The 57,671-nt window shown below is 60.1% G+C and carries 45 protein-coding genes and 2 tRNA genes (2 of these 47 cut by a window edge); 17 read left to right on the top strand and 30 right to left on the bottom strand.

Features of this window, described 5'->3' with window-relative positions; all coding sequences use genetic code 11:
- The 5 genes from rsmG to rpmH form a co-directional block, all read right to left on the bottom strand.
- A protein-coding gene (gene rsmG / locus QP752_RS05860; RefSeq protein WP_284804841.1) for a 16S rRNA (guanine(527)-N(7))-methyltransferase RsmG crosses the window boundary here: on the bottom strand, positions 1 to 89 show its start. It extends 529 nt beyond the left edge of the window; 89 of the gene's 618 nt are visible here — the first part of the coding sequence; it begins with the start codon at positions 87 to 89; its stop codon lies beyond the left edge, outside the window.
- A 92-nt stretch (positions 90 to 181) separates the two neighbouring features.
- Positions 182 to 1,162 (bottom strand): membrane protein insertase YidC, encoded by a 981-nt coding sequence (gene yidC / locus QP752_RS05855; RefSeq protein WP_070363380.1) that lies wholly within the window; start codon positions 1,160 to 1,162, stop codon positions 182 to 184.
- 23 nt (positions 1,163 to 1,185) lie between these two features.
- Complete coding sequence (yidD, locus tag QP752_RS05850) at positions 1,186 to 1,488, bottom strand: membrane protein insertion efficiency factor YidD (RefSeq protein ID WP_071573183.1); 303 nt, start codon at positions 1,486 to 1,488, stop codon at positions 1,186 to 1,188.
- Positions 1,467 to 1,838, bottom strand: coding sequence for a ribonuclease P protein component (rnpA, locus tag QP752_RS05845; RefSeq protein ID WP_284804839.1), 372 nt, complete (start codon positions 1,836 to 1,838; stop codon positions 1,467 to 1,469). The genes yidD and rnpA overlap by 22 nt, the downstream gene beginning before the upstream one ends.
- A 21-nt stretch (positions 1,839 to 1,859) precedes the next feature.
- On the bottom strand, positions 1,860 to 1,997 hold the full coding sequence (gene rpmH, locus QP752_RS05840; protein WP_070478313.1) for a 50S ribosomal protein L34: 138 nt from the start codon (positions 1,995 to 1,997) through the stop codon (positions 1,860 to 1,862).
- An 881-nt stretch (positions 1,998 to 2,878) separates the two neighbouring features.
- Between rpmH and dnaA the strand changes: the two genes are divergently transcribed.
- The 5 genes from dnaA to gyrB all read left to right on the top strand — a co-directional run bounded on the left by dnaA (position 2,879) and on the right by gyrB (position 10,219).
- Complete coding sequence (gene dnaA, locus QP752_RS05835; protein ID WP_284804837.1) at positions 2,879 to 4,402, top strand: chromosomal replication initiator protein DnaA; 1,524 nt, start codon at positions 2,879 to 2,881, stop codon at positions 4,400 to 4,402.
- A gap of 720 nt (positions 4,403 to 5,122) precedes the next feature.
- Entirely contained in the window at positions 5,123 to 6,328 is a 1,206-nt protein-coding gene (dnaN, locus tag QP752_RS05830; protein WP_177224269.1) for a DNA polymerase III subunit beta, read from the top strand.
- 9 nt (positions 6,329 to 6,337) lie between these two features.
- On the top strand, positions 6,338 to 7,516 hold the full coding sequence (gene recF, locus QP752_RS05825; protein WP_284804836.1) for a DNA replication/repair protein RecF: 1,179 nt from the start codon (positions 6,338 to 6,340) through the stop codon (positions 7,514 to 7,516).
- The gene (locus tag QP752_RS05820) at positions 7,500 to 8,102 is read left to right on the top strand and encodes a DciA family protein (RefSeq protein WP_256008437.1); all 603 of its coding nucleotides are present in this window, start codon (positions 7,500 to 7,502) and stop codon (positions 8,100 to 8,102) included. The genes recF and QP752_RS05820 overlap by 17 nt, the downstream gene beginning before the upstream one ends.
- Positions 8,103 to 8,179: 77 nt before the next feature.
- Positions 8,180 to 10,219 carry a DNA topoisomerase (ATP-hydrolyzing) subunit B gene (gyrB, locus tag QP752_RS05815; protein WP_070478306.1) on the top strand — a complete coding sequence of 680 codons (2,040 nt, stop codon included), beginning with the start codon at positions 8,180 to 8,182 and terminating at the stop codon, positions 10,217 to 10,219.
- Here the strand turns inward: gyrB and QP752_RS05810 are convergent.
- From QP752_RS05810 to QP752_RS05790, 5 genes are all read right to left on the bottom strand, one after another.
- Positions 10,216 to 10,665 (bottom strand): hypothetical protein, encoded by a 450-nt coding sequence (locus tag QP752_RS05810; RefSeq protein WP_070478304.1) that lies wholly within the window; start codon positions 10,663 to 10,665, stop codon positions 10,216 to 10,218. The two genes, gyrB and QP752_RS05810, sit on opposite strands and share 4 nt — an antisense overlap.
- A 158-nt stretch (positions 10,666 to 10,823) precedes the next feature.
- The gene (locus QP752_RS05805) at positions 10,824 to 11,210 is read right to left on the bottom strand and encodes a hypothetical protein (RefSeq protein WP_252931816.1); all 387 of its coding nucleotides are present in this window, start codon (positions 11,208 to 11,210) and stop codon (positions 10,824 to 10,826) included.
- Between the two features lie 33 nt (positions 11,211 to 11,243).
- On the bottom strand, positions 11,244 to 14,123 hold the full coding sequence (locus QP752_RS05800; protein ID WP_284804833.1) for a Rib/alpha-like domain-containing protein: 2,880 nt from the start codon (positions 14,121 to 14,123) through the stop codon (positions 11,244 to 11,246).
- Between the two features lie 67 nt (positions 14,124 to 14,190).
- Entirely contained in the window at positions 14,191 to 14,460 is a 270-nt protein-coding gene (locus tag QP752_RS05795) for a TetR family transcriptional regulator (protein WP_070363371.1), read from the bottom strand.
- Positions 14,453 to 14,668 (bottom strand): CopG family transcriptional regulator, encoded by a 216-nt coding sequence (locus QP752_RS05790; protein WP_070363370.1) that lies wholly within the window; start codon positions 14,666 to 14,668, stop codon positions 14,453 to 14,455. Before QP752_RS05790 ends, QP752_RS05795 begins: the two co-directional genes overlap by 8 nt.
- 96 nt (positions 14,669 to 14,764) lie before the next feature.
- On the opposite strand from QP752_RS05790, the gene gyrA reads away from it, so the two are divergent.
- The 6 genes from gyrA to QP752_RS05760 all read left to right on the top strand — a co-directional run bounded on the left by gyrA (position 14,765) and on the right by QP752_RS05760 (position 27,554).
- Positions 14,765 to 17,329, top strand: a complete 2,565-nt coding sequence (gene gyrA, locus QP752_RS05785) for a DNA gyrase subunit A (protein WP_284804830.1) — start codon at positions 14,765 to 14,767, stop codon at positions 17,327 to 17,329.
- Positions 17,330 to 17,332: 3 nt separating this feature from the next.
- Positions 17,333 to 17,677 (top strand): DUF3566 domain-containing protein, encoded by a 345-nt coding sequence (locus tag QP752_RS05780; RefSeq protein WP_070363368.1) that lies wholly within the window; start codon positions 17,333 to 17,335, stop codon positions 17,675 to 17,677.
- Between the two features lie 98 nt (positions 17,678 to 17,775).
- Positions 17,776 to 17,849, top strand: a tRNA-Ile gene (locus QP752_RS05775).
- An 11-nt stretch (positions 17,850 to 17,860) separates the two neighbouring features.
- Positions 17,861 to 17,933: transfer RNA gene (locus QP752_RS05770), tRNA-Ala, on the top strand.
- 377 nt (positions 17,934 to 18,310) lie between these two features.
- On the top strand, positions 18,311 to 22,699 hold the full coding sequence (locus tag QP752_RS05765) for a hypothetical protein (RefSeq protein WP_284804828.1): 4,389 nt from the start codon (positions 18,311 to 18,313) through the stop codon (positions 22,697 to 22,699).
- A gap of 385 nt (positions 22,700 to 23,084) precedes the next feature.
- The gene (locus tag QP752_RS05760) at positions 23,085 to 27,554 is read left to right on the top strand and encodes a hypothetical protein (protein ID WP_284804826.1); all 4,470 of its coding nucleotides are present in this window, start codon (positions 23,085 to 23,087) and stop codon (positions 27,552 to 27,554) included.
- Between the two features lie 100 nt (positions 27,555 to 27,654).
- Here QP752_RS05760 and QP752_RS05755 read toward each other — a convergent pair whose 3' ends face one another.
- From QP752_RS05755 to QP752_RS05745, 3 genes are all read right to left on the bottom strand, one after another.
- Positions 27,655 to 28,074, bottom strand: a complete 420-nt coding sequence (locus QP752_RS05755; RefSeq protein ID WP_070363365.1) for a hypothetical protein — start codon at positions 28,072 to 28,074, stop codon at positions 27,655 to 27,657.
- Between the two features lie 578 nt (positions 28,075 to 28,652).
- The gene (locus QP752_RS05750; RefSeq protein WP_284804824.1) at positions 28,653 to 30,746 is read right to left on the bottom strand and encodes a YhgE/Pip domain-containing protein; all 2,094 of its coding nucleotides are present in this window, start codon (positions 30,744 to 30,746) and stop codon (positions 28,653 to 28,655) included.
- On the bottom strand, positions 30,743 to 31,354 hold the full coding sequence (locus QP752_RS05745; protein ID WP_070363363.1) for an ATP-binding cassette domain-containing protein: 612 nt from the start codon (positions 31,352 to 31,354) through the stop codon (positions 30,743 to 30,745). Before QP752_RS05745 ends, QP752_RS05750 begins: the two co-directional genes overlap by 4 nt.
- An 88-nt stretch (positions 31,355 to 31,442) precedes the next feature.
- Here QP752_RS05745 and QP752_RS05740 point away from each other — a divergent pair, with 88 nt between their 5' ends.
- Positions 31,443 to 32,009 carry a TetR/AcrR family transcriptional regulator gene (locus QP752_RS05740; protein WP_071573199.1) on the top strand — a complete coding sequence of 189 codons (567 nt, stop codon included), beginning with the start codon at positions 31,443 to 31,445 and terminating at the stop codon, positions 32,007 to 32,009.
- Between the two features lie 14 nt (positions 32,010 to 32,023).
- Here QP752_RS05740 and QP752_RS05735 read toward each other — a convergent pair whose 3' ends face one another.
- Positions 32,024 to 32,596, bottom strand: a complete 573-nt coding sequence (locus tag QP752_RS05735) for a hypothetical protein (RefSeq protein WP_284804821.1) — start codon at positions 32,594 to 32,596, stop codon at positions 32,024 to 32,026.
- A gap of 254 nt (positions 32,597 to 32,850) precedes the next feature.
- On the opposite strand from QP752_RS05735, the gene QP752_RS05730 reads away from it, so the two are divergent.
- The 3 genes from QP752_RS05730 to QP752_RS05720 are packed head-to-tail and all read left to right on the top strand — an operon-like array spanning position 32,851 to position 36,592.
- A complete protein-coding gene (locus QP752_RS05730) occupies positions 32,851 to 33,780 on the top strand; it encodes a methylenetetrahydrofolate reductase (RefSeq protein ID WP_071573219.1) in 930 nt (309 codons plus the stop codon).
- A complete protein-coding gene (metE, locus tag QP752_RS05725) occupies positions 33,777 to 36,029 on the top strand; it encodes a 5-methyltetrahydropteroyltriglutamate--homocysteine S-methyltransferase (protein ID WP_284804819.1) in 2,253 nt (750 codons plus the stop codon). Before QP752_RS05730 ends, metE begins: the two co-directional genes overlap by 4 nt.
- 41 nt (positions 36,030 to 36,070) lie before the next feature.
- A complete protein-coding gene (locus QP752_RS05720) occupies positions 36,071 to 36,592 on the top strand; it encodes a peptidylprolyl isomerase (protein WP_070363359.1) in 522 nt (173 codons plus the stop codon).
- Positions 36,593 to 37,133: 541 nt separating this feature from the next.
- On the opposite strand, the gene QP752_RS05715 is transcribed toward QP752_RS05720, so the two are convergent.
- The 4 genes from QP752_RS05715 to QP752_RS05700 form a co-directional block, all read right to left on the bottom strand.
- On the bottom strand, positions 37,134 to 37,316 hold the full coding sequence (locus QP752_RS05715) for a hypothetical protein (protein WP_070363358.1): 183 nt from the start codon (positions 37,314 to 37,316) through the stop codon (positions 37,134 to 37,136).
- The gene (locus QP752_RS05710) at positions 37,309 to 38,067 is read right to left on the bottom strand and encodes a hypothetical protein (protein ID WP_284804816.1); all 759 of its coding nucleotides are present in this window, start codon (positions 38,065 to 38,067) and stop codon (positions 37,309 to 37,311) included. Before QP752_RS05710 ends, QP752_RS05715 begins: the two co-directional genes overlap by 8 nt.
- A gap of 112 nt (positions 38,068 to 38,179) precedes the next feature.
- Positions 38,180 to 39,634 (bottom strand): DUF5129 domain-containing protein, encoded by a 1,455-nt coding sequence (locus QP752_RS05705; protein WP_070479075.1) that lies wholly within the window; start codon positions 39,632 to 39,634, stop codon positions 38,180 to 38,182.
- A 19-nt stretch (positions 39,635 to 39,653) separates the two neighbouring features.
- Positions 39,654 to 43,040: a DEAD/DEAH box helicase family protein gene (locus tag QP752_RS05700; protein ID WP_284804813.1), complete on the bottom strand. Its 3,387-nt coding sequence runs from the start codon at positions 43,038 to 43,040 to the stop codon at positions 39,654 to 39,656.
- A 159-nt stretch (positions 43,041 to 43,199) separates the two neighbouring features.
- On the opposite strand from QP752_RS05700, the gene QP752_RS05695 reads away from it, so the two are divergent.
- Positions 43,200 to 44,582, top strand: a complete 1,383-nt coding sequence (locus QP752_RS05695) for an RNA-binding domain-containing protein (RefSeq protein WP_284804811.1) — start codon at positions 43,200 to 43,202, stop codon at positions 44,580 to 44,582.
- Positions 44,583 to 44,650: 68 nt separating this feature from the next.
- Here QP752_RS05695 and QP752_RS05690 read toward each other — a convergent pair whose 3' ends face one another.
- The 12 genes from QP752_RS05690 to QP752_RS05635 all read right to left on the bottom strand — a co-directional run bounded on the left by QP752_RS05690 (position 44,651) and on the right by QP752_RS05635 (position 56,653).
- Positions 44,651 to 45,244, bottom strand: coding sequence for an RloB family protein (locus tag QP752_RS05690; RefSeq protein WP_284804810.1), 594 nt, complete (start codon positions 45,242 to 45,244; stop codon positions 44,651 to 44,653).
- Positions 45,231 to 46,619: an ATP/GTP-binding protein gene (locus tag QP752_RS05685; RefSeq protein WP_083290940.1), complete on the bottom strand. Its 1,389-nt coding sequence runs from the start codon at positions 46,617 to 46,619 to the stop codon at positions 45,231 to 45,233. Before QP752_RS05685 ends, QP752_RS05690 begins: the two co-directional genes overlap by 14 nt.
- An 82-nt stretch (positions 46,620 to 46,701) precedes the next feature.
- Positions 46,702 to 47,244, bottom strand: coding sequence for a winged helix-turn-helix domain-containing protein (locus QP752_RS05680; RefSeq protein WP_070363354.1), 543 nt, complete (start codon positions 47,242 to 47,244; stop codon positions 46,702 to 46,704).
- 260 nt (positions 47,245 to 47,504) lie between these two features.
- Positions 47,505 to 47,747, bottom strand: coding sequence for a CopG family transcriptional regulator (locus QP752_RS05675; RefSeq protein WP_005292604.1), 243 nt, complete (start codon positions 47,745 to 47,747; stop codon positions 47,505 to 47,507).
- Between the two features lie 88 nt (positions 47,748 to 47,835).
- Positions 47,836 to 48,198, bottom strand: coding sequence for a DoxX family protein (locus QP752_RS05670; RefSeq protein ID WP_005292602.1), 363 nt, complete (start codon positions 48,196 to 48,198; stop codon positions 47,836 to 47,838).
- On the bottom strand, positions 48,195 to 48,770 hold the full coding sequence (locus QP752_RS05665) for a TetR/AcrR family transcriptional regulator (protein WP_005292598.1): 576 nt from the start codon (positions 48,768 to 48,770) through the stop codon (positions 48,195 to 48,197). The genes QP752_RS05670 and QP752_RS05665 overlap by 4 nt, the downstream gene beginning before the upstream one ends.
- A gap of 62 nt (positions 48,771 to 48,832) precedes the next feature.
- On the bottom strand, positions 48,833 to 49,222 hold the full coding sequence (locus tag QP752_RS05660; RefSeq protein ID WP_005292595.1) for an NUDIX domain-containing protein: 390 nt from the start codon (positions 49,220 to 49,222) through the stop codon (positions 48,833 to 48,835).
- Between the two features lie 20 nt (positions 49,223 to 49,242).
- Entirely contained in the window at positions 49,243 to 50,427 is a 1,185-nt protein-coding gene (locus tag QP752_RS05655; RefSeq protein WP_070363637.1) for an Nramp family divalent metal transporter, read from the bottom strand.
- Between the two features lie 178 nt (positions 50,428 to 50,605).
- Positions 50,606 to 51,559: a nucleotidyl transferase AbiEii/AbiGii toxin family protein gene (locus QP752_RS05650; protein WP_284804807.1), complete on the bottom strand. Its 954-nt coding sequence runs from the start codon at positions 51,557 to 51,559 to the stop codon at positions 50,606 to 50,608.
- Positions 51,459 to 52,514 (bottom strand): type IV toxin-antitoxin system AbiEi family antitoxin domain-containing protein, encoded by a 1,056-nt coding sequence (locus QP752_RS05645; RefSeq protein ID WP_070479067.1) that lies wholly within the window; start codon positions 52,512 to 52,514, stop codon positions 51,459 to 51,461. The genes QP752_RS05650 and QP752_RS05645 overlap by 101 nt, the downstream gene beginning before the upstream one ends.
- 1,490 nt (positions 52,515 to 54,004) lie before the next feature.
- Positions 54,005 to 55,138 carry a restriction endonuclease subunit S gene (locus QP752_RS05640; protein ID WP_070363352.1) on the bottom strand — a complete coding sequence of 378 codons (1,134 nt, stop codon included), beginning with the start codon at positions 55,136 to 55,138 and terminating at the stop codon, positions 54,005 to 54,007.
- Complete coding sequence (locus QP752_RS05635) at positions 55,139 to 56,653, bottom strand: class I SAM-dependent DNA methyltransferase (protein WP_284804803.1); 1,515 nt, start codon at positions 56,651 to 56,653, stop codon at positions 55,139 to 55,141. It abuts the gene before it with no gap.
- A 250-nt stretch (positions 56,654 to 56,903) separates the two neighbouring features.
- Between QP752_RS05635 and QP752_RS05630 the strand changes: the two genes are divergently transcribed.
- On the top strand, positions 56,904 to 57,671 hold the 5' portion of the coding sequence (locus QP752_RS05630; RefSeq protein WP_070363350.1) for an MFS transporter. It continues 465 nt past the right edge of the window; the window shows 768 of its 1,233 coding nt (coding positions 1-768); its start codon is at positions 56,904 to 56,906; its stop codon lies beyond the right edge, outside the window.

Below are 57,671 nucleotides of genomic sequence, written 5' to 3'. Positions count from 1 at the left end.
GCGGTTGTGGCGAGCGATTCGTGGTAGGCCTCGGCGAGCGGCAGGCGATCGCCAAAGATGGTGGCGGCTGCTGTGGGCTGTTCTGACACGGCTGTGTACTCCTTTGAATTTTTAGTCTGGCATCGACTCTAGTAAAAGTAACGCCCCCAGCAAACACTTGCTGGGGGCTGGGGGCTACCGGTTACTTGCCTTGCTGCTTGCGCTGCTTCTTGCTGCGCTTGTCCACCTTGCGGGCACCGACAACGGGAGCGGAGGCGCGCTTGGCTTCCGCCTTGGCGCGTTCCTCGGCCTCTTCCTCGGCGTCCATCTTGGCAAAGACGATGCGGGTCTGGAAGAAGGTCCACACGTTGTTGGCCAGCATGTAGAACAGCAGGCCGATGTGCCACAGGAAGCCGGACGCGATGATCATGACCGGGAAGACCCAGAGCATCATCTTGTTCATCATCTGCATCTGCTGTTCCATCATGGCGGCGTTGTCACCGGACGGGGAGTTGACCTTGCCGGCGGCGCGGCGTGCGGCCTGACGGTTCATGGACATCCGGGCGTTGAGGTGGGTGAACGTCGCGGAGATGAGCACGAGCGGCAGGCACACCATGATGATGTTGGCGCGGGTGAAGTCCAGGCCGGTGAACGCCGCGAAGGCGTCTTCTGGCATGGACATGTACGCGGAGAGCGGCACGCCGAAGAAGTCGGCGTCCAGGAAGGAGCGGACGTCTTCTGGGGAGAACGCGTAGTTGGCCAGGTTGCGGTTTTCTTCAACGCTCAGTCCCAGCTGGTTGGGGCCGGTGCCGGTGCGGTTGAAGGAGCGCAGCACGTGGAACAGGCCGATGAACACGGGCATCTGCGCCAGCGGGACGATGCACGAGGCGAGCGGGTTGGTACCCATCTCCTTGTACAGCTTCTGCGTCTCTTCCGCCATTTTCTGCTGGTCGTTCTTGTATTTTTGGCGGATTTCCTGCATCTTCGGCTGCATTTCCTGCATCTTGCGCATGGACCGCATTTGGTTGACCATGGGCTTGACCAGCAGGGTTCGCAGGGTGAAGGTGAGGAAGACGATGGACAGGATCCATGACAACGCCGAGTCTGGCGAGAGGATGAAGCCGAATACTTTGTGCCAGAACCACAGCACCCAAGAAATCGGCCAGTAGATGAAATTCAGCACTTTGGGGTGTTTCTCCTCGTTGGTTACTTGGTGGTCGTTCCTGTGGACGCGTCCGTACCGCTGCCGGGTACTGGGTCGAACCCGCCGGGGTGCCAGGGCCCACATTTACAGACGCGGGCCACGCTGAGCAGGGTGCCTTTGATGGCACCGTGTCGCGCGACCGCTTCGAGTGCGTAGGCGCTGCACACTGGCATGAAACGACACGTCGCACCCATCTTAAGGGGTGAGAGGTACTTTTGGTAGCAGCGTACGGCCTTCACGAGTGCCCGCGCGGCCGCGGTTGGTGGTGCGGGGATGCGTTGGCCTAGGAAGTTGTAGTACGCCATTTGTCCAGGGCTTTGCGCAGCGCGGCGTCGTAGTCGTGTGCGAGTTGCGCGCTCGTGGCGGTGGCTGAGGCGGGCAGGGCTCTCACCACGACGTCGTGGTGCAGCTCCAGCTTCTCGACGCCCCCTCGCAGCACATGCCGCAGTTTCCGAGACACCGCGTGCCTGGTCACCGCGTTACCGACCTGCTTGGACACGATCAGTCCGAAGCGCGGCCCGCCGTGCAGCGCGACGGCGTCGTCGGCCCGGGAGCGGACGTGGACGATTAAAGTGCGAGACCCCGCGCGCACTCCCTTCCTCATGGTCTGCCGGAAGTCGGCAGATGAGGCGAGTTTGTGCGGGCGGGGTAACACGATGTCGCTGCGCTTCGGCGTTTATGCCGTCAGGCTTGCGCGGCCCTTCTTGCGGCGCGCGGAAACGATTGCGCGGCCGGCGCGGGTACGCATGCGAGCACGGAAGCCGTGCTTGCGTGAACGACGGCGGTTGTTTGGCTGGAAAGTCCGCTTAGACACGGTGGACTCCTTATAAGAGGTCACGACGGCCAGCGGGAACCCGCCGCGGTGTGCGACGCATTCCCTCCCGGGGTAGTAGCCGTCCCGGAATTGCAATGTTCAGGTTGAGATTGCCCGGCCGCGGCGCGTTGTGCGCGTTGACCTGCATGCATCACCTTCGCTGACTCGCCCTGGGTGGGCGGCCCGGTGCACTGCGTAGATGGTGCTCTCAAGCACACCGTGGGCATGTTGCTTCGCGCCCGTAGTGTGACAGACTACGCCAGACTACGCGAAAAACCGCTGGTTGTTCAAATCGACACACCGCCTTTTGCGCCGGGTGGGGCGCAGGTCCATTCGTTTACCCCCGTAATTACAAAGGTGTACTTTCGCGCAGGTGGTTGCATATTTTCGAACACCGGGGGCCGCGCTATCACCGGCCTGACGCGCGATTACTTCCCAACACGCGTACGCAATGTTCGAGATTTCCTGTGAATCACATCCGTGAAACGAGTTATCCACAGGGTTGTGGCGTGCGGGCTGTTAGACATTGCAAGCTCACACCGGGTAACAATGATAAAGCACCACAATTACACACGTTCTTTCTCCACATCGCTGTGGATAACTGTGAACAACAGGTTGAGACTTTGCGGCGTAATTTGTAATTACAGCAGGTCACAGCCGGTAAAAGTTCCGTGAAAAGTTATCCACAGGGGAGGGGAGAGACTGTGGACAACTTACTCACCGAAGTTATCCACAGGTGTGGATAGGTCTGTGGAAGATACTGGTGAGACGCAGGTTTTGGAATTACAAAATCTGTGAAACAGCGGTGGAATGTACGTGAAATTCCACAGTTGTGACGAACGTCACTAAATGACATGTCGGATTAGGAGGAAAGCGGGACGTTGGCAGAGCAAGACATCGAAACGCTATGGCGCACCATCGTCGCTGACCTGCTGGCGCTGTCCGCGCAGCCCAGCTCACAGGTCCCGACGCTCACCCCACAAGAGCGCGCCTACCTCCAGCTCGTCCGCCCAGTCATGCTTGTCGACGGCTACGCCATCCTCTCCGCCCCCCACGCCGCCGCAAAAACGGTCGTGGAGCAGTCCCTCGCGCCGCACATCACGGCGCTACTGGCCTCCCACCTGGGCAAACACTGCACACTCGCCGTCTCGATCCAGGCACCTTCAGCTCCGGAAGCACCTTCAGCGCCACCTGTCCCCGAGGCTGTCGACCCGGCCCACATGACCCCCGGCGAGCAAATCCCAATGGGCCTCGACGAACTCGCCGAGATGCACGCCCGCCAACAGCAACAACACCAGGCGCCGGCGCACCCGACCGTCCCTAAGCGAATCCCCCGCGAAAAGCCTGCCCACGACCCTGAGCGCGAGACCAGCCTGAACCCGAAGTACACCTTTGAGAACTTCGTCATCGGCTCCTCGAACCGCTTCGCCAACGGCGCCGCCGTCGCCGTCGCCGAGAACCCGGCCCGCGCCTACAACCCCCTGTTCATCTGGGGTGGCTCGGGCCTCGGCAAGACGCACCTGCTGCACGCCGCCGGCAACTACGCGCAGGTCCTGCAGCCGAACCTCCGCATCAAGTACGTCTCCTCCGAGGAGTTCACGAACGACTACATCAACTCCGTACGCGACGACCGCCAAGAAAGCTTCAAGCGCCGCTACCGCAACCTCGACATCCTGATGGTCGACGACATCCAGTTCCTCGAGGGCAAGGAAGGTACCCAGGAGGAGTTCTTCCACACCTTCAACGCGCTGCACCAGGCGAATAAGCAGATCATCCTGTCGTCTGACCGCCCGCCGAAGCAGCTCACCACCCTCGAGGACCGCCTCCGCACCCGCTTCGAAGGCGGCCTCATCACCGACGTCCAGCCACCAGACCTGGAGACCCGCATCGCCATCTTGATGAAGAAGGCGGCCGCCGACGGCACGCAGGTCGACCACCAGGTGCTCGAGCTCATCGCCTCACAATTCGAGTCGTCGATCCGCGAGCTCGAGGGCGCCCTCATCAGGGTCTCGGCCTACTCTTCCCTTATCGACGAGCCCATCACCCTCGACGTCGCCCAAGTCGCCCTTCGCGACATCCTCCCCGACGAAGGCGACATCAACATCAACGCCTCCACCATCAAGGAGTACGCCGCCGAGTACTTCAACGTCACGATGGACCAGCTCATCGGCGCAGGTAAAACCCGCCAGGTGGCGCACGCCCGCCAGATCGCGATGTACCTGTGCCGCGAACTCACCGAACTCTCCCTCCCCAAGATCGGCGACGAGTTCGGCGGCAAGGACCACACCACCGTGATGTACGCGGACCGCAAGATCCGCAAGGAGATGACGGAGAACCGCGGCACCTACGACGAAATCCAGGAACTGACCCAAATCATCAAGGCCCGCGCCCGCACCCTGCGCTAACTTTCGTCGCTCTCGGCGTCGCCCGCACCAAATTCCCTCACGCACCCCCAGCGACCTGGGGAAACACAAGCCCGACTCCCCAAATCCCGGAATTTGGTGCCCCACCTGGTCTCTCAGTGCCAAAAGACGCACCCACTTTTGCCTAGCCCTTTTTCTGCCAGGCACTTTGAACACCTAGTCCATATCAGATTGCGACATTTGGCACTCCCACCTCCCGCACCCTAAAAATCCATCCACAGACTTATCCACACCTGTGTAATTACACCGCTGTAATTCACATTTAGGGGCAAAACACCTAAGTGACCCCCACCACAAAGAGACCCACATCACACACCACAGGCCTTGTGGATAACGTGTGAATCCCCAGTGGACAACCCTTCCTGAGTTGTGCACAGATCAAATGACAGAAAATCTATCCACAAGCGCTCAGAGTTATCCACATTTCTTCCACAGGCAATTGCACACCCTGTTTTCGCGCTCCGACCACGGCGAATTCATGTAATTCCACAGATTGCACAGGACTTATTGTTGTTCCCAAGGTTTTTACTTGTAATTCCTAGAGTAGAAAGGGGAGCTGTGCAGAACGGCGCACAAACGACCAACGCCCCAAAAAGCCATGAGCCAGGCGTGTGAAAACTCGAATGACAAAAAGCCCGTCCCCGCCTAAAGTGAGAACGTAATTACAAGAATCTCTACGTACTGCAAGGAGCCCGTGTCACTATGGCGGACATCCAAGACAACTTGAATTCCAACGTTTCCTTCCGCGTGCACAAGGAGGACCTGTCGGACGCGGTGGCGTGGGTTGCTCGGATGTTGCCTACGAAGAACACGCAGCCGATTCTTCGCGCGGTGTTGATTACGGCGTCGGATGAGGGTTTGGAGTTCGCGGGCTTCGATTATGAGGTGTCGTCGCGGGTGCGGATTGCGGCTGAGGTGGATACGCCTGGTCGCGTGGCGGTGGCGGGCAAGTTGTTGTCTGACATTGTTGCGAATATGCCGAATCAGCCGGTTGAGGTTTCTACGAGTGACACAAAGTTGCTTCTCGACGGCGGCTCCGCCCACTTCGAGCTGCCTTTGATGCCGTTGGACGATTATCCGCAGTTGCCGCAGTTGCCTGAGGTGACGGGCACGATCGGTTCGGAGGACCTGAGTGGTGCGGTGATGCAGGTGGCTGCCGCGGCGGGTAAGGATGACACGTTGCCGATGCTGACCGGTATCCACATTGAGGTGGAGGGTTCGACGTTGCACTTGACGGCGACGGACCGTTTCCGGTTGGCGTTGCGTTCGTTGGAGTGGTCGCCTGCTGGTGAGGGGGTGCAGGCGAAGCTGTTGGTGCCGGCGAAGACGTTGTTGGATAACGCGCGGACGTTGGATACGCAGTTGGAGGAGCCGGTGCAGATTGCCGTTGGTGGCGTCGATAATGTGGGCGCGGACGGCTTGTTTGGTTTGCATGCGGGCAATCGTGAGACGACGACGCGCATGTTGGATGCGGATTTCCCGAATGTGCAGCCGTTGTTGCCGAAGGCGCATACGTCGATGGCGTCGGTGGAGGTGGCTCCGTTGTTGGAGGCGATTCGCCGTGTGTCGTTGGTGGCGGATCGGAATGCACAGTTGAGGTTGCATTTTTCGGAGGGTCAGGTGACGTTGTTTGCGTCGGGGGCTGATTCGGGTGAGGCGTCGGAGTCGATTCCTGCGCAGTTTGTGGGGGAGGATGAGCTGCTGATTGCGTTTAATGCTGGTTATTTGCGTGATGGTTTGTCGGTGATTGGGACGGATCGTGCGGTGTTTGGGTTTACGGAGTCGTCGCGTCCGGCGATTATGATTCCGGAGCCGGAGTCCTTGCCGGAGAAGGGCGATGATGGGTTGTTCCCGACGCCGGAGACGAATTTCACGTATCTGTTGATGCCGGTTCGCCTGCCGGGCTAGTTTACCGCGATGTACGTTTCGGAGCTTGACCTGCGTGATTTCCGTTCGTGGCGGGAGTTGCATGTGGATTTGGAGCCGGGCGTCACGGTGTTTTCGGGCCGCAATGGGCACGGGAAGACGAACATTGTGGAGGCGGTGCGGTACACGTCGATGCTCGGGAGTCACCGGGTGGCCACGGACGCTCCGCTGATTCATTCGGGGGCGAGTGATGCGCGCGTGTCGGCGACGACGGTGAATGAGGGGCGCGCGCTGACCACCCATGTGCTGATTAAGGCGAGTGGGGCGAATCAGGCGCAGATTAATAGGACGCGGTTGAAGTCGGCGCGTGAGCTGCTGGGTGTGCTGCGGACGGTGATGTTTTCGCCGGAGGATTTGCGGTTGGTGAATGGGGAGCCGGGGGATCGTCGCCGGTTTTTGGATGCGTTGGCGGCGGTGCGTACGCCGCGTCATGGTGGGGTGAAGGCGGATTATGACAAGGTGTTGCGCCAGCGTAATGCGTTGTTGCGTTCGCAGAATATGGCGTTGCGCCGCGGTTATGGGGATGCGGCGGGCGCGGGTGCGTTGAGTACGTTGGATGCGTGGGATGCGCAGTTGGCGCGCTATGGGGCGCAGGTGCTGGCGGGCAGGCTTCTGCTTGTCGACGCCCTCTCCGACCCCATCACGGAGTCCTATGCGTCGGTGGCGCCGGAGTCGCGGGCGGCGTCGGTGGAGTACACGTCGACGTTGGATCGGGCGGTGTTGGAGTTGACGGGGGAGGCGTCGAGGGATCCGCAGGTGTTGGAGGCGGCGATGTTGTCGGAGTTGGGGAGGCGTCGAAAAGAGGATATTGAGCGCGGCTCAACGCTGGTTGGTCCGCATAGGGATGATTTGGTGTTGATGCTGGGTCAGCAGCCGGCGAAGGGGTATGCGTCGCATGGGGAGACGTGGTCGTTTGCGCTGAGTTTGCACTTGGCGGAGTACCGGTTGTTGGCTGGTGAGGGCACGGATCCGGTGCTGATTCTGGATGATGTGTTTGCGGAGTTGGACGCGAAGCGCCGTGAGCGGTTGGTGCACGTGGCGGAGTCGGCGGAGCAGGTGCTGATTACGGCGGCGGTCGGGGATGATTTGCCGGGGAATTTGGATGGGGCGGTGACGGCGCGGTATCACGTGCGGATGGAGGAGGGGGTGTCCCATATTGAGCGAGCGTGACTTGGTGGGCACCACCTTTGATCAGCTGCGGCGCACGGCGAAGCGGCGCGGCGGGCGGTTGCCGGATTTGTCGAAGCAGGGCGTGAGCGTGGTGCCGCGCCGCAGTCAGGGCAAGGGCCGTCCGGTGAAGGATATTACGGTGCCGGGGCTGCACTTTGAGCAGGAGGAGCGCAGGCCGTGGCTGGAGCGGGGCCGTCCGACGGGCAAGGATGGCCGGGCGTTGCCGCGGAGTTACAAGGTGAAGTCGTTTTCGTCGCTGCTGGGTAAGGAGATCCGGAAGCGCGATTGGACGGAGAACATGGCGTATGGCTGGGTGATGGGCAATTGGGAGGGCCTGGTCGGCGCTACGATCGCGGAGCATACGAAGGTGGAGATGATTAAGGATGGCGAGGTCTTCATCACCTGCACGACGACGGCGTGGGCGACGCAGCTGAAGTACATGCAGTCGACGGTGCTGCGCGCGATCGCGGAGAAGGTGGGCCCGGATGTGATCCGGAAGCTGCACATTTATGGGCCGCGGGTGAAGAGTTGGCGCTATGGTCCGCTGCACGTGAAGGGGCGGGGTCCGAGGGACACGTACGGGTAGTCGTGGGGTTTGGTGTCCTGTTTTACGTGTAAGATGGGACGGGTTAATGACATTTTTCAGGAGGAGCGTCTTTTCCAGTGGCTGATCAACAACCTCATTATGACGCGTCGTCGATTACTATCCTCGAGGGCCTTGAGGCCGTCCGGAAGCGCCCAGGTATGTACATTGGGTCGACCGGTGAGCGTGGCCTGCACCACTTGGTGTGGGAGGTCGTGGATAACTCGGTCGATGAGGCGATGGCGGGCTATGCCGATCGCGTCGATGTGACTCTGCTCGCGGATGGCGGCGTAGAGGTCGTCGATAATGGTCGTGGTATTCCGGTGGAGATGCACCCGTCTGGTGCGCCGACGGTGCAGGTCGTGATGACGCAGCTGCACGCGGGCGGTAAGTTCGACTCGGAGTCGTACGCGGTGTCGGGTGGCTTGCACGGTGTGGGTATTTCCGTGGTGAACGCGCTGTCCACGCGCGTGGAGGCGGACATTAAGCGCGATGGCAAGCACTGGTACCAGCGGTTTGTGGACGCGCAGCCGGAGCCTCTGGAGGAGGGCGGCAATGCCCGCGGCACGGGTACGGCGATTCGTTTCTGGCCGGACCCGGAGATTTTTGAGACCACGGAGTTTAAGTGGGACACGATCGCGCGTCGTCTGCAGGAGATGGCGTTCCTGAACAAGGGCCTGACCATCACGCTGAAGGATGAGCGCGTCTCCGAGGAGGAGCTTGAGCTCGAGGCGATCGCGGAGGAGGGTGAGACGGCCGCTGCGGTTGGCTCGGACTCGTTTGACGACGCCACCGAGGGTGACACATCTGCTGCCCCGAAGAAGCGCGAGAAGAAGGTCACGTACCACTACCCGGATGGCCTGATTGATTACGTCAACTACCTGAATAAGTCGAAGACGGCGATCCACCCGACGATCGTGGGCTTTGACCAGAAGGGTGACGGCCTTGAGGCTGAGGTGGCGATGCAGTGGAACAGCTCGTTTAAGGAGTCTGTGCACACGTTCGCGAACACCATTAATACGCATGAGGGCGGTACGCACGAGGAGGGTTTCCGTGCGGCGTTGACCACGCTGATGAACCGCTACGCGCGTGACCATAAGCTGCTGAAGGACAAGGAGCCGAACCTCACTGGTGATGACTGCCGTGAGGGTCTCGCGGCCGTGGTGTCTGTCCGCGTGGCGGACCCGCAGTTTGAGGGCCAGACGAAGACGAAGCTCGGCAATACCGAGGTGAAGGGCTTCGTGCAGCGCGCCGTGAACGAGAATCTGTCGGATTGGTTTGATGCCAACCCGGCGGAGGCGAAGGCCATTATTTCGAAGGCTGTGTCGTCGTCGCAGGCGCGTCAGGCGGCGCGCAAGGCGCGTGACTTGGTGCGTCGTAAGTCGGCGACGGACTTGGGTGGCCTGCCGGGTAAGTTGGCGGACTGCCGTTCGAAGGACCCGAAGCTGTCCGAGCTGTTCATTGTTGAGGGCGACTCAGCAGGTGGTTCGGCGAAGCAGGGCCGCGACTCGATGTACCAGGCGATTCTCCCGCTGCGCGGCAAGATCCTGAACGTGGAGAAGGCCCGCATGGACCGCGTGTTGAAGAACGCGGAGGTCCAGGCGATCATCACCGCGCTGGGTACGGGTATTCACGAAGAGTTCGACATTTCGAAGCTGCGCTACCACAAGATTGTGCTGATGGCGGATGCTGACGTCGACGGCCAGCACATCGCGACGCTGCTGCTCACCCTGCTGTTCCGCTTCATGCCGGAGCTCATCGAGGAGGGCCACGTCTATCTGGCGAACCCGCCGCTCTACAAGCTGAAGTGGGCGAAGGGCGAGCCTGGCTACGCCTTCTCCGACGCGGAGCGTGACCAGTTGCTCGCGGAGGGCCTGGAGGCCGGCCGTAAGATCAACACGGATGACGGCATCCAGCGCTACAAGGGTCTGGGTGAGATGAACCCGAGCGAGCTGTGGGAGACCACGCTTGACCGGGATCACCGTATTCTGCGTCGCGTTGATGTGGAGGATGCCCAGCGCGCTGATGAGCTGTTCAGCATCCTGATGGGCGATGATGTGGCGGCTCGCCGCTCCTTCATCACCCGCAAGGCGAAGGACGTCCGCTTCCTGGACGTCTAGCCTTCCATCTGCTTTTCGACGACCTCTCCGATCCGCGGCAACGCAGGCCCCACAATTTTGGCGGCCTTGCTGCGGAAGGTGGCGTAGATCTTCTGTACGCCGGCTGGCATGGAGTCGCGGAGGTTGTCGCCGAGTGAGACGAGTTCTGTGACCACGTCGTCTTCGTGTTGTGCGAGGTATTCGCCAAAGGCGGCGTGGTCGCTGTTTTTGTAGTCTTCCCAGCGGGGGTTGAGCTGCTCGAGCAGCTGGGGGAGTACGGTGTTGATGCCTTTGTGCAGGATCCGGGCGTCGACTTTCTTTACGCCCGCGATTGCGGAGCGCAGCGCCATGCCGGTGAGTCCGCTTTGGTCTGCGACGGTCTGGTCGACCACTCCGGCGAGCGCGTCGACGATTCCTGGGCGGCGCCCATTGTGCAGCAGTGCGTTGAGTCCTTGTGGTGTTTCCATGCCGTTGATTGTATGACAAATGCGACCTGCCCCCCGGCAGGTCGCATTGTTACGTTGAGCGTTGCGGCTCTTCCGCCACAGCAGTCACACAGGACACTGTAACCACAACAGGAACAAACTTATCATGAGTCACAGCGGTTACATATTTGGGGTGGGGTTTAGACCTTGGGCAGCATCTTCTGCAGCTCGTTGAGGTCGATCTTGGAGAAGTCGAAAATACGGTTACCCTGGGAGGATCCCATCACGCCCGAGAGTCCTGCCTGGCGCGCGAGGTCATCGACGGCTGCGCGCAGAGGGGGGACGGCGTCGACAATTACTTGGCCAACCAGCAGGGTGAGCAGCGCCGCGATGGTCAGCGAGACCGGCGCCGAGCCCGTGTATGCGCTGCCGAGCGGTGGCTGCTTTGGTGGGGTGACGGTCGGCGTGATCACCGGCGTCGGTTTGGAGGATCCGGAGGACCCCGATGGAGCGGTGGTGGCTTGCGGCGCGACGATCAGCGACGCCGCGACCCCGCCGGCGAGGACGATAGCACTCATTTTCTTCATAGTGCTTAGAATATCGTCCCCGCGCGAACGGTGTTAGCGAAGCAGCGCGTTGATGTCGACGTACTGCAGCACATAGTTCGCCGCGCCGGCCAGCAGACCGAGCAGCGCGAGCACGCCAACCACGATGCCGATGGTCGCACCCGTGCTCGAGCCCTCCTCGTTCGAGGAGGAGCTGCTGGAGCCTGAGCTCGAGCCCGTGTCACCACCCTTATCGACGTCCACTCCGCCCTCAACCGTGGCCTTCAGCTTGTAGTCCTTCGTCGACCAGTCGGGGAACGTCGCGGTGACGGTGTAGTCGATGGAAGCGCCAGGCTTCGCGTCCGCCGGAGGAGTGATGGTGACCTCACCTGTGCTCGGGTCAGTGGCGAACTTCCAACCGTCGTACGTACCGTTCGGGCCCGTGAACTTGGTGCCTGCGGGAACGTCGCCGCTCGGGCGCTGCACGATCGTGCCGCCAGCGTTCACCTTCTGGTTTTCAAAGTCGACGTCGGTCTTGTCTGCCTGGGACTCCTTCGGCTTTGCTGGCGTCGTGGTGCTCGTCGGCTGCTCGCTGGTCGGCTGCTCGCTGGTGGACGGCGCCGTGGTGGTGCGCTCTACGTAGACGGTGACTTCGTGAATCTGCCTTGACTTGTCTGGGAAGACCACGGTGACAGGGAAGCTCACAGTGGTACCAACCGTCGCGTCCGCTGGTGCAGTAATTCGAATCTCACCAGTCTGACTGTTCGTGGTGGCGGACCATCCTTGCTGCGACCCGCTCGGCCCGTTGAACTTCGTGCCCGCCGGGAATTCGCCCTTCGGCTTCAGCGTCACCGAGTCACCCGCGTGCACCGGCGTGCGCGCGTATTCGATCCTGGTCGTTTTAGACAGTGGCCTCGAAGGCTTCGTCGAGGTAGTTGGAGTCGTCTCACTTGTCGACGCCTCTTCGCTTGTCCGCGGCGCGGACTCCTTCGTGGTCGTCGTTGCCTTGGTTGTTGGCGTTGCCTTGGTAGTCGACGTGGCCGGGGTGGTCGTCTCCGGGGTGGTGGACTTCTCGGTTGTCCGCGGCGCGGACGTGGTCGGCTCGGTCGTCTTGTCCGAAGTCGTCGGCGTAGTCGTTGACGGGTCGGTTGTCCGCGGGGCGGACTCCTCCGAAGTCGGCGTGGACTCCTCAGACGTGGATGGCTCTGTCGTCTTGTCCGAAGTCGTCGGTTTCGTCGTCGTAGCCTCTTCGCTTGTCCGTGGCGTGGACGGTTCCGTGGTTTTTTCCGAAGTCGCCGGGTCGGTTGTCCGCGGCGCGGACTCCTCCGAAGTCGGCGTGGACTCCTTGGTGGAGGTCGTCGGAGTAGTCGTCTCCTTTGCCTTCACGGTGACGTGGAATTTCGTCTCCTGCTTGGAGCCGTCGCGGAAGTAGATCTCGAGGGGAACCGTGAAGTCGAAGTCACGGGCGTGGCTTGGTACTTCAACGGAGACAGCGCCGTCCTTGTCGGTATTGACCTTCACACCGTTGACGCTCTGGTTCTTCGGGCCGTTGACGATGGCACCGGTCGGCAGGGATTCAGCTGGTTTGAACACGTGGTTCTCGCCGGCCTTGATGGTCACGTCCTTGTAGGTCACCTTGAACTTTTCGGACTCGGGATTGGTTGGCGCCTCGAAGAGGACGACGGCGCTGGTGACGGTGCGGGAACCGTCGGGGAACTCGACGCGGATAGGCACGTTGATCTGGGTGCCTGCGCGGGTGCCCTCTGGGGTTTTGACGGTCACCACACCGGTCGATGGCTCAATGCTGATCTCCCATCCCGTTGGTGGCGTTGCGTTCATGGCGAACTTGGTGCCGTCCGGCACATCTTTGAGTGCAGGAGTGATGGTGGCGGTCTCATCAGCGGGCGTATTGGTCACTGGATAATCGACGTTGGCCTTGCTGGACTGCCAGACGGGGTCCTTGGTCACCTCGACCTTGGCTTGTACGAAGTCTTGGGAGTCGTCGGAGTAGGTGACGATGACAGGCACATTCACGACTGCACCGGCAGCGAGCGGCTCCTTTGGCTTCGCGGTGATGGTGCCGTTGGTGGCGTCGATAGACAGGTCCCATAGCTTGGACTCGCCGACGATCTTGAACGTGGTGCCTTCCGGCAGCTCAGCCGTCTGCTTGACGGTGGCTGTTTCGTTGCCCGCGATCTGCTCCGTTGGGTAGGACGGGGTGTGCTTCGCGGCGAGGCGGTCGGATGACGGGGTGGTGTTGCCGTGCTTGTCGGCGACGGATACTTTGGCGTGCTTGACGTCGGAGGAGCCGTCGGGAAACTCGGCGCGAACTGGGATGGAGATCCAGGAACCATATCCAATATCGCCGGCCTTGACGGTGACGGCGCCGGTGGCCTCCTCGACGCTGACGTCCCACTTCTCAATTTTGTCGCTGTTGAGGTAGAACTTCGTACCCTGCGGGAACTTGCCGGTAGGCGTGACGGTGACGCTCTCCTTCGGCTGGACGAGCGAATCTTTGTATTCGATCGTGGCGGTGTTGGCGTTGTTGTTTCCGCCGGGAACGACGGTGACCTCGGTGTCATAGGTGGCCGTGGATTTGTCTGCAAAGAGGACGAAGACACGGTAGCGCAGTCCCTGGCCGGGGCGCAGCTTCGGTGCGGCCTCGATGGTAACGGCACCCGTCTTTTCGTCGGTGGTCAGCTTCCAGCCGTCGATGCTGGTCGGGCCGACGGCCTTGGCGCCCTCTGGGAGAGGGACGCTCGGTTCGACGGTGATGGTGTCGCCTGCGGTGATTTCGGCGTCGCGCCATTCGCGCGCCTCCTGAGACTGAGACGCCGCAGACGCCGAATCAGACGCAGCAGCGGTCTCTTCCGCGCGCAGCTGCGGCGCGGCCAGGCCGGCGCCGATCAGCGCTGCGGTGGTTGCCAGTACAGCGGTGTACTTTGTAGCGTTCATTGTTCCTCCACCAAGTGTTCTCTAATGGTCCGTGTAAATAGTTGCCAGTGTAGGAGAAAGTACGCGATTACGCTTCCTCGACCCACCGCAAATAGGTGGTGCCGGCGACGTCAGCGAAGGCGTCGTTGGCTCCGGTCAGGGGGCACAGGGCCCGGATCGTGTCGGCGAGGCCGCGGGCGGCGGCGTGTGCGGTGTCGTAGACGGGCACGCCGTGGAGGTGGGCGCCGGGGACGGCAGCGCAGGCGCATAGTGCGGCGAAGGAGCGTATTCGCACCTTATATATATGCGCGCATTCGTCGGCGATGGCCAGCAGCTGCTCACTGCTTAAGCTACGCATCGCGGGCCTGCCGGATGCGGCGTTCGGTGTGGGCGTATTCCTGCAGGGTGGTGCGGGCGAGGTTGGTAATGGTGGCGTCGTCAAGAAGGCGGGAGGCAGCGGTGACGATGGCGCGGCGGGCGGCCTCTTGCTTGGAGCAGCCCCATGCGGAGGCGAGCATGATGAGTGCTGTGTCTTCGTCTGTGCTGAGTCGTAGCGTCATGGCCATGCCGCGATGGTATCAGAGTGATACCACGGCGCAGGGGTGATTCGGTGCACAAGGCGCTAGAATCGGTAGGAACCAATGTTTGACGAAAGGTGAGCAATGAGTGATGACACTCTAGGTGGCGGCGGCTCCGACGCCATCCAGCCCATTGACATCAATGAGGAGATGCAGACGAGCTACATCGATTACGCGATGAGCGTGATCGTCGGCCGTGCGCTCCCGGATGTCCGCGATGGCATGAAGCCGGTGCACCGCCGCATCATTTACGCGATGTACGACCACGGCTACCGCCCCGAGCGCTCGTACGTGAAGAGTGCCAAGCCTGTCGCCGACACGATGGGTAACTTCCACCCGCACGGCGACAGCGCGATTTATGACACGCTGGTGCGCATGGCCCAGCCGTGGGCGATGCGCTACCCGCTGGTGGACGGCCAGGGTAACTTCGGTTCCCCTGGTAATGACGGCCCAGCGGCCATGCGTTACACCGAGTGCAAGATGACGCCGCTGGCGATGGAGATGGTCCGCGACATCCGCGAGGACGCCGTGGAGTTCTCCCCGAACTACGACGGCAAGACCCGCGAGCCGGACGTGCTGCCATCGCGTGTGCCGAACCTGCTGATGAACGGCTCGAACGGTATCGCCGTCGGTATGGCCACCAACATCCCGCCGCACAACTTGAACGAGCTGGCGGAGGCCATCTACTGGATGCTCGACAACTATGACGCGGATGAGCAGGCGGCGCTCGACGCGGTAATGGAGCGAGTGAAGGGCCCGGACTTTCCGACGGCCGGCCTCATCGTCGGCGATCAGGGCATCAAGGATGCCTACACCACGGGCCGCGGTTCGATCCGCATGCGTGGTGTGACCGAGATCGAGGAGATCGGCAACCGCCAGGTCATCACGATTACGGAGCTGCCGTACCAGGTCAACCCGGATAACTTCATCCACAACATCGCGGAGCAGGTTACCGCGGGCAAGATGGTGGGCATCTCCAAGATTGAGGACGAGTCCTCCGACCGCGTGGGCATGCGCATCGTGGTCACGCTGAAGCGCGACGCGGTTCCTCGGGTGGTGCTCAATAACCTGTACAAGCACTCGCAGCTGGAGACGAACTTCTCCGCGAACATGCTCTCCATCGTCGACGGCGTGCCGCGTACGCTGCGCCTCGACCAGATGCTGCGCTACTACGTCGAGCACCAGATCGACGTTATCGTTCGCCGCACCAAGTTCCGCTTGGATGAGGCCGAGAAGCGCGCCCACATCCTGCGCGGCCTGGTCAAGGCCCTCGATGCGTTGGACGAGGTCATCGCCCTGATTCGTCGCTCGCCAACGGTTGACGACGCCCGCCAGGGCCTGATCAAGCTTCTCGACGTCGACGAGATCCAGGCCAACGAAATCCTGGCAATGCAGCTGCGCCGCCTGGCAGCGCTGGAGCGCCAGAAGATCGTCGACGACCTGGCCGAGATCGAGCGCAAGATTGCCGACTACAAGGACATCTTGGCCCGTCCGGAGCGCCAGCGGGAGATCGTTGGCAACGAGTTGCGTGAGATCGTCGAAAAGTATGGCGACGAGCGCCGCACCCAGATCGTGGCCGCGACTGGCGATGTGACCGAGGAAGACCTCATCGCGCGCGAGAACGTCGTGGTTACCATCACCTCCACCGGATACGCGAAGCGCACGAAGGTGGATGCGTACAAGTCGCAGAAGCGCGGCGGCAAGGGTGTCCGCGGGGCGGAACTGAAGCAGGACGACGTGGTGAAGCACTTCTTCATCTGCTCCACCCACGACTGGATCCTGTTCTTCACCAACTTCGGCCGCGTCTACCGCCTCAAGGCCTACGAGCTGCCGGAGGCGGGCCGCACGGCCCGCGGCCAGCACGTGGCGAACCTGCTGGAGTTCCAGCCGGAGGAGCGCATCGCGCAGGTCATCCAGATCCAGTCCTACGAGGACGCCCCGTACCTGGTGCTGGCTACCCGCGACGGCCGCGTGAAGAAGTCCCGCCTGACCGACTACGAGTCGGCGCGTTCCGCGGGCCTCATCGCGATCAACCTCAACGAAGGCGACGCCCTGATCGGCGCCGCGCTTGCCGGCGAGGAGGACGACCTGCTGCTCGTCTCTGAGCAGGGCCAGGCAATCCGCTTCACCGCTGACGACGACCAGCTGCGCCCAATGGGCCGCGCAACCGCCGGCGTGAAGGGCATGCGCTTCCGCGGCGACGACAAGCTGCTCGCGATGACCGTGGTCCAGGACGGCGAGTTCCTGCTCGTCGCCACCGCTGGCGGCTACGGCAAGCGCACCTCGATTGAGGAGTACAACACCCAGGGCCGCGGCGGCATGGGCGTCATGACCTTCAAGTACACCCCGAAGCGCGGCAAGCTGATCGGCGCCCTGGCGGTTGATGAGGAAGACCAGATCTTCGCCATCACCTCCGCCGGCGGCGTGATCCGCACCGAGGTCAACCAGATCCGTCCGTCCTCCCGCGCCACGATGGGCGTCCGCTTGGTCGACCTCGCGGATGACGTCGAGCTGCTGGCCATCGACAAGAACGTCGAGGAGCAGGGCGAAGAGGAGGCAACCGCGGTTGCCAAGGGCGAGAAGACGATTGAGGAAGCCAAGGAGCAGACCTCCTCGTCCATCTCCGCGTCGACGAAGGATGGGGAGTAAACCATGGCCGCCCGCAAGATAGTGGTGCGGCGCGTGGGTGTCGCCTCCGTGTTTAAGGTGGCGACGATCCTCGCCCTCGTCGGCTTCGTCGCGTGGATGCTAGGCGCGGCCATCGTCTACTACGGCCTCGCGCAGACTGGGGTCATTGACTCCTTGAACTCGCTGGTCAGTGGCGTCGGCGGCGACCAAGTTATCGACGCCACCCTGGTCATGTCCGCGGCAGGCCTCTTCGGGCTCATCGGCGTGGTGTTCGTCGCGGTGATGGCCCCGCTGACGGCGTTGCTCTACAACGCCATCGCGGACCTGGTCGGCGGCGTCACCCTGGTGATGTCCAACAGGGCGCGATAGCCGTGAGATACCTACCGCTATAACAACTATAAAAACACCGCTTGTACTGGCGATTTGTCAAAGGTTATAGTGGTAGGTAATCTTACTTCTCGTTCCCAGGGCCTATAGCTCAGTCGGTTAGAGCGCATCGCTGATAACGATGAGGTCGCAAGTTCGATTCTTGCTAGGCCCACAGGAACAAAAGGGGCATTAGCTCAGTTGGTAGAGCACCTGCTTTGCAAGCAGGATGTCAGGAGTTCGATTCTCCTATGCTCCACAGGTTCACCCTGGTCTCCGGTTCGGAGGCCAGGGTTTTTTCGTATGGTTCTTCATGCGTTGACATGTGTCCCCCCTGTTTGGTGGCAGTGGTGTTTTGAGTGTGATAGATCACGTTTTTGTTGCATACTTTGACAGGTTTTGTGAAGGTGCTGGTCAGGGGGTTTTTGGGGGTTGTGGGGTGTGGTTTTGTGGGTTGTGGTGGTGGTTTTGTGGTGGTGGGGGTGTAGTGGACTACTTTCAGGGAGATTTTTGTGATTGAATAAATGTCTGTCAGTTTGTGGATCCGTGTTCAGATGGTCTTCAGGCTGCTTCGAATATCTCCTACGATTTTTAAGGATTGAGCCGTTGCAAAACGCACATCTTAAGAAGCGAATCATGGCCGGCCTGATTTCAGGCGCAATGATTGCAGGTGGCGCTGTTGTCGTCGCCCCGGACGCAAGCGCAGACGATCGCATTACGGGTACGTACTCCGCACTGCCGAGCGACAAGTACGATGAGGCGCTGCGCTTTAACACTGAGCAGATCAAGATGCTCACGAATCAGAATGATTACCAGGCCATGCTGAAGACCTGGATGCAGGTCACCCCGATGGGCCCGGGCTGGTGCATTGATCTTGAGAAGCCGCAGCCAAACCTGCAGACCCAGGGCTACGAGCTGCGCAAGCTGGACGGCATGTCCGGCCTGTACGGCTTCAACGGCTTTAACGGCGACCTTGGTATTAACGCAGACATCGAGACGGCAGCGATCTCGCTGACGAAGTCGATGCTGAAATCCTGGTACGAGCGCAACTTTGAGGACGTCAAGAAGAAGAACGTCATGCTGCAGGCCCTGCTGTCGAACAACAAGAGCGTTCTGGACGGCCAGCGTTCCTACATCATGAACGGCCAGACCCAGAACGGCGTTCGCGTCACCAACCAGGAGTTCACCCAGTGGACCGGTTTCCGCATCAGCGCTGTCTTCGGCGGCACCCAGGAGTTCCAGCCGAACTTCGCACTGATCAAGGATGAGGCTGCGTTCAGCCGCGTCTCCAGCACCGTCCGTGCTGGCGAGTACGTCACCATCCTGCTGCCGAAGGATTACAACATCTACCAGGATGGCCGCGAGGCAACCTTCCAGCGTCTGATCCCTCCGACCCAGCCGGGCCTGGACGGCTTCTACCCACGCCCAGGCGGCGGCAACGGCGGCGGCACTGTGACCACCACCGTGACGGTTCCTGGTGAAGCTGGTGTCACCTCCACCGTGACCGAGACCGGCCGCCCGACCATCACGCACACTGTGTACAAGGATGGCGGTGTCGAGCGGGAGACGGTGACCGTTCGTCCGACGGTGACGAAGACCAACGAGCGGCAGGAAGTTCACTACAAGACGGTTGAGGTCGCTCCGGAAACGGAGACCGTGACGCATGAGGTAGTGAAGCCTGCTGTTACCGTCACCGAGTTCGAGCAGGGCGGACCAACGTCCACCGCCACTGAGACCGTCACGGAAGATCCGCGCGTCATCGTCGTGGAGAAGCGTGACCCGGTAACCGTCACCGAAACTGCAACGGCGAAGCCGACGATCACCGAGACCGACAAGGTCCAGCCGAAGGTCACGGTTACTGAGCCTGTCTACGTCACCGAGACGAAGAATGTCGCGCCGAAGACCGAGACGAAGACGGTCACCGCTGCGCCGAAGACCGAGACGAAGGTCGTTGACACGACCGTCACCCGTGTTTCCGAGAAGCACGAGACCACCACGATCGAGCGTCGTTATTCCCAGTTCAACTACTTCTACGACTTCTCCAACACGAGCGAGTCGAAGGTTATTGAGCCGAAGAACCTGGGTAACTGGACCATCGAGTTTGTCGACGACTCCAACGGCCTGGTCGAGGTCACCAAGGAAAACAACCGCCTCGTTATCACCCCGAAGAAGCAGGGTGAGGGCGACGTCCGCATCATCATCAAGGATGGTAACGGCAACCGCCACGAGTACCGCATCCACGTGGTGAACAAGGATTCCGAGAAGACCACCGAGAAGACTGTTCGCGTGGACAACCACTTCTTCAACGTCGGGGTTACTGGCCTTGACCAGTCCATCACGATCCCAGAGGGCTGGAAGTACGAGGTCACCGAGGGCAAGGACCTGATCACCACCACCCAGGATGGCAACACCCTGAACGTGAACGTCAATGCCGGCGTGATCACTGGCAAGGTGAAGGTCAAGGTCTACGAGGTTGACAAGGACGGCAAGCCAACCGGTAACGAGCAGAACTACGAGTTCAACATCGATACCAAGCCGAACAAGTACAACCAGTCCCGCGTGATCGGTAACATCTCCTCGTACAAGATCGAGGTAGACAACATCGTCGGCGAGCCTGAGATTCTCAAGGGCAAGGACATTGTTGAGTCCCTGGAGAAGAAGGGTGACCACTGGGTGCTGACCGCGAAGCCTGGCCAGACCGGCACCGTGATTGTCCGCGCCAAGAACGACAAGGGCGAAACCTTCACGTTCACCCTCGACGTACGTGAAGGCCGCAACGTTCTCGTTGATTCCGAGACGGAAATCATTGCCGTCGGCGGATCTGTGAAGGTCAAGGGTCAGGACGGCGACAAGATCGAGATCGCCCGCGGTAAGGATCTCGTCGACCCAGCTCAGCTTGAGGGCACCGGCGAGTGGACCCTGAAGCCGAGCAAGGACGGCCTGATCGTTGCGCATGTCAAGGATGCAGAGGGCAACCTGGTCGCGGTCTACACGATCATCGTGACGCCACAAGAGGCGAAGCCTGCGACACAGAAAGTCGACGACTACACGATTACGAACCGCAACACGGCGATCCTGACGAAGGGCCTGAGCTCTAACGAGTTCGTATTCCCAGAGGGTGAAGATAACTTCAGTTGGGTTCAGGATCAGGACAATCCTGACAAGTACTACCTGATGCCGAACCCTGACTTCGAGGGTGATATCAAGGTCGTCGAGCAGTCCAAGGGTGGCCATGCGCTGATCGAGTACACGATCCACGTCAAGCCTGCTAAGGTTCACGAGTTCGACGCCGTCACGGTTCCAGACAACTCGGAGCAGCCTACGCCTGTGCTGTCCCAGCCTGACAAGCAGAAGCTCGTCGTGGTGTCTGGTAAGGACCTGATCGACGGCGACGTCAACGAAGCTGGCGGCGGCAAGATCAAGATCAAGGAAGGCGTTTCCGGAAAGATCGTCCTCGAGGTCCAGAACTCCCGTGGCCTGCCGGTTTCCCGCTACACCTACAATGTTGAGCTGACGAAGCCGAACAAGTCCGAGTTCAAGATCACCTCGAATGACAAGTTCACCACTGATCTCAACCCTGGTGACAAGCTCACCGTCGTCGAAGGCGAGAACCTCGTTGAAGTGACCCAGAACGGTGACGAGTGGACTGTCACGCCGAAGGATGGCGCTGAGGGCACGGTCGTCCTCGACGTCACCGACAAGGACGGCAAGGTCTACAAGCAGTTCATCTTGGTTATCTCCAAGGGAACCGGTGGCGGCTCCGACTCCTCCAACAACTCGGTTGTTGAGCACAAGATCACGGAGCAGGGCACCTTCGACGTCACCATTGTCAACAACAACAAGTACGAGGTTGTTGAGGGCAAGGAATACGTCACCGTCGTCAACGACACCGACAAGCGCTTCGAGCTCCGCATCAACGAGAACACCGAGGGCAAGAAGGTTGTTGTCGTTGAGAAGAACAACGGCAAGGTTGTGAAGACGCACAACATCACCATCACCAAGAGCGGTGGTGTGCTGAAGTTCGTCGAGGAGCGTCGTGTCTACCAGCCGAAGCTGACCGACAAGATCACCACGGGCGAAGGCAACACCTTCCGCGTCCTTCGTGGTAAGGACCTCATCGAGGAGATCCCGACGCACCCAGGCAGCTTCAACGTGAAGCCTTTGCCACAGAAGTCTGGTCGCGTCCTCATCGAGGAAGTTGACGGTGCTGGCAACCCGGTTCGCATCATTGAGATCGACGTCCCGGCTACGTCCGAGGGCAACATCATCGGCAAGCCAGGCAACCACGATGTCAGCCCGAACCCAGATGGTTCCTGGAAGATTGTCGTTCCTGGCGGTGGCGCGACCGACATTGAGATTTGCTCTGGTTCGAACTGCAAGCCGGTGGATCCGGACATGGTTGTTCCGAACCCGGACGGGTCCATCACGATCAAGCCTGGTAAGGGCGGCATCGAGAAGGGCACGACCCACATCACGTTCATCCCTCAGGTGAACGGTCAGCCGCAGAAGCGAGTTCGAATCAATGTCGAGCTCACGAGTAAGGATGTGGCTACTTCTTCCGACGGCAAGTGCATCGCATCCCTCGTGGGCATCGCTTCGCCGCTGCTGCTCCTGATCCCGCTGGGTATCCTGTCCCAGGTTCGCGTTCCGGGCCTTGAAGGCGTCCAGGGCAAGCTGAACGCCGCTGTCCGCGAGGCAAACGACCGCATCCAGCGTGGCCTGGGCATCTACGACCCCGACCGCGCAGAGCGCGCTGCGGGCCTCCAGGCCTCATTCAACGTAGCCAACCCAGAGATGGTCGGCCTCGCAGCCGGTGCTCTCGGAACGATTACTGTGGGTCTGCTCATCGCGGACGCTGTGCTCCGCTCCTGTGGCCAGGGCGACAAGACCTCGTCCTACCAGATTGGTAAGGCAACGGGTAACGACACCCTCATTTACGGTTCTTCGAAGAAGAACGACGTAATCAGGACCGCAACCCCGGTCCCTACTACTGAGGCAAATGCTCCGGCGAAGCCTGAGAAGTAATTTCGCCTAGCAGAAGGCCCCTTCCACTTTCGGAAGGGGCCTTTTGGCGTTCATCGAGGTGAGCACGATGACACGTGTCCCCCCTGTTTGGTGGCAGTGGTGTTTTGAGTGTGATAGATCACGTTCTTGTTGCATACTTTGACAGGTTTTGTGAAGCTGCTGGTCAGGGGGTTTTTGAGGGTTGTGGGGTGTGGTTTTGTGGGTTGTGGTGGTGTTTTTGTGGTGGTGGGGGCGTAGTGGACTACTTTCAGGGAGATTTTTGTGATTGAATAAATGTCTGTCAGTTTGTGGATCCGTGTTCAGATGGTCTTCAGGCTGCTTCGAATATCTCCTACGATTTTTAAGGATTGAGCCGTTGCAAAACGCACATCTTAAGAAGCGAATCATGGCCGGCCTGATTACAGGCGTCATGGCCGTTAGCACCGTGCACGTTGCTGCGCCGAACGCAAGCGCAGACATTGCTGTTACAAGCCAGTACGATCAGCTCTCCCAGGAGGAGCTGCAGAAGGTCTTTGAAGGCCAGCAGATCTGGAAAGAGAAGATCCCGAAGGGCCAGAACGCTCTCGGTCTGCTGGCTACCCAGTACGGCCCGGGCTGGTGCATCGACTGGGGCGTCGATAACCCGTGGAACAACCCGAAGGGTTACTCCTTCCGTAAGCTGACCGGCCAGTCCGGCCGCTACGGCGTTGGTAACCGCATCAACCCGGATGTTGAGAAGGGCGCCATCAACCTGATGAAGGCCGTTCTCGAGGACCAGGAGAAAGGCGACATCGAGGGCGTTAAGCGCAAGATGATGTACATGCAGGCGTTGGTTTCCAACAACCTTGCATACCTCAACGAGGTTCGCCCGAACCTGATGGGTGACGCGATGTTCACCGAGCTGACCGGTTTCGAGATTCGCTACAAGCGTGTTGATAGGGCAAACCCGGGGCCGAACTACTACCTCGTCGTTAACGAGGGAGCGATGGAAAAGGTTCGCAAGAGCTACAACAAAGGCGAATACATCGTTGTCTTGATGCCAAACAACTACAACCTGAATTTCAGCTGGAGGCGTGAATACACTTCCCAGCGTCTGATCACGCCGTACCAGCCAGGTCTGGAGAAGCCGAAGCAGCCAAAGCCGCAGGAGCCTCACTACACGAACACGACAGTGACGCTGCCGAAGAGCACGGTTACCACCGTCGTGACAGTCCCAGAGGCGACCGAGACCCGCTGGGAGCAAATCCCGCCGACCACGAAGGTAACGACTGTAACGAAGCCGGCGGAGACGAAGACCACTACGGTTACTCACGAGCCGTCGACGGTGACGACGACCAAGCGTGAAAACGGCAAGGACGTCACGGTCACGAAGACCATCACGCCGGAGCCGTCGATCGTTGAGACGGTTGTTCCAGGCTCGACAGTCACCAACACGACGACCGTTACTGAGCGCCCAGTCGTGACCACGGTCAAGGAGCACGTCACCCCGACGACGGAGACCCACTACACGACCGTCCCAACGACGGTTGAGGTCACCCCGACTGACGTCACCGAGACGAAGACCGAGCAGTCCACGGTCACGACGACTTCCACGAACGTCAACGTTCAGGAGATCATCAAGGAGTACTACACCCGGATCGAGAAGGAAGTCTACGAGATCCACAACACGATCGACATCCGTCACAAGGACGAGAAGAAGATCCTTGACATGGGCGATCTGAAGAAGCAGGGCTACTCCTGGCGCATCACGAAGGGCGAGGACCTCGTGATCGTGGATCGCGATAAGGACAACAACCTGATCATCAAGCCGAAGGATGACTTCAAGGGATCCGGTGTTGTTGAGATCGTCGTTACCGATGAGAACGGCAACGAGTACATCTACGAGCTGCAGATCAACGATCGCACTGGTGAGGTCGAGCACCTCAACAAGATCGTGAACAACTACTTCTACAACATCAACCAGGGTGGCTCTGATCGCACCAAGATCATCACGCTGGACAAGGGTGACAAGGTAGAGGTTCTCGAGGGTGGCGACATCGCGACCGTGAAGGACGATGGTGCTGGCAAGCTCGTCATCACCCCGAAGGACAAGGATGTTCACGGTGAGGTGATCGTCAAGATCACGTCGAAGAACGGTGAAGAGAAGCAGAACATTATCACCATTGAGAACATCAACTCCACCTACAAGGTGACCCGCGAGATCCTCAACACCTCCGTGGGCTTCGTTGAGCGTCGTGGTGGTACCAAGTTCGAGATCACCTCCGACGAGAACAAGGTCATCAAGGAGATCGTCGAGGACGGCGACAACTGGAAGATCGTTCCGAACGAAGGCGCTGAAGGCGAAGCAACCGTCACCTTCACCGACAAGGACGGCCGCACCTACGAATTCACGTTCATCGTCAAGAAGGACGTGAATGCTGGCCCGGACATCCGTGACGTTCTCATCAACCACGATGGCAAGGTCGAGATCGAGCGCCGCGACAACTACACCATCAAGATTGTCAGCGGTGAAGACTACGCGAAGATCATTGAAGAGAATGGCAAGTGGGTCGTGAAGCCGACCGACGCAGCTGCCAATAACCTTCAGGGCAGCCAGGTCGTCGTTCAGGTGAACGACGACAAGGGTGAGCTGCGCAACATCTGGAACATTCAGATTAACCCTGCTCTCAACCAGGACACCTTCGAAAAGCGCGTGCTGCAGCGTGAGGCGGTTGATCGTTCCTACATGACGATTAACGCTGGCAACGCCACGAACAACAACCTCACCATCACTGAGGGTGAGGACTTGGTCGTCAAGGATGAGAAGAATACGAAGACCAACGACAACGGTGACACTACCGATTTGCGCTTCCGCTTCAAGCCGGGCACGAAGGGCCAGGTCAAGATCCAGGAGACCATGCGTTGGCTCGACGTAGAGGATATTCCTGAGGGTTCCACCGTCGCTGACGAGAGCCTGCTCGACCCGAACAATGATAACCCGAAGAAGCCGAAGATCATTGTTGATAAGGCTCCGAAGAACAAGGACGGCAAGCGGTACGTTGACCTTGTCATCACCGAGTGGGTTGTTGATGTCGAGCCGGGTCACGTCCAGGAGCTGAACCACGAGTTCACCACTGACAACGACCTGACGATTCAGGGCACCGACCTCAAGCTCATCAAGGGCGAGGAGCTGCTGAAGTCGAAGCCTGAAGAAGGTTCCATCATGAAGCTGGAGCCGAAGCGTGAGGCAGAAGGCACCGTTGTCGTCGAGAACCGCACGAACGACGGCTACGTCTTCGAGCGCTACACCATCAACTTCAAGCCTGGTCGTGACTTGAACAAGGTCATCAAGCGCGTGATCACGACGGATAGCACCGCGAAGTTGGCCCGCTACGAGAACGATAAGGTCTTCAAGGTCCTCGAGGGTACCCTGGCAGATGGTAAGGACATCACCAGCGAGTTCAAGAAGTACTTCAAGTACTCCGAGGAGACGAACGAGTTCCAGCTCGTGCCGCTCGAGGCAGCAATCGGCAAGGTCTTCACCTTCCAGATCGCTGACGACCGTGGCGTGTACGCGAACTACGAGTTCACCGTCGGCACTGGCGAGAACAAGAGCAACCGCACCTTCGAGATCCCAGAATCGTCTGAGTTCCGCGTGCTGCAGATCAACCCGAACACCATGGTGTGGGTTAGTGGTTCCGAGAACTTCACGACTAACGTTCAGGACAGCGGTTCTGTCGACGGCAAGAGCAACAAGATCTCTGAGTGGGTTGCAAAGCCTGTGAAGGATTCGGCTGGCAAGTCGGGCATCGTGCAGGAGGTTGACCCAGACGGCAACGTTGTCAACCGTTACACGCTGAACATCACGGCGCCGAAGGTCCGTAAGTTCGATGAGGTTCAGAAGGGCGCTCTTGTTGGTGAGACGCAGACCATCGAGAAGAAGGACAAGGACAACACCTTGGCCATCGTCAAGGGCCGCGATCTTCTCACTGACATCAGCGCTGATAACTCCGTCTTCACTCCGACGGACAAGGCTGCAAACCAGTCTGTGGTTGTTGAGGAGTACAACGCCAACGGTGACCTGGTGACTCGATACACCATCTCCGTCCTGCCAAAGGGCTGGTCCACCTCCGAGGGTGCAAACATTGCCGACCCGAACAAGCTCTTCATCATTAAGAAGAACGAGAAGACCGGCGTCATCACCATCCAGCTCAACCCTGACTCTGGCGTGAAGCTTGACCTGAGCAAGGTCGACTTCGACATTGTCGGCGGTAAGGCGACGAAGGAGTTCAAGGACGGCAAGTGGATCATCACCCCGGAGAAGAATGGCAACCTCACCATCGTGCCGATCTTCCCGAACTCTGCTCAGGGTGCTCCAGTCGATGTTGAGGTAAATATCACCGTTACGAAGGAAACCAAGGGTTCCTCGAACGCGAACTTCAAGGACCCGAAGTGCATCGCTGGTCTGGTCGGCATGGCGTCGCCACTGCTGCTGTTGATCCCGCTGGGCATCCTCTCCCAGGTCCGCATTCCGGGCCTCGAGAGCCTGCGCGCAGAGGTCAACGCAGCCATCAAGCGCGCTAACGATGACATCCAGCGTGGCCTGGGTATCTACGACCGCGACCGCGCAGAGCGCGCAGCCGGCCTGCAGGGTGCGTTCCAGGTAGCGAACCCACAGATGATCGGCCTCGCAGGTGGCGCCCTCGGTGCCATCACCGCCGGCCTGATCATCATGGACGTTGTCCTGCGTAGCTGTGGTGTGGACGAAGCAACGTCCTCCTACCAGCTGGGCAAGGCAACCGGCAACCAGACCCTGATTGACGGTTCCTCCAAGAAGGACGATCAGGGCACCGAGGAAGCAAAGCCTGCCGAGGACAAGCCAGCGGAGAACAACTAACGTTGACTCCGTCTCAGGCTGAGGTCAGGGCATAACAAAACCCGGCCCGCACACCACACGGTGCGCGGGCCGGGTTTTCTCTTGCAGTAAAGGGAATCGGCTACTTCCGCTTCTTCGGCAACGCCATCAGCGCCGCACCCATCGAAACCAGCCACGAATCCTTCGCCAGGGAAAGGCCATCGTGGGAAGGACGGATGCCGTCGTCCTCGGTCATGGCGTCGTTGTTGAAGTACATCGTCAACATGCCAGCGCCAAACGAGCCAAGGGCCGCACCGGCGAGACGGTTGCTCACAAAGGGGGCGAGCAGCGCGCCGGCCACCGCTGCCTCAGAGACAGCGAGACCCTTGCCGAACTGCTCCGGATCCAACTTGCCAAGCGCAGGGATGCCCGTGGCAGCCATGCCTTGGAGGCCCTCGGCGGCCTCGCGGTTGAGGCCGAACTTGCCCAGGGCAGAGTTCAAAATGAAAAGCCCCGTCGGGACGCGCAGGGCAACGGATGCAAGCTTCGCAGATGTAGACATAGTGTGCTCCTTCGTTATTGGTAGATCGCAATGCGTGTTGACGCATCAACAATGTGGCGAGTCTACCAGTCGAAGGAATCACATGCAGAGGGGGAGCGCACCAAAACCACTAACTTCGAACGACCGGTCAGGCATTTCCCCAGTTTGCCAAACGCGCAAGGGGGAATTTGGTGCGCAGGCCAAGCATCACGACACCACATTCCCGAATCTCGAAAAGGCGACGCGACGTTTCCCCAGGTCGTCAACTCCACGAGGAGGAATTTGGTGCACTCCCCCTCACCTCAGTGCCAAAGCACGCAACTCTCTCTTCACGAGCTGGGTTTTTACCCCTTCCCCCAACAAGAATTGCGTCTTTTGGCACTGGCATCTCCCGATGGGACACCACATTCCCTCCCCGACCCCCATCGACCTGGGCTTTTCCAAACCCGGCTGCCAAAATCCAGGAATTTGGTGCGCGCATCCCCTGCCCAGACACCAAATTCCCGAATCTCGAAAATGCGCCACAGCGTTTCCCCAGCTCACCGAACCCCCAAATAGGAATGTGGTGCCAGGGACCGGCCCCCAGCAACCACAAACCCTTACAGCGACAGCTCTGGGTGGATGTCCTTGTCGTTGAGGATGCGGCGCTTCCACATGCCCCACGCGCTGATCAACCACGCGGCCACTGCGAGCAGTGTGAGGACCACGATGGCGCGCAGCAGGCGCGGGTCTTCGGCGTGGTTGCCGAAGAAGGCGACGCGGATCATATCCACGGTAAAGCGCATCGGGTCCCAGGCGTGGACCCACTGGATGAACCCTGGCTGCACTTCGGGCGGGTAGAGGCCGTTGGAGGCCACCAGCTGGAGGGACATGAGCGCCATGGTGACCAGTCTGCCGGTGGCGGGGCCGAAGACCATGTTGATGGCCAGGATGAGGGACATGAACACCCAGGAGCCGAACCACAGCACGCCGAACAGGCCGAGTGGGTGCTTCGGCTCGACGCCGATCGCGACGACCTGCACGAGCCACAGCAGCACGGCCTGCACGAAGCCGACGATCAGGGACGGCAGCAGGGTGTGGGCGACCATGCGGAAGGGGTTGGTGCCGGAGTCGATGACGCGGCGTGAGAACGGCGCGAGGATCATGTAGAGCACCAGGCCGCCGATCCACAGGGAGAGGGACAGGAAGAAGGGGGAGAGGCCCTTGCCGAAGAAGGTGAGTTCGTCGCCGGTGTTGTTGTGTACGACGGGGTTACCGGCGGCCTCGGTGGCTTTCTCGAGGCGGTCGCCTTCCCAGGTTGGGGCTTTGTCGGCGCCTTCGTTGAGTTTGAGGCTGAGTTCGCCGGTGCCGTCGCTGAGGGTGACCAGGCCGTCGTTCAGGTCGTTGAGGCCGACGACGAGCTGGTTGGAGCCACCCGCGAGTTTGGAGGTGCCTTCGGCTGCGGAGTTCGCTCCCACGACGAGGCGGGAGGAGCCGTCCTTCAGCTTGCCGACGCCCACCACGAGCGTGCCGGAGCCGTCCTGCAGCATCCGCAGGCCCTGCGCCAGCGTCTGCGCACCGGCGGCGGCTTGGTCCATGCCGGAGCGGTACTTGGCGGTGGGGTCGTTGAGCTGGGTGGACAGTTCGTGGGCGCCGTTGCGCAGCCTGGTCAGGTCGTTGATCATCTGCGGGTTCATGGCGACGAACTGGTCGGCATTGAGCTGAGCTTTCAGGCCGCGGGCCTGATTGGCCAGGTCGGAGGCGCCGGGAACTGGGGTGGCGTCGAGCTGACGGATGGCCTGGTCCAGGGTGGCGTTGATGCTGTTGAAGGTGTTCTGGGCCACGTTGAGCTGGTCCGTGATGGAGGTCAGCTTGCCTACACCGCCGGCGATGGCGGCTGCTCCGGCGCCGAGCTGGTTGGTGCCGTCTTGGAGGGCGGTGAGGCCGTTGGCAAGCTTGTTGGCGCCTTGGGAGGCTTCGCCGAGCTTCTCGTTGAGCGTGTTGGCGCCCTGCTGGAGTTCGCCGATGCCGGAGTCGAGTTGCTGCGCGCCGTCGGCGAGCTTCTTGATGCCGTTGTCGAGCTCCCCGACGCCGCCGTTGAGCTTGCCGGCGCCGTCCTTCAGTTTGCCGCTGCCGTCCTTGGCTTTGTGCGCGCCGTCATCGAGTTTGCCCGCGCCGTCGGCGGCCTGCACCATGCCGTCGTGGATGGTGTTGAAGCCGACGAAGAGCTGGTTGACCACCTCTTTACTCACGCTCTCCGAGATGACGGAGCTCATGATCATGGTGACCTGGTTGCCCAGCATGGTGGGGATGAACCCGTTGGTCTCATTAAGGGAGATGTTGAGTTTCGCCTGGTGGGGGTTGTCGGAGTTGACGGATTCGGCGGCTTCGGAGAAGTCGCTGGGGATCTCCACGCCAAGGTAATAGGTGCCGTCGGCGACGCCCTTTTGGGCTTCCTCCGCGCTGACCAGGCGGAAGTCCATGGGTTGCTCGTCCATGAGTTCTTCCACCACGGTAAGGCCGTGCTCACCCTCGTCCGAGTTGACCAGGGCGACGGGCATCTTGTGCAGGTTGCCCAGCGGGTCGTAGTAGGACCAGACGAACAGTCCGCCGAAGAGCAGCGGGATGAGCGTGATGGCGATGATGGCGAGCGGCGGCAGTTTGCCGTGACCGAACTTTCGGAAGTTGCTGCCGATGTGCAGCCCTGCGATCATAGGTCCTCCTTGTTCACGCTGTTGACCAGCACAGGTTTGAGTTTTGCGACGTCGCGCAGGTTGTCGATGAATTCTTTGCGCAGCTCAAAGTTACGCAGCTGGTCTGGGTCGTCGACGATGATGAGCGGCGCGTCTGGTCGCGCGATGAGCGCGAGCAGTACACGCAACCGCATCCGGTCGACGATGCTGAGGTCGCCGATGCCGAGCTTGAGTTTGTCCTCGTCCAGGTCGAATTGGAGGGGTTCCAGCCAGGGTTCGACAAGTTCGTGGCCGAGCAGGTCACGCGGGATGAGGCGGAAGAACGGCAGCTCCCAGGAGATTTGCTCCCGGATGATTTCCTTGGTGGGCACGGAGCGCTCGACGGAGTCGATGAGCGAGATGCCCGCCAGGGCGATCTCGGGGAAGCGTTGGCGGGCGGTGGTGGGCTCGTCGAAAAGCTCGATGGTGCCGCTGTGTGGTTCGTAGCGGCCGGCGAGCGCCATACTCAGTGTGGACGCGCCGGACTCGCGAGGCGATGTGACCAGCGTGAACCCTTCGCCAACCTCGAGGTTGACCGGGTTGTTCCCTGGGCGCACGACGACGTCGACGGCTCGTAGGATGCAGTCCATTGAACACCTACTTTGGTTGATTTTCGTTGCAGAATGGTGCTAAGCGTAGGATTGACTATCAGTTAATGTCAAGCGGAAAGGAAGCACCATGCGAGCCGATGCGAGACAGAAGCGCGAACAGCTGATCCGGGCGGCGGTGGAGAACTTCCGCACCCGCCCGAACTCGGAGGTCACGCTTGGCGAGATCGCGGAGCACGCTGGGGTGGGCATCGCCACGCTGTACAGGCACTTTCCGACGCGCGCCGACCTGCGCCAGGCGTGCGCCCTCGAGTTCATTGACGTGCTCGACGCGAAGCTGGGGGACACGCTGGCCAAGTTTGACAGCGCCCCGGAGGAGCAGTGGCGCGCTTTCATTTGGGCGTGCGCCGACTCGGGTATCGGCATGCTGGTGGCGGCCCCGGCGGACGAGCCGCCGCACGCCCTGGAGCCCACGGTGCGGCAGCGCCGCGACGAGTTCTTCGCGCACGCCCAAGAGCTGCTGGACCTCGCCGCCGCTCACGGCCTGGTGGACCCAGCGCTGACTCCCTCCGAGATCGCCGCCGAGCTCATCGTGGTGACCCGCCCCATGAGTGCGAATCTGCGCAACCTTTTCCCAGACGTGAAGACCCGCCTGGTCAACCACCTGTTGCTGGCGTGGCGGGTGGACGCCAGCTAGCAACTACCTAGCAGCTACTTCGTAGCGCGGCGCTGGTCCTCGTCGAGGGCGTCGAGGGTGCTGAACTGGTCGTCGGCGGAATCGGTGGAATACACCAGCGTGGCCGTGCCTTCAGACGTGCCCTCAGTCGCGTCTTCCCGCAGCGCGTGCTTCGGCTCGTGGTTGCGCTCCTCGAGCTTTTCGCGCAGGTAGAACTCCCACAGCGCCCAGCCGCCGGCCGCGAGCGCGCAAGCACCGAGGGAGGCGAACAGGACCTTCGAGCCGGTCCCACGCTTGCGCGCTTCCTTCTTCAGCGCGATCTGGCGGGCCTTGCGGTCAGGGGCGGTCGCGGCGTGGAGGGCGCGGCGGGCGTCGATACGCGCGTGGCTGGCGCGGGTGACTTTGCCGGCCTGCTGGCGCGCGGCGTCGTAGATCCCCTCGAGCTGTGGCACGTCGGCGAGGTCGTGGAGGTCGTCGATGTTGTCGTCCTTGATGGCTTCGGTGAGTGCTTCGTAGACGTCACGCTGCTGCTTGCTGTTGAGTTCGCGGAAGTAGTTCCAGGCGCCGCTGATGCCGCGCAGTGCGAGTCGTGCAGTGGTGAGGTTCATGTGTGCTCCTTCGTTGTGTTCTTTCCCAACCACCCTAGCGGGCTGCACCGACATGTGCCCCCACAGTCCGCACAAAGTAGACCAAGCGGTTCAGTTTTGGGAAATATTATTCACATTTCGCAGGTCGCTGACCTGTGGCAATACATCGCGATACGCAAAAGTAGTTGTGCACCCTTGCGGCCAGTCTTAAATTTCATTGCACCCCATCAACAGGAAGCAACAGAAGGCAGGTGAGTCAGGTGCGGCAGGCAACGTTGGAAACGCGGATCTCGGCGTCGGCACCGTTGGACGGCATCGAGGAGGAGCTCGCACCACGCCCGCAGCGGGCACGCACGGCACTCAGCTTCGAGGTGATCCCACCGCGTCACAGCGCCGACTCCGCCAAGCTCGACGCCCTCATCCAAGGGCTCGCCGCCTACCAGCCCGACTACGTGTCGGTCACCAGCTCGCACCGCAGCGACTGGCTGGAAGGCACTGCCCGCCTCATCGAGCGCATCGCGCAGACCACGAGCATGCGCCCCATCGCGCACCTCGCCTGCACCGCCGGCACGCCCGACGAGCTGCGGCAGTGGATCACCCAGCTTATCGACGCCGGCGTCCGCGGATTCCTCGCCCTTCGCGGCGACATCCCGGCCGGACTCGACCGCCTGCCGGACACACACCTGCAGCACGCAACGGACCTGCTCAACCTGATCCAGGACGTTGCCGACGCCCAGGCCTACCGCCTCGCGGCGGGCAAGCTCGCGCTGTCGGTGGCCTGCTACCCGCGGGGACACGCGGAGAGCACCAGCGACGACCAAGACCTGGACGTGTTGCTGGCGAAGCAGCGCCTCGGTGCCGACTTCGCCATCACGCAGCTGTTCTTCGACGCGCAGGACTATCTCAGCTTCGCGGAGCGTGCCCGGCTCGCCGGGGTGCGCATCCCGCTGATCCCCGGCATCATGCCGATGACCAGCGTGAACCGGGTGCGCAGGATGGGCGAGTTGTCCGGTGTGGCACCCCCGGTGGACGTCATCAAGCAGCTTGAAGCGGCGCGGACACCGGAGGAAGAGCACCAGATTGGCATGCGACTCACCGTTGAGTTAGCGCGCACGATTCTGCAGGCTGGCGCCGGTGGCCTGCATGTTTACACACATAACGACTTAGCAGTAACACGTGAACTATTGAAAGGACTCAACCTGTGAGCACCGTAGCATTCCCCACCACGACCATCGAGGGCTACCCGAGGATCGGCGCGCAACGCGAACTGAAGCGCGCCCTGGAGTCCTACTGGTCCGGGCAGATCGACGCGGACACGTTCCGCTCCACGACGCGCGCCCTGCGCATCGATACGTACAACCACCTGCGTGACCTCGGTCTCTCCGAGCCCTACGCCATCCCGGCGGACGTCGCCCTCTACGACCACGTCCTGGAGACCGCGCTGACCGTCGGCCTCGTCGCCGGCGGCACCGACCTGGACGAGGAGTTCGCGCTCGCCCGCGGCACCGCCAACCGCGTGCCGCTGGAGATGACCAAGTGGTTCGACACCAACTACCACTACCTCGTGCCCGAGGTCGCCGCTGGTCAGGAGATCACGCCGGTGCCGGACCGCATCGTGCGCATCGTGGAGGAGGCCCGCGAGGCCGGCCATCAGGTGCGCCCGTACCTCGTCGGCCCAGTCACGCTGCTCGCGCTGTCGAAGCCGGTGGAGTGGTCCCTGCTCCCGGCCCTGGTCGACGCGTACGCTCAGGTCTTCGCGGCGCTGCACCAGGCCGGTGTGGAGTGGGTCCAGGTCGCCGAGCCGATCGTCGTCGCTGACGTTGACACCCCGGACACCGATATCGCGCGCTACCTGGGTGAGGCATGGTCGACGCTCCTCGGCGCCGACGCTCGCCCGAGCGTCTACCTGACCACCCCGTACGGCGCCGCCGACGCCGCCCTTCCCGTCCTCGGCGAACTCAAGCCCGAAGCCCTCCACGTCGACCTGTCCCCGTGGACCCTGCAGGCCACCCCTGACTACGTCGAGCAGGTCCGCACCCACGTCGCGCCCGAGACACACCTCGTCGCCGGACTTATCGACGGCCGCAACGTCTGGGCCGCCGACCTCGCCGAACGCACCGAAGTCCTCACCACCCTCGGCGCCACATCGGTGACCACGTCCACCTCGCTGCAGCACGTGCCGCACACCCTGAAGGCCGAGCGCAACCTGCCCGTGGACGTCGCCACCTGGCTTGCGTTCGCCGACGAGAAGATCGCCGAAGCCCTCGCCTTGAGCGCCGGGCCGCAGGCCGCGGAGGTCGCGTTCGCCGCATCCGCCCGTGTGGCGCGCACTCGCGCGGAGTCCCCGCTGCGCCACGACGAGGCCGTCGCCAAGCGTCTTGGCACTCTTCCTGCAGGTCAGGTGCAGCGTCAGCCGCTGTTCGCCGAGCGCCAGCAGGCTCAGCGCGACGCCCTGAACCTCCCCAGCTTGCCGACGACCACCATCGGCTCCTTCCCCCAAACCCCCGAGATCCGCCAAGCCCGCGCCGCACACCGCAACGGCACACTCAGCGACGCTCAATACAAGGAAGCGCTGCAGCAAGAAATCAAGCAGGTCATCGAACTGCAAGAAGAAATCGGCATCGACGTCCTCGTCCACGGCGAAGCCGAACGCAACGACATGGTCCAATACTTCGCCGAACTCCTCGACGGCTTCGTCGTCACCGAAAACGGCTGGGTCCAGTCCTACGGCTCCCGCTGCACCCGCCCACCAATCGTCTACGGCGACGTCTCCCGACCAGCCCCAATGACCGTCGAATGGGCCACCTACGCCCAATCCCTCTCCAACAAGCCGGTTAAGGGCATGCTCACCGGCCCAGTCACCATCCTGGCCTGGTCCTTCAAACGCGACGACGTCCCCCTGTCCGTCTCCGCCGACCAAATCGGCGCCGCCCTCGCCGACGAAGTCCGCGACCTCGAGGAAGCCGGCATCAGCATCATCCAAATCGACGAGCCGGCCCTGCGCGAACTCCTCCCACTCCGAGCCAAGGACCGCCCGTCCTACCTCGACTGGGCCGTCCGCTCCTTCCGACTCGTCTCCTTGAACGCCACTCCGACCACCCAGATCCACACCCACCTCTGCTACTCAGAGTTCGGCCAGATCATCGACGCAGTTGCAGGCCTCGACGCCGACGTCACCTCCATCGAAGCCGCCCGCTCTCGCATGGAACTGCTTGCCGACATCGACGACTCCTTCCACTCCGAAATCGGCCCCGGCGTCTGGGACATCCACTCACCACGCGTCCCTTCCGTCGAGGAAATCGTCGAACTGCTCCAAGCAGCACTGCGCCACGTCCCAGCCGAACACCTCTGGGTCAACCCCGACTGCGGCCTGAAGACCCGCAAGTATGAGGAAGTGGAGCCCTCGCTACGCAACCTGGTTGCCGCACGCGACGCGGTGCTCGCCCAGCGCTAACACCGGACGAGGGGCGTGGAGGGTCGTGTACGCTGTACACCATGACTCAAAAGACGCAGACAATGACGTTCCATACCAACCACGGCGACATCAAAGTCGACCTGTTTGGCAACCACGCCCCACACACCGTTGACACCATCACCGGCCTGGCGAAGGGCACCCTCGACTACTCCACCAAGAACGCCTCCGGCACCACCGAAGGCCCCTTCTACGACGGCGCCATCTTCCACCGCATCATCCCCGACTTCATGATCCAGGGCGGCGACCCAACCGGCACCGGCACCGGCGGCCCAGGCTTCCAGTTCGCCGACGAGTTCCACCCAGAACTCCAGTTTGACCGCCCATATCTGCTGGCCATGGCCAACGCCGGCCCAGGCACCAACGGTTCCCAGTTCTTCATCACCGTCGCCGAAACCCCGTGGCTGAACAACCGCCACACCATCTTCGGCGAGGTCACCGATGAGGCTTCCCGCAAGGTCGTCGACGAGCTTGCCAACGTCCCGACCGGCCGCATGGACCGCCCCGTCGAGGACGTCGTGATCAACTCCGTCACCGTGGAGTAGTTTTAGTTTTTGGCTTAGGGCCCCGCCTTTTTGGTGGGGCCTTTGGCGTTCTTAGGTCTCGAGTGCCGTGAGTGCCAAAGGACGCACCCCTAAACATACAGCCCATTGCTGACCAGGCACTATATTGGTGCTACTTTTCGAAATTGCGTCCTTTGGCACTGGCTCGGCTGGGCAGGCTGGGGCGCGCACCACATTCCCATCTTGCCGAATCGCGACCTGGGAAAACGCCGAGCGCCCCGCGAAAACCAGGAATTTGGTGCGCAGGGAAGAGGTGCCTGCACCACATTCCCTCGTTTTGAGTTGGCCAAGTTGTAAAAGCCTAGATCGGTGACGGCTAGTCAGTCAGCTGGAGTGAATGTGTTCGGGCAGAGCAAACAATTGTGATGCAAAAATATTTGCATTTATCCTGCAAGGAAACACTACTCATACTAGGAGAAGCCCGTGAAACGTTTTAGTACGGCTGCTTGTGGCTGTGTTTGATGGTCGCATGGATCACACTCGGTCTTTTAACCTATGTGTGGAGCCCTCCGGGCAACACCATCTATATCGGATAAATGCCTAGAATCCGCTGCCATAAGGGCCGGTTCTGACGTGCTTCGAGTTTCTTGGCATACTCTTGCAAATCACGGCTAGCTTTCGCCTGTGTCATTGGCAACTGCTCGATCATTCGTTTATGGGACTCGGTCAGTGGATACTTCCGCTCTGCCATTGCCTGATTAGTCATCAGCAGACTCCTTCCTATCCCTGTTATGACCTAGTACGGATAATAGTAACAAAATCTCTAGGTCTGAAACCCAGTTCTTCGAAGTAGTACCCGGCGAAAAGGTTGAATTCCTCGGGTTAAATTTATTGTCGTATTCAAGAATTGCCCGAGTAAACCCGATATCTTCTGAAGACTTCAACCCTGACTCCAGCATTGGGGTCAAAAAACGCCAACCTGCATTTTGCTGAGCGGGATTTTCTGCAAGTGTCATATCGATTGCCCACTGAACACGTTCGTAGTACGCAGAGCGGTCATCAGCATTTGATTTCTGCGACAGTGACTTGGTGGCGATACCTAACGTAAGTACGGCAGCTGCGGCAGCAGGTATCGCTCCTCGATATGAAAATATCGTCGCAAGCGATTCCTGCCAGGGCTTTTCCCAGAAGAGCACCAACCCCCAGTGCACCATGGCAAGGAATAACACGAAAGCAACGAGCAGAGCGGCAATGACTTGCGCGTTATTCCATTCGGCCCTGAAATTAATGTTCATTTTTCGCACGAGAATAAGGCTATCACTCAGATTCCTCCTGCTCAGATGGATTCCACAGGCCTCAAATTTACAAGATTTCAAGATCTGTCCCGGACTGGTTGAGAGGTGAGACTGGGGTGGAACTCCCCGAAGATACGGCCAATAGCCCTGGAAAACAGCTAGACCCCCAAATTCCGCATGTGCGGTGGAGGTCTGCAACGCCAATTTAGCATCAATCTGCATTCTGATGTTTTTAAGGCCGGGACATGCACCACATTCCCGCTTTTCAGCAGCCCAATCTGCAAAAGCCCAGGTCGGCGAGCGCGTATGAGGGAATTTGGTGCAGGACCAACCCCTAGAAACTCCCCGACCCGCCAGCGGCCGTGAACCCCGAGCTGAACGTCGTGTTCACACCCGAAGAGGAGGAAGAAGCAGCCGAGTTCGCGGCGGCGACGTTGGTGTTGTGCCAGGACTGCATCGCAACGAATGGGATGTAGGTGGGGTACCAGTAGTCCTTGTCGTAGATGGCTGGGGTGGTGAGTTTGTGGCGGTCTTTGACGTCGCTGAACTCTTTGTCTTTGACGGCGTCGAGGATGATGCGGTAGTCGGAGAGGAGGTGGAGGTAGTCGTCGAGGAAGGTGGGGCTGGCGGGGTCCGCATCCAGCTGCCGGACGCGCTCCTCCAAGGAGACGAGTTCTTGGCGGAGGGTGGCGTCGTTAATTGAGGTGCGTGCTTTGGTGATGTCCCTGCTGAGGCGGGCGAGGTCGGTGCGGCGGGTCGTGGTGTCGCCTTGTTCGATGTTGAAGAGGCGGTTGATGTTGTCTTCGGCGTGGCTGGTGTGGGTGAGGGTTTCGGCGGCGTCGGCGAGTTGTTTGCGGGCGCGGTAGGCAGCGGCGTCGTCGGAGATGGGGATGCTGCTGATGCCGCCGGCGCCGGAGACGGTGTCGTGGAGTTTGAGGAAGCGGTCGCGGACGTCGCCCCATTGACGACGCAGCTCCGCATCGGCAAACGCGCTGGTCAGGGAGTTGGCGCGGACGTCGATGCCGTCGAGGCGCCCGGCGAGGTCGGCGTATTCCTTGGTCACGAGCGAGTAGTCCGCCCGCGCCTGCTCGATCAATCGGCGGCGCCGGTTGCGCAGCGCGACGCCTGTGCCGCCAACAACGCCTGCCAACACGCCGGATCCCACACCGGCGCCGATGCCGCCCCCAATCCGGTCGTCGACTGCGGACTCGTAACGCTCCTGCTGCAGGCCGGCGGTGTCCATGGCGAGGCTCGCGCCGGCGAAGAGGGCGGCGGGGACGTTGTTGCTTTGTAGTCCGGGGACCATGGCGTCGATAACTGAGGAGACGCGCGATGATTCGCTGTGGAGGTCGAGGACGTCGGCGACGTCGTCGGCGGCGTAGATTGCGTGGTGGCGGTGCGCCATGTCCACGGCGAGGACGAGGGTGCCGTCGCGGAAGCCGTGCTTGTCCAGGATTTCGTCGGGGTAGTGGGCGCGGAAGTATTCCTCGATGGTGTCGTTGATGTTGTCGCGCGTGTTTTCGGCGTTGTTGAACGCGAGGATGTGGATGGTGCGCACGACTTCTGGGTGGTCGATGCGCTGGAGGTTCTGCTCGAGTTGCGCCTGGTCAGCTGGGGTGAGCAGGCCGTCGGGGTTGGTCAGTTGGAGGCGTGGCGCCTCGGCGGTGGTAGCGATGGCGTACTGCGCCGGGTCCGGCTCGTTAATGGCTGCGTAGGTGCCTGCGCCGACGCCACCGCCGATCAGCAGTGCCGTCGCGCCAACGCCAAGGATTTGTGCCCATGTGCTCATGCGCCTGATTTTATCGAAGCTACCCCGCGGTCGGCAGGGCGGTGTTGTTGAGCTGCTCGAGGCTGTCGCGCAGCTGCAAAACAACGCCGACGTTTTCGTGGAAGATGTCCATGATGGAGCCGTTTTCGTCGAAGGGCGGTTGGGTGAGCTCGTGGGCTTCGACGACGCCGTTGCGGATCACCTCGCTGACGACGGTGTTGAGGAATGTGCGTTGCACGGAGTTGAGGTCGGTGGAGTGCAACAGTTCCTTGAAGTGCGCTTCGACGGCGTCGGCGTCCATCCCGACGACTTCGCGCAGGAAGAGGCCGAGTTTGGCTTGGTGGGTGTTGGCGAGTTCGGCGGCGCCGTCGACGTGGGCGTTGAGTAGCAGCTGACGGAGTTCGTCGAGGTCGTGCGTGCTGAGCTGTTGCGCGTTGCGGAGTTTGCGCAGCGCCAGGCTGGTGGTGTTGCCTTCGAGTGCGCGGCGGAGTTCTTCTTCGACGACGGAGCTTTCGCGCTGGGTGCCGCCGGTGGCTTGGAGGGTGCTTTGTTCGAGTTCGCCGAGTTCGTCTTCGATGTCGGTGATCACCACGGCGCGTTGCGCTTTGTCGAGGAAGACAGTGAGCCCGCGGACCGTTTTGCGGGCGAGTTCGAGGTCGCTGTAGGTTACGCCGTCCCACCATTGTGGGCCGGCGATCGCCTCGAGTAGCGCTGCGTTGTTGGCCACGGTGGGGATGTTGGTTTTCTGCAGCAGCGCCTCGGCGATGCCGACGACTTTCTCTGCGAGCACGTCCCAGTCGCCGCGTTCTTCGAACAGTCCGAGTTCGAGCTGGTAGATGAGGTAGTCGAAGCGCCGGGCTTGTTCTTTGTCGCCGGTTGCGGCGAAGGGTAGTGGCGCGAGTGCGGTGACGGCTTGTTGGTGGGTGTCGGCGTCGGCGGTGAGCCAGGGGGTGGCGTCGCTAAATCGCTCGAGGTAGGCGCGTGCTTCGGTGGGCACGAGGATGCTGCGGTGGGGCACGCTGCGCACGGCGTCCGAAAGATGCTTTGCGACGTCCCCTCGCACTTCATCCGTGGCCGTCAGCAGTAGGCGGGCGCGGGTGGTGAAGCTGCGCTGCGAAAGCGAGACTTGGTGCGAGCCTTCCGTGGTGTTGGTGGTGCCGCTGAATTGGCGCACGTTGTCGCAGTAGTCGAAGATGTAGAAGCACGTTTTGTCCACGGCGGGGCCGAACAGGTCAGGGCGCAGGCGGGTGCCGCGGCCGACCATCTGCCAGAATTTGGTGGGGGAGTAGACGGGTTTGAAAAACACCAGGTTGACGACCTCGGGGACGTCGATGCCGGTGTCGAGCATGTCCACACTGATGGCGATGTCCAGGCCGGAGTCGGGCTGTTTGAACTCGGCGATGAGTGCTTCCGCGTTGTACACGCCGTGGGTGATCACTTCGGCGCGGGTGGCGGTGGTGGGGAAGATGGCCCGGTACTCGTCGGCGATGAGGCCTGCGTGGGCCTGGTTGCGGGCGAAGATGATGGTCTTGCCCAGCCGGTCCGCTCCGTCGACCTTCAGCCCCTTGCCGATGACTTGGCGCAACACCTTCCGGATCGTGTCCCGGTTGAGCAGCTTCGCGTTGATCTCGGCGGCGTTGACTTCCTGGGGTGCGGAAAGTGGGTCGCCGTGTTCGTCGACACCCCATTCGGCGTTCTCCCACTCCAGCTGCTGCTCGGGGGTGAGTTCGCCGTAGGAGATGCCCCGGCGCATGAAGGCGGTGCTGCCGGAGAATACCTCGTAGGGCACCAGGTTGCCCTCCTCGATTGCGCGGCTCAGGCTGTAGTAGCCGGTCGGGGTGTCGGGCTCGCAGCCGAAGAAGGTATAGGTGTCGTGGGAGAGGTTGCTGCGCGGGGTGGCTGTCAGTCCGACGACGAGGGCGTCCAGGTAGTCGAAGATGCGTCGATAGCGCTGGTAGATGGACCGGTGGGCCTCGTCGACGATGATGAGGTCGAAGTCGAAGGAGTTGAAGCGTTGGCCTTCGCCGATCATGCCGATCATGGTCTGGTACGTGTTCACGTACACCTGGCCCTCGCCGGCGGGGTTGGTGGTCAGGTTGACGGGCACCGCCTCTGCGAGGTGCTCGTTGAACGCCGCGTGCGCCTGCGTGACCAGCGCTTTCCGGTCGGCAAGGAAGAGCACGTTGCGGATCCAGCCGGCCTCCAACAGCATGGACACGGTGGCGATGGAGACGCGCGTCTTGCCCGTCCCCGTCGCCATGACCAACAGCGCGCGGCGCTTACCCTTGCCGAACGCCTCCGCCACGGACTGGATCATCTCCAGCTGGTAGGGCCTGCCGGCGATCTCGGTGATGGTGGCGCTGTGCGCGCTGAGCGGTTGGCGCTTGTCGCGCCGGGCGATGAGCGCCTCCATCGCGCGCACTGTTGGGTAGGACTCAATAGTGCGGGTTTCGTAGCCGGCACCGCCCGGCAGGTCGGCGTCCCTGTCCCAAAAGCGCACCTCGTACCCGGTGGTGTAGAAGATCAGCGGTACACGTCCCGTCGCGTTGCCGATGGCGTCGGCGTAGATCGCGGCCTGCTGGCGGCCGTCGTTAATGCTGCGGCTGGCCTTCTTCGCCTCCACAACGGCGATGGGCACACCCTGTGTATCCAGCAGCACATAGTCCACCTTCATGCCCGCCACCGGGTATTCCTCGATGAGCGTGCGGCCGCGGACAAACCCGGCATCCTCCAGCATCGGCGTGATGATGTCACGTCGCGTCTGCGCCTCATCCACCGCCAACTGCGGCGCCGGCGGCGTCAGCTTCTCCTGCTGCTTGCGGATCTGCTCCCGCAGCTTCGCAATCTCCTCCTCATACCCCGCAGCCTGCTCCAGCTCCCGCTGCTGCGCCTCATCCAGCTGCAGTTTGTACAGGTCAGCCTGCTCCCTCGCGGACTTCTCCTTCGCCGCCAGCGCCATCATCTGCCGCTGGTTCAACGCCGCCTGCCGCGGTGCCTGCTTCAAGATCTCGACGTCAAACGGCGCAATCCCCCGAATCGTCTTCCCCGAGAAGTGCGTAGTTGCGAACACCATCACGTCATACAGGTGCTTCAGCGCCTGCAGCGCCTCATCGCTGGTGATGTGCGCTTCGCTGTGCACCGCGGTGTTGCCGGCCTTGCGCAGGATGTGCATCTTGGAACGGATCGTCTCCGGCAGCAGCCGCGAGAAGTCCGGGTTGGTCAGCGTATCAAAAATGTTGGACTGCTTCTCCAACCCATTCAACGCCGCGATATGCCCAATCACCTGCTCCAACACGAACCGGGATTGGAACATCGACGCGCGCGGGTTGGTCAGCGCGGCATCCTCCGCATTGCGACACTCAATAATGAGCTGGGGCCATGCTTGCCCAACGAAGCCAAAGTTGGACGGACGTGGAGTGATGCTCACCTGATCGCCTTTCTTCCCGGTGCGCTCGTTCGCCTGCGCGTTATTCTATACCGTTGGGTTGTGGCTCGAAACCTACTCGAAACATGCTCGAAACGGATTTACATGTTTTGACCTGGGTATATCACTCTACTCGAAATCGTTTCGAGTAGAGTGATCCACATGAATACTGCGGTAAAGGTTGATGAGTTGCTTGCGCGTCCCGAAGATCAGTGGTTTGAGCGGAAATCGTTTCGTATTAAACCGAAGGATCTTGCGAAGGCGATTATCGCTTTTGCCAACGCCGAGGGCGGGGTCATCGCTGTCGGTATCACTGATCGACAATTCGATGGGTTGCCTAGCGCACGGCAGGACAACGACTTACGACAATCGGCGTTTGATCACACCGATCCAACGGTTCGAGTCGAGATCGAGAGCCTTCGCATTGATGACGCCACTTCTGTATACCTATTCCATATCTTGCCTAGTGAGCGTGTACATTATTCCAAATCGGGGGAGTGCTTCCTACGCATCGGGGATGAAACGAAGCAGCTGGGCCCCGACGGCATTTTAGAGTTGCGGTATTTGAAGGGGGAGCAGCAGTTTGATGCAATTGTTCCACCACGTGCTGAGCCTGGAGACCTCGATATGGCGCAGGTCGAGCGGTATGCGGAGGCGATTGGTTCGGCCTCGGCCCAAGATGCGTTGAGGGCGCGAAACTTGATAGATAGGGCAGGCAACCCGCGGACAGCGGCATTGTTGCTTTTCGGAAAACATCCGCAGGAGTTCTTTCCAAACGCTCATGTTCGTGTGGTCCAGTTCAATGACACAGGTCGGTTGCCGGGTCATGGTCAGCAAATTCTTTACGACGAACGCTTCGACGGCACCCTGCCAGAACAGATTCAGCAGGCCAGAACTGCGATTAGCAAGATTCTTCCAAAAGTGCGCCGTCTTGTAGGCAGTGGGCTTTTTGAAGAGGAGGATTTGATCCCGCCGGATGTGTGGCTAGAGGGTTTGGTGAATGCGGTGATCCACAGGTCTTACAGTATGGCTGGGGATCACGTCAGGTTCGAGATCTATCCTGATCGGGTTGAGGTGTCTAGCCCTGGCAGGTTCCCTGGCTTGGTGGACCCGTCGAAACCCGAAGCAATTGCGCGGTTTGCAAGAAACCCGTTGATTGCGCGTGGGACTGCTGAGTTGCGGATTGGGCAGGAGTTGGGGGAAGGGATTCGACGAATGATCGCTGGTATGCGAAAGGCGAGTTTTGCAGACCCCGTGTACCGGCAGACAAGTGGCAGTGTTGTCTTGACATTGAAGGCAGTGCAACGCCTCGACGAGTCGCTTCGTGCGGACTTGCCGCGCTACTCAACAGAGGTGCTTGCAGCCTTGCAGGCAAGCCCACATCCCTTATCGACGGGCCAAGTGGCCAACGCCCTTCACCTCTCGAACCCTCCCGTCCGCCGTGCTCTGCAAGCACTCCGGGACGCTGGCCTTGTGCAGTGGAACGGAAGCGGTTTGAGGGATCCTCGCGCAACATGGTCAGCGGCCAGCCCGCTGCGTTACTGATACATGACCACCGAACAAAAGTTCCCCACGGGTGCGTGGGGAGGTTTGTGTGGCCCTCTAGTTAGTCATTACTTTTGCATCGCTTCTATAAGGTACGGGATTGAAGATGACGGGCATGGCCCTTTTGCATTGGGGCGCATTTCGGTCCAGTGGCGTTTTGCGCGTGCCGTTGCCTCAGGGTATCTCTCGACTGGGAACATTACCCCGAGTTCTTTCGCATTGCGGCCTGTGAGATAGCGTTCCTTTTGCAGTACATCGGTCATTTTCTTCGCGTCGCTCCCGCCGTCGTAGAGGTGCCAATACAGCCACTGCTCAAATTGAGGGTTCGTTACTGCGACTGAGATATTGCTCTTTTGTGCGAGTTGAAGAACATCACCCAGGGTGGTGTGTTGGTCACAATCGACGACTAGGAACGCGCGGTCAAAGTTGTCGGACTTCAGATGGTTCTCGCATGTATCAAGAACTCGCTTGGGTTCTCCCTTACCAGGTACAACCTTGATGTCCGTGGCCACGTCGTTGGAACGCAGAATTTGTGCGAGCCTTTGGAAGTAAACTTGCTCAGACTTTCCTTTGTCGCCTTCTACAACAATCAGAAGCCGACTTTTCAGCCTCCGCTTTGCCCTGCTCTTGGGCTTTCTGGGTGTACCTTTACGCGCTGCCACGTTCCCCATTTTCTTGCCCCCGTCGTGTAGGTGATAGTTCTTCAACAGCACTTCGCATTAAACCTGGTAATAGATACGGTAGCGCGCCGAATCGGCCTTCCAGGTATTGCTTTGCAAGATTTGATGCCGGTTTCAAATCGCGGAAGTCCTGCAAGTTATAGAGCGTACTTGCACCAGAGCTGTCTTTTTCGGTGAACCAGACTTGCTCTTTCGTCAGGTTCGCAGAAGACTGCGGCTGGAGCAGGGATACGTCATGTGACGTGAAGATCAGTTGGGCCCCGTGTGGGTTTGTATCTTGATCTTGGAACAGTGCGACGATTGCTTCGGCGAGACTGGGGTGGAGGCTGGTATCCAGCTCGTCGACGCAAAAAACGGTGCCGTCGCGGAGCGCTTCTAAGATGGGAACGGCCATGGTGAGCCACGCCAACGTTCCGGATGACTCATCGCGCATGAGAAAGCCGGCGTCGGCGGATTCGTTGCCATGGTGATAAAATCGCAGCGTTCTGTTTACGATGTCGTGGCCGATCAGACTTTGGCCTAATAGAGCTTTCCCGGGCGTCTTGTTACCATGTGTCGCAGCTCGCTCGAGAATCTTGCGTATTCTCGGCGGTAGCTCTCGTTCATCTGTATCTACATCAATTCGCGTGATTCCGATATCGGCTACTGCCGCGAGTGTGGTGAGTACGTTCAACGGAATTCGTTCGTCGGCGATATCCGCCGCAATTCGGTCGAGGCGTTGCCGCCGGGCACTGTCGCTGATGTCGTAGAAATCGACGCCAGCGATAATGCGTCCAACAAACGACTGTAGTGTGTCGTGACCTGCAACGTAGCCACGGGAGAGCACAAGTTCTCGCGGGGCTGGAGATATACGTGGTCCCAGATACTTATGCCAGCTGATTATGCCTTGTTCGGCGTCTCTTTCCAGAAGCCGTGTTGGGCGGGAGGAGAAATATCCAAGCAGCAGCTCGTGTTCAATGCGGTTCGCGGAAATGGAGAATTCGTAGTGATATCGAATTTCTCGGGCCGCAAGCTCCGGGCCGCCAATGCCACCGGTTAAAGTGAAATCGAGTGCAAAGAAACTGGGGGAACGTACAGCGTCCTCATCTAACTTGAATGGGGATCGAGGATTTTTCTGAAATTGAAGCCATCTACTTGCAGAGTATTGGATTGCCTCCATTGCGTAGCGCATTGCGTCGAGTACCGCCGTCTTTCCTGATGCATTGGGTCCAAATATGGCAGCAACCGGTAGGCAGGCATCGGCCCAACTCTCACCTTGACGTGGAACTGCGGTGCGCCAGGAGTTACGCGTCATTTCCAGCGCGAACTCATCACGGAAGCTACGGTGATTCTCCGCAATAAAGCTAAGCAGTCTCATGGAAGTAAGTTTAGGTGAGAAAAGCTCATTACGGGAAAAAATTTCCCCAGAAAGGCTTAATAAAGAAAATGATGCGGTTTTACTAACTCACCGATTGCACAATCCTGTACACCGTTGCTCGGTCGCCTTGGCCACCTTCCATGGTGACGATGCCCTCGCGAAGCAGTGGCGCGAGTCCGTAGCGCACTTGGCCTGTGGAAAGTCCGGTATTGGCTGCCAGTACGTTCACGGTGATACCGCTACCTGTCGCGGAGAGTGCCTGGTAGATCCGGGGTACGTTCTTGCCCAAGGCTTGGAGGTTGACCAGTAGGTCTTCCTCGGTCGGGGAGAGTCGGGTATTGGAGCCTATGTCTTCCAGCCGGGCATCGTGTTCTGCGCTGGAGCGGGAGCCTCGTGGGAACAGTACGGTGAATTGGACGCTGGTGTTGATGAAGCGGGGCGTCGCTACGCGTGATTCGCGGCAGGAGGTGATCGCTTCGCGGGTGCCGCCGCCTTCGTCAGCGTGGTTGTCCGCGCGGCGGAACCCCGCGACAGCTTGTGCGCCCCGCGGACAGTTCGACCTGTAGGCAGAGGCCGCCCGGGGTGTCCGCCCCGCCGTCCGCGGAACTTTGTGACAACCCGACACTCCGTTTCATGTGAAACATAACTGGTCTGGGAGCAAGCAACAGTTTTACACTTTAACAGTATGGTTTTTGAAGTTTCACACTTTGATGACCTGCATGTTTAGCAGTTTGAATAGTGGGAAGCCCTCCTCAGTGCAAGCCCGTTGCCACAACATCCAGGAGTCCAATTGTTTCATGCCGATTTAGAGCACTACTTAGCCATTGTTGAGCGGGTTTATGTTGCGGTGCAGCGGAGTGGAAGGCATAAACGAGAATGTTGACATCAGGAATGATCATCGAGTACCGCCCACACAGCTTCTTTGTTGCTGAGATCAACTAGAGCCGGTCCGCCGCAATCGAAGGAGGGCAGGTTAACGGGGGTGTCTTCGGTACTGATGCGGGCTTCCTTCTTGAGGGCAGCGCGGACCGCCTCTTCGACGTATGAGCTCAAAGTGACATTGTTGGCTTTGGCTTGGACCTTCGTTTCTTCAAGGAGTTTCGGCGGGAGGTTTATCGTCGTGCGCATACCTTTAGGGTAGAAAGCATCAAGTCATCATTCAAGAGGTGCAATGATGTATCTGCCTTCAGGAAGCCGTGAAAGGTTGACTGGTGTCTTAATTCAGTGCGAGCGTCAGGATCAGTACTCCGATGGAGAATGCGAGCATGCCTAAGCAGTTGATCCAGAATGCGCTACCGAGGAAGTGGGCGCGGACATGGGCTGCTGCGGCCGCGCAGAAATAGGCGATGACTCCAATCATGGCTGTGATTCCTACGCCGGGGAACCAGAGGCCGGCAATGAGTCCTACGGCGGCGAGGCACTTGATGACAATGAGCGCCCACCACCAGTCCTTGGGGAGTTTGACGCCGCTGAGGCAGGCTTCGATGAAGGGGACTGGTTTGAGGGAGAGGGCGGCGTCGCCAAGCAGAATGGCTGCTAGTAGAAGGGAGGGCCAGGCTGGGGAAGATTCTAGGATCATTGGGTTACTCCGAATGCGGTGTTGAGGCGTTCGATCGATGAGGCGGCTTGGGATGTGAGGTGCTCGGTGTCGTAGATTCCGGCGGCCCAGCCGATGAGTAAGCCGAGGTAGACGTTGTACAGCAGGTCGGCGTACTCGGCCGCATCGGCGCTGCTGAGCCTGGTGCCGAGTCGCAGGGTGATTTCATCGGTCAGGAGCGTTTTGAGTGCGGTGAGCGCTTCGCCTTGATTGCCTTGTTGGATGAGTGCTGCGCCAAAGGCGCGGGAGAGCTCTTCGTGGCCGGTAAACATCTGGAGGAAAGGTCTCAGGACATCGAGAAGGCTATCGGATTGTCCCCGGATGTCATCGTGGAGTTCTGAAATGTGTTGGCCAATGGTGCGGATGAGCAGCGTTTGTTTGTCGCCGACTCCCATGACGGTTCCCACGCTAACGCCAGCTTCGGATGCGATAGTCCGGATGCTGGTGGTGGCGTAGCCCTGAGTGAGGAAGAGTTCGTAGGCGGTGGCTAGGACCTTGCTGACGGTGCCAGCTTTGGCGGCCGAGCGCGATGAGTGAACGTGTTCAGTGAACATGTTCAAAAGGGTAGCTCTTGATGGTTTCGAGGTCAATGACGCCGAAGTGTTGACAGTTGGCGCTAGGCCAGCGTGGGGAAGACGCGGTCGCGCAGCAGGTGTGCAAGCTCGCGGTCGGGGGCTGCTGGGTTGACCCAGGCGGTGTCGCCGATTTCGGCGGCGGCATGGGGTTCGTCGGCGGTGACGGTGCGGGTGTAGGTGAAGATGGTGCCGACGACGACCTCGCCCGGTTCGTTGGCGGCGGGAGCGTCGAAGGTGCCGAGTTTGTTGAGGCTCTCGGCGTCGAGGGTGAGGCCTACTTCTTCGGCAACTTCGCGCAGGGCGGCGTCGACAAGCGCCTCGCCCGCCTCGGGCTTGCCGCCGGGCAGTTGGTACTTGGTGGAGGACTTCTTGCGCACGGTAAGCACGTGGCCTTGTGGGTTGCGGATGACGACGGCTGCTACTTCAATCATGGCTGCTGATTGTAGGCGGCCTAGAGCAGCGGCAGGAGCACGAGGGCGAGATTGAGTGCGATGACCAGCGCGGCAAGCGTCCAGCCCACGGCCATAGACCAGGGTTTCGCGGCGAACTCACCCATGACGTCCCGGGAGCCGGCATAGCGGAAAAGCGGGATGATGGCGAAGGGGATGCCCAGGGAAAGAAGTGCCTGGCTGACCACCAGTGCCATAGTGGGGTCGACCCCGCAGCCGATGATGACCAGCGCCGGGATGAGCGTGACCAGGCGGCGGACTAGTAGGGGGACCTTGATGTGAAGCAGGCCGTCCATGATTTCGGAGCCGGCGTAGGCGCCCACTGACGTCGAGGCGAGGCCGCTGGCCAGCAGGCCGATGGCGAAGAGAACGCCGGCCAGCGGGCCGAGGTGGCTGGCAATCGCCGTGTGGGCCCCGGAGATGGTCTCTGTGCCGTCCACGCCGTAGAGGGCCGAGCCCGCCAGGACCAGCAGGCCCACGTTGACGAGCCCGGCGATGGACAGCGCCACGGCGATGTCCGCGCGGGTGCCGGCCAGCACGTGGGGGATTTCCAGGTCGGGGTAGCGCTGCTTGGTCAGGGAGGAGTGTAGGTAAATGGCGTGCGGCATGACGGTGGCGCCCAACATGGAGGCGGCCAGCAGGATGCTGTCCTTGCCCTCTAGGCGGGGGATGAGGCCGCCGGCCACGTCGGCGGGGTCGGGCGGGGCGATGGCGAGGCCGGCAAGGAAGCCGATGCAGATGACCAGGAGCAGGCCGATGACAAGCCCCTCGAACCACTGGTTCTTCTTCTGGAAGATGAGGAGAATGATGGAGACCGTGCCGATGATGAGCGCGCCCGCGAACAGGGGGAGGTTGAAGAGGAGTTGCAGGGCAATGGCGCCGCCGATGACTTCGGCGAGGTCGGTGGCCGCGGCGATGAGCTCGGCCTGGGCCCACATGCCTAGGCGCGCGCGGCGGGAGAGACGCTCGCCCATGATTTCCGGCAGGGAGCGGTGGGTGACTAGGCCCAGTTTGGCGGAGTGGTACTGGATGAACATGGCCATGAGGTTGGCCACGACGAGTACCCACACCAGGAGGTAGCCGTAGTGGGAGCCGGCGCTGATGTTGGCGGCTACGTTGCCGGGGTCGACGTAAGCCACTGCAGCAACGAAGGCGGGGCCGGTGAGGCTGATTAAGGTCTTACGCATAGGCATCTCCATACCAAAAGTTCAACTACTTGAAGTCTAGTTTTCATCGCCATATGTTCAAGCCAGGGGGGCCAAAAAGTTTTGCACTTTCACACTTTGGTTTTGCACTTTGGCAATGTGCGTTTGGTGCAGTTGGTTGAGGAAGAGTGAACACCCTCAAGCGGATATCCGGCGCTGGCTATTGTGTCCAGGAAAGTGTTGCGCTGTTCCAGGTTGTGGTCAACGTATGGAGTTCATTGTTCAGAATGGGGTCAATGAGGAGTGCAGCAACCCGTAGGGCTTCATCTAGAATCAAGAATTCTTTTCGTATTTCGTTGCCAAATTTCTTTGCGGCTTTCGGGTACCGATCTGCCCACGTTGCATCAGGGATAATGAGATTTGTTGGGAGAGTAACGCCTCGGATTTGTTGCTGTGAGTTGAGAGCGTCGCGGAGTTCAGCAGCATTGAGCTGTGTTGTTGGCGGAAGCTCTGAAGCTAATAGCGCAATGTCGTAGAGATCGTGATAGCGTGTCGACGCTTTGCCCGGAGGTGTGTCGCCGTGTATCTCATACATTGCGCAGACTTTATCTGCGATCTGGTTTGCGATGGGGTACGACGTGACTTGGAAATGTTCTGGAAGATAAGGTGTCTGGACGTCGTAACTTGAAGCTACGGTGACTGATTCCACTTCACTAGTGACCTCAAGGTCACCACTGACGTCGATGGAAAACTCAATGAAGCGGTTGCTGCTACCTAAGCCGTAAGTGACTGTAACTTTGAGGCGTTTGCTGTCTATCGTGCCGATTCGTTCCGCCTTGCCATTGCTCTTTTCCACTTGAAATGTATAAGGGCCTACTCGGTGCTTGTTCATTGTCGCGATGAGGCTGTCAGCGGCTTTTAAGGCTGAGGTAGGGGCATATTGCCGAAATAGGTCGAGGTCTTTTGTCTGCCGGGCGCCTGGTATTCGGCAGTAAGTGTTGGTGCCCCCTTTGAGCACCCAACCGTCGTTTAGGCGCATGAGTTCATGAAGGAACACCTCACGGAAAAACTGGTTATATACGTCGTTTGGCTTCTTTCCGGCGTGGCTTGCTTCCTTCTTCAGTGCTGAAACGATCTGACCGTGGCGCTCCCTTTGTTTTTGAGGTTGTGGCACAGGATTCTCCTTGAGGTTTTGCTGTGTGGGATGGGGGAAGAGGGGTGGACAGCCAGAGGGTCTTCAAACCTTCACTGTGCACGATCGTTTCGGCTAATTGTTTATGTGTTGCTTCGAGCGCATGGGCAGTAGCTGCTCTGCCAGCGAGCATGTTCTGGAGTGCCTCTTCTACATTGCTGCTGTGAAAGTCGGTTTGAAGTGGCATCTTTGCGACGAGCGCCTTTAACTCTTCAGCAAATGGCTCGAGCGCCTTGGCGACAGCTCTTTGGATTTGCTCTTCCATGATTGCCGCGGGAACAGGTGGAAAGCATTCTTTCCAAAGCATACGTAGCCCCTCCTGATCACCTTTTGGCAGGCCGAAAGCTGTTTCGTTTCCAGCAAAAGCGCTGAGTAGCTCAGGTTCTTGCAGTAATTGCTTTTCGCTCGCATCTGCGATGAGATCAAGGAGATGTTGGGGTTCATGTCCGTCTAGTGCGAGGTCCACGATGGTGCGAGCTGCAGTTGTGATGGGGAGGTTGTGTTCGGGGTGCAGGGTCCATTCGTGGTCGTCGAGTTTGTTTCGATGAAACTGGACTTCTGGTTGCCTACTTTGGCGTCGACGGTTGACGGTGAAGTGGATTCCATCGGGCCAGAGGTCACCGATGCCCCAGAGTTCAGCTGCGGTGGTGTGGGAGATGACGGATTCGGACGCCAATGTAGGGTCGTGGACCCGGTCAGCGGCCATCATCTCGGGTCGGAGTGCAAGCCATTGTGCTTTGACGTCTAACGCTGGACTCATCATGGTGCCGACGGTCGCATAAACCCCATGTCGAACTCGGATGAGTCCACCCCTTGTCTCTAGTCGGGAGAGAGTCAAGGGCGTTACTCCTTCTGCGCGTGCTTGTTTTGCCGTGCACAGTCCCCACTGTTGGGAAGCGATCTCCCCGATGATCTCCAACGATTCGGCGGCATCCATACTTCAAAAATTACCATATAGGATAGTTTTGCAGCACGGAGATTTCATAACTCCTGCGAAACTATCAGTCGGGTTGCCGCCTCCTCATCCCATGAGCTGCAGGATGTTCGCGGCTATTTCGTCCGCGCGGCGGACACCTTGATAAGTTCACCGCCGAGAAAGTTGCTGGCAGTGGCAGTGCCGCGGACAGTGGAAGCACGAGGGCTCTTATCGATGCCCCTTCGACCAACCACGCTTACCTTTAACACTCATGATCCAGTTTCCAGGTGAACTGTGATTATTTGTCCGCGCCGCGGAATCCAGCGACTACCTGTCCGCCCCGCGGACACCTGAATACCGACTCCATTGTCCGCGCGGCGGAATCTGCTGCAGCTTTCTTATCGACGCCCCTTCCACCGCGGATACCTTTCCGTCATCCACATCGTGTTCACTGCTGCCAACTGTCCGCCCCGCGGACACCCGAATACGATCCCACTGTCCGCCCCGCGGACAGTTCGACTTGGAAGCCGAGGTTTTGCAGAGTGTCCGCGGCGCGGAACTCTGCCGTAACCCCGAAGCCACATTCACCGGTGGCAACCTGTCCGCCCCGCGGAAAGTCGGTGTGGTTGCCTGTCCGCGCGGCGGACACCTTGACGGCTTCACGCCGGGAAAGTTGCTGGTAGATGGCGTGCCGCGGACAATGGAAGCAGCGGCGGGTTTTCTAATCAACGCCGGCTCCGTCCCATCACGTTTACCTTTCACAACGCGCCTCGGTTTCCGGGTGAGTGGTGGATGTCAGTCCGCCCCGCGGAATCTGTCGCAGCTTTTTATAGGTGGCCCTCCCACCACGGATACCTTCATCCGTCATCCACATCATGTTCACTGCTGCCGACTGTCCGCGCGGCGGACACCTCAACTGGTTGCCGTCAAGAAGCTCGCTGGTCACGATGGTGCCGCGGACAGTGGAAGCAGCGAATACTTTCTTATTGACGCCCTCTCCGTCCCACCACGCTAACCACCAACAACATGACCCGGCTTCCGGGTGAGCGATGAAGATCTGTCCGCGCGGCGGAATCCAGTGACAACTTGTCCGCCCCGCGGACATTCGAAACGAGTGAACTGTCCGCCCCGCGGACCTTTGCGACACCCGAAGTTGCGTACACCGTTAGCAATTGCTGTCCGCCCCGCGGAAAGCCGGTGTGGTTGCCTGTCCGCGCGGCGGACACCTCGACGGGTTTACGCCAGGAAAGTCGCAGGTAGTGGCTGTGCCGCGGACAGTGGAACCTTGAGGATTGTCCGCCCGCGGAATAGACCCGAGGCGTTTGTAAAAGAGACCTACAACATTGTCCGAGATGCGACCGGGTGGAAGATAGTCCAAATGTAATTCTGCGTATGGCTCGAAACGTACTCGAAACGAACTTTCAAGTCGTGAAAAGCGCAAAACAATCTACTCGAAACCGTTTCGAGTAGATTGCCAAGTGGTCTTTAACGAGTCCTTTTATCTGTCAGCTCTAAAGCTCTCTCGAGAAAGCCCGAGAGGAAAGGGAGGTGTAGAGCTCTCGGAGCAGTGTCAATTTACTGCTGCGAAGTGCTCGCTGGTGAAAAGCCGTCCGGACTTGATTTCCAACTGTTGTTTGCAGAGCTGCGTCGACATCTGGAATTTCAACGGACAAAAAATTAGTTTGCGAAATGTTCTTCATGCTTCCGCCGCTACCGGAAGATGCCTTACTAATCGCATTCCGTGTAAGTGGGTGCTGCAGACATGCCCATAGGAAGAAAGGGTCGACCGAGTCCTTCGTGACCAAACGCCACAACTTATCCGGCAACAGCAAATTCTCATAGGGTTGATCCACGATTGCAGACGCCCCCACCAGTTCGGTGGTGTTGGCTCGAGAAACGAGTAGGTCCCCTTCTTGTACTCGGTGATGCTCAGGGGGTTCGTAGCTCGGGTCCAAGGGTTTCGACTCTTCTGGTTTGAAGTACCCGCTAGTGGTCGAGCTAATTTTGAGGACACGTGGCCCTCCAGGCGTTGAATGCTCTTTGAGGCTTTTCCCGGAGACAATTCTCTCTACGTATTCTCCAATCGGGACAGTTCGGTTCGTTTCTGGTGCCAGATTTTTGATCAGTGTTTCTAGCTTTGAAATGGACTGCTCTTCAGCGCGGATCGCCTCCTCTACCGTTTCCAGAATTGTCGCGATGCGCTGCTGCTCCTCCAGAGGAGGCAGAGGGACCTTGATCTCCAAGAGGTCGCGGTTGTTGATCCTGGGAAGGTTGATCCCGTTAAGATGCCTTTTGATTTGAGCAAATGCGAAACCGCTAAGTAAGAAATGCAACAGGTAGTGGGTATCGTCGCCGTTAATCATGCGGAGGATAGTGATGTCACCTGAGCACGTGCCCGGCGCAGATGCAATAGCAGCTTTGCGGAGATTGGGCCGGAGACGTCCAAACAGAATGTCACCGGACTCGAATACGGGCTTTCCGCCTTTAAGCGAAAACGCATCGGCACGACTGTTTCCTAGAATTCCGCCACCGGTTTTGAGGTGTTCCAATCCAAAGTATGGTGTCGCAGGGTCGAGGTTTTCTCCCGGCACTTTCTTGGTAACAACCTCGGCAACATCCCCCAGCTTCACCATCTCCCACCCCATCTAGATCAGCCCCTTGAGCGTGCTCATGGCGTCGGCGATTTCGGCGTCGAGGGCGTCGATGTCGGCAAGAATATCCTGCGGGTCGCGGGTTTCTTCGGTTTCGAAGACGATTTCTTTGTACCGGTTCATCGACAAGTCGTAGTCCGCCTCGCGGATCTCGTCGACGGGGACGGTGAAGGATGCTTCGGTGCGGGCGCGGTCGCGTTCGGCGGTCTGGTTGTGGAAGCGGGCCACAACGTCGGGCAGGTTGTTGAGGCGCAGCTGGGCGTCGTCAAGTGGAGTAGCGGGCCAGGGGCCGAGTAGTTCCTCGGCGAGCAGTGGGCTGCGCTTGTCGTCGAGGGAGCGGCCGTCGGCGGTGATGTCGTAGAACCAGATGTGCTCATTTTGGCCCGGTGAGTCGGTGCGGGTAAAACACACGATGGCGGTGGACACGCCGGTGTACGGCTTAAACGCGCCGGACGGCAGTTTGATGATGCCGTCGATTTTCTGGTTGTCCACAAGCTCTTTGCGCAGGGTTTTGTGCGCGCGCGTCGAGCCGAACAGCACACCCTCCGGCACAACGACAGCCGCCCTGCCGCCCAGCTTCAGCAAGGTCAAAAACCTCGCGATGAACAGCAGCTCGGTCTTCTTCGTCTTTATCGACGCCAACTCCGGATCCAAAATGTCCTGGTTAATCGAGCCCGCAAACGGCGGGTTCGCCAGCAACACATCGAATGCTTCAAGCCGCTCTGGCGCCAGCTCCTGCAGGGAGTCAAGGTAGGAGATGTTCGGGTCGCTAAAGCCGTGCATGACCATGTTCATCGCGGCGATGCGCACCATGGTGGAGTCGAAGTCGAACCCGGTCAGGCCGCAGGCGAGGTAGTGTTCGCGCTGTTGTTTGGTGGCGTTTTTGAAGTCGTCGCGTAGGTATTCGCTGGTGGCGGCGAGGAAGCCTGCGGTGCCGCAGGCCGGGTCGATAAGCCGGTCGGTGACCTTCGGCTCAGTCAGCGCCACGATGAGTTCGATGATGTGGCTTGGTGTTCTGAACTGTCCGTTCGTGCCGGCGGTGGCCAGTTTGGACAGCATGTATTCGTACAAGTCGCCGGTCATGTCCTTATTGGAGAACTCCAGCTTCGCGATCATCGTCGCGACCGTCGTCAGTGTTGCCGGGTTCGGGATCAGGAACGCTGCGTCTTTCATATGGGTGACAAACCCGCTGTCACGTGCGGCGCCGAGTTGTTTGATGTAGTCGAACCCTTCGCGGAACGCGGCGAAGCGTGCTTCCGGCGAATCGACGGCCAACAACTTGGAAAAGCGCAGGTGGTCGTGGGTGGCGTCGTAAAATATTTGGGTGTCATCCGGCTGCGCACCCAGTGTGTTGGCGAGGAACTCGGCTTGTGCTTGGCGCTCGTCGAGCTGGCGCATGAACAGCAGGTAGGTGAATTGTTCGATCACGGTGATTGGGTTTGAGATGCCGCCGGACCAGAAAGCGTCCCAAATGCGGTCTACCTGGGACTTTAGTGCGCCTGTAATCATGGCGTCATTCTAACAACCGTGCGGGACAGAAGATAGAACGGCTCGTGCACGGAGCTATCTTTTAAAAACCGCGATTTCTATAAGATAGGTGCGTATCGAGCAGCGCCTAAGTTCTGCTTTTCCAGATTTTCAGAAGATAGGGCAGAGCCGTCGTCGAAAAGTTGGACCCCTAGCGGGGCGCGATTTGGTCATACCTCATCCGAGGAGCAATATATTCGTGCTACCAATCGGACAACGTGAAGAACTGATTATGACTCAACAATTTCATCCGCGCGCATGGTTCCCCGTCGCAGGCAGCATGGTTGCTGTCGCGTGGGGCGGCAACGAGTTCACCCCGCTGCTCGTGATGTACCGCGAAACCTCGCACTTTTCGCAGGTCACCGTCAATGGGCTGCTCGCCGCTTACGTCCTGGGCATCATCCCGGCGCTGCTGATCAGCGGTCCGCTGTCCGACCACATTGGACGACGCCCCACCATGCTCCCAGCCGCACCACTTTCGCTCGTGGGGTCCTTCCTGCTGTCCATCGCCCCGAACGAGCCACTGGTGATCGCGACGGGCCGCATCCTGTGCGGGCTCGCCCTGGGCATCGTGATGGCGGTGGGGTCCACGTGGGTCTCGGAGCTGATTATTAAAGCGGGCGGGGACCCGGCGTCGGGGCCGCGCAAGGCGTCGATGTGCCTGACCGTCGGCTTCCTGATCGGCGCTGCGCTCGCCTCCGTGCTGGCGCAGTGGGGCCCGTGGCCCACGCACACCGCGTACGTGCTGCACATCCTGCTTACCCTCGGCACCGCCTACTGGCTCCTGGATACCCCTGAAACCCGCCCGCCGCGCCGAGGCACCGTGAAGGAAACCTTCCTTGAGCTGCGCGTTCGCGACATGCTCGAGATGCTGCACATCCCATCCGCCGCGCACCGCCGCTTCGTGCGCATCGTCGTGCCGGTCGCGCCGTGGGTGTTCGGCTGCGCCGGCGCCGCGTACGCCCTGCTGCCGCAGCTGCTGTCCAGCTCAGCGCACGAT

It is taken from the genome of Corynebacterium sp. UMB10321 (genome assembly GCF_030228725.1).
GTDB classification, from domain to species: Bacteria; Actinomycetota; Actinomycetes; order Mycobacteriales; family Mycobacteriaceae; genus Corynebacterium; species Corynebacterium pseudogenitalium.
This window is presented reverse-complemented; position numbering and strand designations above follow the sequence as displayed.

What these genes read in the sequence shown, in the direction of transcription:
- yidD (WP_071573183.1), bottom strand. Translation starts at nt 1,488, where the DNA reads ATGGCGTACTACAACTTCCTAGGCCAACGCATCCCCGCACCACCAACC.
- dnaN (WP_177224269.1), top strand. Translation starts at nt 5,123, where the DNA reads ATGGCGGACATCCAAGACAACTTGAATTCCAACGTTTCCTTCCGCGTG.
- recF (WP_284804836.1), top strand. Translation starts at nt 6,338, where the DNA reads ATGTACGTTTCGGAGCTTGACCTGCGTGATTTCCGTTCGTGGCGGGAG.
- QP752_RS05810 (WP_070478304.1), bottom strand. Translation starts at nt 10,665, where the DNA reads ATGGAAACACCACAAGGACTCAACGCACTGCTGCACAATGGGCGCCGC.
- QP752_RS05805 (WP_252931816.1), bottom strand. Translation starts at nt 11,210, where the DNA reads ATGAAGAAAATGAGTGCTATCGTCCTCGCCGGCGGGGTCGCGGCGTCG.
- QP752_RS05800 (WP_284804833.1), bottom strand. Translation starts at nt 14,123, where the DNA reads ATGAACGCTACAAAGTACACCGCTGTACTGGCAACCACCGCAGCGCTG.
- QP752_RS05795 (WP_070363371.1), bottom strand. Translation starts at nt 14,460, where the DNA reads ATGCGTAGCTTAAGCAGTGAGCAGCTGCTGGCCATCGCCGACGAATGC.
- QP752_RS05790 (WP_070363370.1), bottom strand. Translation starts at nt 14,668, where the DNA reads ATGGCCATGACGCTACGACTCAGCACAGACGAAGACACAGCACTCATC.
- gyrA (WP_284804830.1), top strand. Translation starts at nt 14,765, where the DNA reads ATGAGTGATGACACTCTAGGTGGCGGCGGCTCCGACGCCATCCAGCCC.
- QP752_RS05780 (WP_070363368.1), top strand. Translation starts at nt 17,333, where the DNA reads ATGGCCGCCCGCAAGATAGTGGTGCGGCGCGTGGGTGTCGCCTCCGTG.
- QP752_RS05765 (WP_284804828.1), top strand. Translation starts at nt 18,311, where the DNA reads ATGGCCGGCCTGATTTCAGGCGCAATGATTGCAGGTGGCGCTGTTGTC.
- QP752_RS05760 (WP_284804826.1), top strand. Translation starts at nt 23,085, where the DNA reads ATGGCCGGCCTGATTACAGGCGTCATGGCCGTTAGCACCGTGCACGTT.
- QP752_RS05755 (WP_070363365.1), bottom strand. Translation starts at nt 28,074, where the DNA reads ATGTCTACATCTGCGAAGCTTGCATCCGTTGCCCTGCGCGTCCCGACG.
- QP752_RS05750 (WP_284804824.1), bottom strand. Translation starts at nt 30,746, where the DNA reads ATGATCGCAGGGCTGCACATCGGCAGCAACTTCCGAAAGTTCGGTCAC.
- QP752_RS05745 (WP_070363363.1), bottom strand. Translation starts at nt 31,354, where the DNA reads ATGGACTGCATCCTACGAGCCGTCGACGTCGTCGTGCGCCCAGGGAAC.
- QP752_RS05740 (WP_071573199.1), top strand. Translation starts at nt 31,443, where the DNA reads ATGCGAGCCGATGCGAGACAGAAGCGCGAACAGCTGATCCGGGCGGCG.
- QP752_RS05735 (WP_284804821.1), bottom strand. Translation starts at nt 32,596, where the DNA reads ATGAACCTCACCACTGCACGACTCGCACTGCGCGGCATCAGCGGCGCC.
- QP752_RS05720 (WP_070363359.1), top strand. Translation starts at nt 36,071, where the DNA reads ATGACTCAAAAGACGCAGACAATGACGTTCCATACCAACCACGGCGAC.
- QP752_RS05715 (WP_070363358.1), bottom strand. Translation starts at nt 37,316, where the DNA reads ATGACTAATCAGGCAATGGCAGAGCGGAAGTATCCACTGACCGAGTCC.
- QP752_RS05710 (WP_284804816.1), bottom strand. Translation starts at nt 38,067, where the DNA reads ATGCAGATTGATGCTAAATTGGCGTTGCAGACCTCCACCGCACATGCG.
- QP752_RS05705 (WP_070479075.1), bottom strand. Translation starts at nt 39,634, where the DNA reads ATGAGCACATGGGCACAAATCCTTGGCGTTGGCGCGACGGCACTGCTG.
- QP752_RS05695 (WP_284804811.1), top strand. Translation starts at nt 43,200, where the DNA reads ATGAATACTGCGGTAAAGGTTGATGAGTTGCTTGCGCGTCCCGAAGAT.
- QP752_RS05685 (WP_083290940.1), bottom strand. Translation starts at nt 46,619, where the DNA reads ATGAGACTGCTTAGCTTTATTGCGGAGAATCACCGTAGCTTCCGTGAT.
- QP752_RS05675 (WP_005292604.1), bottom strand. Translation starts at nt 47,747, where the DNA reads ATGCGCACGACGATAAACCTCCCGCCGAAACTCCTTGAAGAAACGAAG.
- QP752_RS05670 (WP_005292602.1), bottom strand. Translation starts at nt 48,198, where the DNA reads ATGATCCTAGAATCTTCCCCAGCCTGGCCCTCCCTTCTACTAGCAGCC.
- QP752_RS05665 (WP_005292598.1), bottom strand. Translation starts at nt 48,770, where the DNA reads ATGTTCACTGAACACGTTCACTCATCGCGCTCGGCCGCCAAAGCTGGC.
- QP752_RS05660 (WP_005292595.1), bottom strand. Translation starts at nt 49,222, where the DNA reads ATGATTGAAGTAGCAGCCGTCGTCATCCGCAACCCACAAGGCCACGTG.
- QP752_RS05655 (WP_070363637.1), bottom strand. Translation starts at nt 50,427, where the DNA reads ATGCGTAAGACCTTAATCAGCCTCACCGGCCCCGCCTTCGTTGCTGCA.
- QP752_RS05645 (WP_070479067.1), bottom strand. Translation starts at nt 52,514, where the DNA reads ATGGATGCCGCCGAATCGTTGGAGATCATCGGGGAGATCGCTTCCCAA.
- QP752_RS05640 (WP_070363352.1), bottom strand. Translation starts at nt 55,138, where the DNA reads ATGGGGTGGGAGATGGTGAAGCTGGGGGATGTTGCCGAGGTTGTTACC.
- QP752_RS05635 (WP_284804803.1), bottom strand. Translation starts at nt 56,653, where the DNA reads ATGATTACAGGCGCACTAAAGTCCCAGGTAGACCGCATTTGGGACGCT.